Annotated in this window: 55 protein-coding genes and 1 tRNA gene (2 of these 56 cut by a window edge); 24 read left to right on the top strand and 32 right to left on the bottom strand. The window is 53.6% G+C overall.

The window, feature by feature from the left end; all coding sequences use genetic code 11:
- Positions 1–1,182, bottom strand: partial view of a glycosyltransferase family 9 protein gene (locus J7395_RS05130; RefSeq protein ID WP_209220734.1) — the 5' portion only. It extends 39 nt beyond the left edge of the window; the window shows 1,182 of its 1,221 coding nt (coding positions 1–1,182); the start codon lies at positions 1,180–1,182; its stop codon lies off the left edge, out of view.
- Positions 1,183–1,216: 34 nt separating this feature from the next.
- Positions 1,217–1,855 (bottom strand): thiamine phosphate synthase, encoded by a 639-nt coding sequence (locus J7395_RS05125; RefSeq protein WP_209220733.1) that lies wholly within the window; start codon positions 1,853–1,855, stop codon positions 1,217–1,219.
- A gap of 55 nt (positions 1,856–1,910) precedes the next feature.
- Here J7395_RS05125 and J7395_RS05120 point away from each other — a divergent pair, with 55 nt between their 5' ends.
- Entirely contained in the window at positions 1,911–2,606 is a 696-nt protein-coding gene (locus J7395_RS05120; RefSeq protein WP_209220732.1) for a YggS family pyridoxal phosphate-dependent enzyme, read from the top strand.
- A 271-nt stretch (positions 2,607–2,877) separates the two neighbouring features.
- Here the strand turns inward: J7395_RS05120 and J7395_RS05115 are convergent, their stop codons facing one another.
- Complete coding sequence (locus J7395_RS05115; protein ID WP_062950084.1) at positions 2,878–3,567, bottom strand: response regulator transcription factor; 690 nt, start codon at positions 3,565–3,567, stop codon at positions 2,878–2,880.
- 236 nt (positions 3,568–3,803) lie between these two features.
- Here J7395_RS05115 and ribA point away from each other — a divergent pair, with 236 nt between their 5' ends.
- Together ribA and J7395_RS05105 are read left to right on the top strand one after the other, a co-directional pair.
- Positions 3,804–4,952: a GTP cyclohydrolase II gene (ribA, locus tag J7395_RS05110; RefSeq protein ID WP_209220731.1), complete on the top strand. Its 1,149-nt coding sequence runs from the start codon at positions 3,804–3,806 to the stop codon at positions 4,950–4,952.
- Positions 4,953–5,147: 195 nt separating this feature from the next.
- Entirely contained in the window at positions 5,148–6,677 is a 1,530-nt protein-coding gene (locus tag J7395_RS05105) for a hypothetical protein (RefSeq protein ID WP_209220730.1), read from the top strand.
- Positions 6,678–6,752: 75 nt separating this feature from the next.
- Here J7395_RS05105 and trpS read toward each other — a convergent pair whose 3' ends face one another.
- From trpS to mutS, 4 genes are all read right to left on the bottom strand, one after another.
- Entirely contained in the window at positions 6,753–7,751 is a 999-nt protein-coding gene (gene trpS / locus J7395_RS05100; RefSeq protein ID WP_209220729.1) for a tryptophan--tRNA ligase, read from the bottom strand.
- Between the two features lie 173 nt (positions 7,752–7,924).
- Positions 7,925–9,475, bottom strand: coding sequence for a murein biosynthesis integral membrane protein MurJ (gene murJ / locus J7395_RS05095; RefSeq protein ID WP_209220728.1), 1,551 nt, complete (start codon positions 9,473–9,475; stop codon positions 7,925–7,927).
- A 545-nt stretch (positions 9,476–10,020) separates the two neighbouring features.
- A complete protein-coding gene (locus J7395_RS05090) occupies positions 10,021–12,774 on the bottom strand; it encodes a [protein-PII] uridylyltransferase (RefSeq protein WP_209220727.1) in 2,754 nt (917 codons plus the stop codon).
- A gap of 228 nt (positions 12,775–13,002) precedes the next feature.
- Positions 13,003–15,726, bottom strand: coding sequence for a DNA mismatch repair protein MutS (mutS, locus tag J7395_RS05085; protein WP_209220726.1), 2,724 nt, complete (start codon positions 15,724–15,726; stop codon positions 13,003–13,005).
- Between the two features lie 184 nt (positions 15,727–15,910).
- Between mutS and J7395_RS05080 the strand changes: the two genes are divergently transcribed.
- The 4 genes from J7395_RS05080 (at position 15,911) to J7395_RS05065 (ending at position 20,095) form a co-directional block, all read left to right on the top strand.
- Positions 15,911–16,408: a hypothetical protein gene (locus J7395_RS05080; protein ID WP_209220725.1), complete on the top strand. Its 498-nt coding sequence runs from the start codon at positions 15,911–15,913 to the stop codon at positions 16,406–16,408.
- A 295-nt stretch (positions 16,409–16,703) separates the two neighbouring features.
- On the top strand, positions 16,704–18,971 hold the full coding sequence (locus tag J7395_RS05075) for an NADP-dependent malic enzyme (protein ID WP_062960404.1): 2,268 nt from the start codon (positions 16,704–16,706) through the stop codon (positions 18,969–18,971).
- 40 nt (positions 18,972–19,011) lie between these two features.
- Complete coding sequence (locus J7395_RS05070) at positions 19,012–19,530, top strand: hypothetical protein (protein ID WP_209220724.1); 519 nt, start codon at positions 19,012–19,014, stop codon at positions 19,528–19,530.
- 103 nt (positions 19,531–19,633) lie between these two features.
- Positions 19,634–20,095, top strand: coding sequence for a hypothetical protein (locus tag J7395_RS05065; protein WP_209220723.1), 462 nt, complete (start codon positions 19,634–19,636; stop codon positions 20,093–20,095).
- A gap of 77 nt (positions 20,096–20,172) precedes the next feature.
- Here J7395_RS05065 and J7395_RS05060 read toward each other — a convergent pair whose 3' ends face one another.
- The 10 genes from J7395_RS05060 to J7395_RS05020 form a co-directional block, all read right to left on the bottom strand.
- Positions 20,173–21,159, bottom strand: coding sequence for a glucosaminidase domain-containing protein (locus J7395_RS05060; protein WP_209220722.1), 987 nt, complete (start codon positions 21,157–21,159; stop codon positions 20,173–20,175).
- A gap of 194 nt (positions 21,160–21,353) precedes the next feature.
- The gene (locus J7395_RS05055) at positions 21,354–21,923 is read right to left on the bottom strand and encodes a NifU family protein (RefSeq protein WP_062950109.1); all 570 of its coding nucleotides are present in this window, start codon (positions 21,921–21,923) and stop codon (positions 21,354–21,356) included.
- 163 nt (positions 21,924–22,086) lie between these two features.
- Positions 22,087–23,061: a DUF2333 family protein gene (locus J7395_RS05050; protein ID WP_209220721.1), complete on the bottom strand. Its 975-nt coding sequence runs from the start codon at positions 23,059–23,061 to the stop codon at positions 22,087–22,089.
- Positions 23,062–23,130: 69 nt separating this feature from the next.
- Positions 23,131–23,628, bottom strand: a complete 498-nt coding sequence (locus J7395_RS05045) for a L,D-transpeptidase family protein (RefSeq protein WP_348541215.1) — start codon at positions 23,626–23,628, stop codon at positions 23,131–23,133.
- 57 nt (positions 23,629–23,685) lie between these two features.
- A complete protein-coding gene (locus J7395_RS21055; protein WP_348541207.1) occupies positions 23,686–23,997 on the bottom strand; it encodes a macro domain-containing protein in 312 nt (103 codons plus the stop codon).
- Positions 23,951–24,247: a macro domain-containing protein gene (locus tag J7395_RS21050; RefSeq protein WP_348541214.1), complete on the bottom strand. Its 297-nt coding sequence runs from the start codon at positions 24,245–24,247 to the stop codon at positions 23,951–23,953. The genes J7395_RS21055 and J7395_RS21050 overlap by 47 nt, the downstream gene beginning before the upstream one ends.
- 139 nt (positions 24,248–24,386) lie before the next feature.
- Entirely contained in the window at positions 24,387–24,911 is a 525-nt protein-coding gene (ppa, locus tag J7395_RS05035) for an inorganic diphosphatase (RefSeq protein WP_062950116.1), read from the bottom strand.
- Between the two features lie 154 nt (positions 24,912–25,065).
- Positions 25,066–25,971, bottom strand: coding sequence for a glycosyltransferase family 2 protein (locus tag J7395_RS05030; protein WP_247741962.1), 906 nt, complete (start codon positions 25,969–25,971; stop codon positions 25,066–25,068).
- Positions 25,972–26,055: 84 nt separating this feature from the next.
- Positions 26,056–27,048 carry a UDP-glucose 4-epimerase GalE gene (gene galE, locus J7395_RS05025; protein ID WP_209220719.1) on the bottom strand — a complete coding sequence of 331 codons (993 nt, stop codon included), beginning with the start codon at positions 27,046–27,048 and terminating at the stop codon, positions 26,056–26,058.
- 75 nt (positions 27,049–27,123) lie between these two features.
- Positions 27,124–28,065: a LysR family transcriptional regulator gene (locus tag J7395_RS05020; RefSeq protein WP_062960411.1), complete on the bottom strand. Its 942-nt coding sequence runs from the start codon at positions 28,063–28,065 to the stop codon at positions 27,124–27,126.
- Between the two features lie 246 nt (positions 28,066–28,311).
- Here J7395_RS05020 and J7395_RS05015 point away from each other — a divergent pair, with 246 nt between their 5' ends.
- Positions 28,312–29,256 carry a DMT family transporter gene (locus J7395_RS05015; protein ID WP_209220718.1) on the top strand — a complete coding sequence of 315 codons (945 nt, stop codon included), beginning with the start codon at positions 28,312–28,314 and terminating at the stop codon, positions 29,254–29,256.
- A 41-nt stretch (positions 29,257–29,297) separates the two neighbouring features.
- On the opposite strand, the gene J7395_RS05010 is transcribed toward J7395_RS05015, so the two are convergent.
- The 3 genes from J7395_RS05010 to J7395_RS05000 are packed head-to-tail and all read right to left on the bottom strand — an operon-like array spanning position 29,298 to position 30,941.
- Positions 29,298–29,663, bottom strand: a complete 366-nt coding sequence (locus tag J7395_RS05010; protein ID WP_209220717.1) for an antibiotic biosynthesis monooxygenase — start codon at positions 29,661–29,663, stop codon at positions 29,298–29,300.
- A complete protein-coding gene (locus J7395_RS05005; RefSeq protein WP_209220716.1) occupies positions 29,660–29,989 on the bottom strand; it encodes an NIPSNAP family protein in 330 nt (109 codons plus the stop codon). The genes J7395_RS05010 and J7395_RS05005 overlap by 4 nt, the downstream gene beginning before the upstream one ends.
- A 28-nt stretch (positions 29,990–30,017) precedes the next feature.
- Positions 30,018–30,941 (bottom strand): EamA family transporter, encoded by a 924-nt coding sequence (locus J7395_RS05000; RefSeq protein WP_209220715.1) that lies wholly within the window; start codon positions 30,939–30,941, stop codon positions 30,018–30,020.
- A gap of 75 nt (positions 30,942–31,016) precedes the next feature.
- Here J7395_RS05000 and J7395_RS04995 point away from each other — a divergent pair, with 75 nt between their 5' ends.
- A complete protein-coding gene (locus J7395_RS04995) occupies positions 31,017–31,724 on the top strand; it encodes a winged helix-turn-helix domain-containing protein (protein WP_114109279.1) in 708 nt (235 codons plus the stop codon).
- Positions 31,725–31,744: 20 nt separating this feature from the next.
- On the opposite strand, the gene J7395_RS04990 is transcribed toward J7395_RS04995, so the two are convergent.
- The 4 genes from J7395_RS04990 to hrcA form a co-directional block, all read right to left on the bottom strand.
- Complete coding sequence (locus J7395_RS04990) at positions 31,745–32,212, bottom strand: SRPBCC family protein (protein WP_209220714.1); 468 nt, start codon at positions 32,210–32,212, stop codon at positions 31,745–31,747.
- 35 nt (positions 32,213–32,247) lie between these two features.
- Positions 32,248–32,991: an NAD-dependent deacylase gene (locus tag J7395_RS04985; RefSeq protein WP_209220713.1), complete on the bottom strand. Its 744-nt coding sequence runs from the start codon at positions 32,989–32,991 to the stop codon at positions 32,248–32,250.
- Positions 32,992–33,140: 149 nt separating this feature from the next.
- The gene (gene grpE / locus J7395_RS04980) at positions 33,141–33,791 is read right to left on the bottom strand and encodes a nucleotide exchange factor GrpE (RefSeq protein ID WP_062960417.1); all 651 of its coding nucleotides are present in this window, start codon (positions 33,789–33,791) and stop codon (positions 33,141–33,143) included.
- A gap of 49 nt (positions 33,792–33,840) precedes the next feature.
- On the bottom strand, positions 33,841–34,899 hold the full coding sequence (gene hrcA, locus J7395_RS04975) for a heat-inducible transcriptional repressor HrcA (protein WP_062960418.1): 1,059 nt from the start codon (positions 34,897–34,899) through the stop codon (positions 33,841–33,843).
- A gap of 336 nt (positions 34,900–35,235) precedes the next feature.
- Here hrcA and rph point away from each other — a divergent pair, with 336 nt between their 5' ends.
- The 13 genes from rph to ptsN all read left to right on the top strand — a co-directional run bounded on the left by rph (position 35,236) and on the right by ptsN (position 46,560).
- Complete coding sequence (gene rph / locus J7395_RS04970; protein ID WP_062960419.1) at positions 35,236–35,952, top strand: ribonuclease PH; 717 nt, start codon at positions 35,236–35,238, stop codon at positions 35,950–35,952.
- A 98-nt stretch (positions 35,953–36,050) separates the two neighbouring features.
- Positions 36,051–36,647, top strand: coding sequence for an RdgB/HAM1 family non-canonical purine NTP pyrophosphatase (gene rdgB / locus J7395_RS04965; RefSeq protein ID WP_062960420.1), 597 nt, complete (start codon positions 36,051–36,053; stop codon positions 36,645–36,647).
- Positions 36,648–36,759: 112 nt separating this feature from the next.
- The gene (gene hemW / locus J7395_RS04960; RefSeq protein ID WP_209220712.1) at positions 36,760–37,953 is read left to right on the top strand and encodes a radical SAM family heme chaperone HemW; all 1,194 of its coding nucleotides are present in this window, start codon (positions 36,760–36,762) and stop codon (positions 37,951–37,953) included.
- A gap of 169 nt (positions 37,954–38,122) precedes the next feature.
- Positions 38,123–38,209: transfer RNA gene (locus J7395_RS04955), tRNA-Leu, on the top strand.
- Between the two features lie 139 nt (positions 38,210–38,348).
- On the top strand, positions 38,349–39,299 hold the full coding sequence (locus J7395_RS04950; RefSeq protein ID WP_247741961.1) for a glycosyltransferase family 2 protein: 951 nt from the start codon (positions 38,349–38,351) through the stop codon (positions 39,297–39,299).
- A gap of 138 nt (positions 39,300–39,437) precedes the next feature.
- Positions 39,438–40,049, top strand: a complete 612-nt coding sequence (locus J7395_RS04945; protein WP_062950142.1) for a ribonuclease D — start codon at positions 39,438–39,440, stop codon at positions 40,047–40,049.
- A gap of 215 nt (positions 40,050–40,264) precedes the next feature.
- Positions 40,265–41,263: a KpsF/GutQ family sugar-phosphate isomerase gene (locus tag J7395_RS04940; protein ID WP_247742033.1), complete on the top strand. Its 999-nt coding sequence runs from the start codon at positions 40,265–40,267 to the stop codon at positions 41,261–41,263.
- A 3-nt stretch (positions 41,264–41,266) separates the two neighbouring features.
- Complete coding sequence (gene lptC / locus J7395_RS04935) at positions 41,267–41,974, top strand: LPS export ABC transporter periplasmic protein LptC (protein WP_062950144.1); 708 nt, start codon at positions 41,267–41,269, stop codon at positions 41,972–41,974.
- Entirely contained in the window at positions 41,971–42,834 is an 864-nt protein-coding gene (locus J7395_RS04930; protein WP_209220711.1) for an LptA/OstA family protein, read from the top strand. The genes lptC and J7395_RS04930 overlap by 4 nt, the downstream gene beginning before the upstream one ends.
- Before the next feature lie 15 nt (positions 42,835–42,849).
- Positions 42,850–43,677 carry an LPS export ABC transporter ATP-binding protein gene (gene lptB / locus J7395_RS04925; protein WP_097051825.1) on the top strand — a complete coding sequence of 276 codons (828 nt, stop codon included), beginning with the start codon at positions 42,850–42,852 and terminating at the stop codon, positions 43,675–43,677.
- 49 nt (positions 43,678–43,726) lie between these two features.
- Complete coding sequence (gene rpoN / locus J7395_RS04920) at positions 43,727–45,292, top strand: RNA polymerase factor sigma-54 (protein WP_209220710.1); 1,566 nt, start codon at positions 43,727–43,729, stop codon at positions 45,290–45,292.
- Between the two features lie 162 nt (positions 45,293–45,454).
- A complete protein-coding gene (gene raiA, locus J7395_RS04915) occupies positions 45,455–46,054 on the top strand; it encodes a ribosome-associated translation inhibitor RaiA (protein WP_062950150.1) in 600 nt (199 codons plus the stop codon).
- A 41-nt stretch (positions 46,055–46,095) separates the two neighbouring features.
- On the top strand, positions 46,096–46,560 hold the full coding sequence (gene ptsN / locus J7395_RS04910; protein ID WP_062950151.1) for a PTS IIA-like nitrogen regulatory protein PtsN: 465 nt from the start codon (positions 46,096–46,098) through the stop codon (positions 46,558–46,560).
- 115 nt (positions 46,561–46,675) lie between these two features.
- On the opposite strand, the gene J7395_RS04905 is transcribed toward ptsN, so the two are convergent.
- The 6 genes from J7395_RS04905 to J7395_RS04880 all read right to left on the bottom strand — a co-directional run bounded on the left by J7395_RS04905 (position 46,676) and on the right by J7395_RS04880 (position 54,865).
- Positions 46,676–48,241 (bottom strand): MFS transporter, encoded by a 1,566-nt coding sequence (locus tag J7395_RS04905; protein WP_209220709.1) that lies wholly within the window; start codon positions 48,239–48,241, stop codon positions 46,676–46,678.
- A 140-nt stretch (positions 48,242–48,381) separates the two neighbouring features.
- The gene (gene typA, locus J7395_RS04900) at positions 48,382–50,202 is read right to left on the bottom strand and encodes a translational GTPase TypA (protein ID WP_114123184.1); all 1,821 of its coding nucleotides are present in this window, start codon (positions 50,200–50,202) and stop codon (positions 48,382–48,384) included.
- A gap of 424 nt (positions 50,203–50,626) precedes the next feature.
- A complete protein-coding gene (locus tag J7395_RS04895; protein WP_209220708.1) occupies positions 50,627–51,616 on the bottom strand; it encodes an adenosine kinase in 990 nt (329 codons plus the stop codon).
- Between the two features lie 617 nt (positions 51,617–52,233).
- Entirely contained in the window at positions 52,234–53,091 is an 858-nt protein-coding gene (locus J7395_RS04890; protein ID WP_247741960.1) for a transglutaminase-like domain-containing protein, read from the bottom strand.
- 158 nt (positions 53,092–53,249) lie between these two features.
- Positions 53,250–53,906, bottom strand: a complete 657-nt coding sequence (locus tag J7395_RS04885) for a BON domain-containing protein (protein WP_209220707.1) — start codon at positions 53,904–53,906, stop codon at positions 53,250–53,252.
- Positions 53,907–54,001: 95 nt separating this feature from the next.
- Positions 54,002–54,865, bottom strand: a complete 864-nt coding sequence (locus J7395_RS04880; RefSeq protein ID WP_209220706.1) for an AraC family transcriptional regulator — start codon at positions 54,863–54,865, stop codon at positions 54,002–54,004.
- A 47-nt stretch (positions 54,866–54,912) separates the two neighbouring features.
- Between J7395_RS04880 and J7395_RS04875 the strand changes: the two genes are divergently transcribed.
- Entirely contained in the window at positions 54,913–55,320 is a 408-nt protein-coding gene (locus J7395_RS04875; protein ID WP_062950163.1) for a DUF2000 family protein, read from the top strand.
- A gap of 24 nt (positions 55,321–55,344) precedes the next feature.
- Here J7395_RS04875 and J7395_RS04870 read toward each other — a convergent pair whose 3' ends face one another.
- Both J7395_RS04870 and rsmI read right to left on the bottom strand, forming a co-directional pair.
- Positions 55,345–55,728 (bottom strand): YraN family protein, encoded by a 384-nt coding sequence (locus tag J7395_RS04870; RefSeq protein WP_209220705.1) that lies wholly within the window; start codon positions 55,726–55,728, stop codon positions 55,345–55,347.
- A 2-nt stretch (positions 55,729–55,730) separates the two neighbouring features.
- A complete protein-coding gene (gene rsmI, locus J7395_RS04865; RefSeq protein WP_209220704.1) occupies positions 55,731–56,582 on the bottom strand; it encodes a 16S rRNA (cytidine(1402)-2'-O)-methyltransferase in 852 nt (283 codons plus the stop codon).
- A 74-nt stretch (positions 56,583–56,656) separates the two neighbouring features.
- Between rsmI and J7395_RS04860 the strand changes: the two genes are divergently transcribed.
- A protein-coding gene (locus tag J7395_RS04860; RefSeq protein WP_209220703.1) for a penicillin-binding protein activator crosses the window boundary here: on the top strand, positions 56,657–57,671 show its 5' portion. The gene runs 431 nt beyond the window's last position; 1,015 of the gene's 1,446 nt are visible here — the first part of the coding sequence; the start codon lies at positions 56,657–56,659; its stop codon lies beyond the right edge, outside the window.

Here is a 57,671-nt window from a genome sequence, read left to right as displayed (position 1 = left end):
TTCTTTTTTCGCGACAAGATCGGCGACACAGGGCACCGGTTTTTCAGTGACGAGCCGTTCTGCCAGTGACTTGTCCGAATTGACGGGCAGGTTAATCAGTTCCGATACGGGGACTCCAAGGCTGCCCATGCAGCCGATTGTACCGGACACTGTTGCGCGTAATTTGGCAAGTCCACAGGGTGCTTCGCAGAAATCTCCCCTGTAAGTACTTTGCCACGGCAGAAGGTTCTGATGACGGCCCTGCAAGATGGCTGCAGAGGCTGAACTATAAATACCAATTCCCGGTGTCTGAAACAGTTTTGTGATATGGGCCGGCCCGCTATCGGCCAGCACGACATAATCCTGTTCGCTGATGAAAGACACAAGATTTCCGATGGTTCTGAAGCCATCAACAATCCGGATATTCGGCTGGTCAAACGGTCCTATCGTATCCTTGTACTTCTTCATCACACCCTGATAGGCGTTAAGAATCAGGGTGATGTCAAATCCGGCTTTTGCAAGAAATTCTGCGATTTCGCGTACCAGTGCAGGCGGCAGGGTGCGAAGCGGCGAAGATGCCATTGGCAGAATGCCGATCCTGGCACCCGGTGCCAGCTTCGGAGAACGCTTGGATGCAAGCGGGATTGGGGAAATGTCGAAAGCCTCGCAAAGTGCCTCTTCCGGGTTTACCGGCATGGTCGCGATATCTTTCCAACCTTCCATCTCGCTGAAGTCGATCAGGTAATCAAATGTCTTCAGCCGTTTGGCTGAAATAAAAAGCTGAAAAACCCTGACATCGGAAAGGGTTGCAAATATGTCCGATGCGCTACCACTGTTAAGCACGGCAATCTTTGCACGAGGATATTTTACCGCAAAAGCCCGCAAAAACAGGGCCATGCCAACACAATCGCCAATCGCATCATCGGGGATCAGGAACAAAACCCGTTTGCGATCAAAATCAGTATGGGCCCATGCATCGCGCGCCAACACATCAGGATGAACAGTGTCTGAAATGATCTTTACCGACGGGGCATTGGCCAGAACTTGTTGCCGCAAAAGCGATGTTGTACGCGTCAGATAGGCAGGGCTGTTGTCTGAGGCTTGTGTGAGCTCCGCACTGACATTGGGCAGACCGAACCGGAACGGCTGTTTTGACGCGAACCGGGTAAATTTTTTCCGGGCGGGATGGTGATGTGCAGGCATTGTCGGGCGATCTCCGGTCACCTTTTACTCGGTGTTATGTGGCAGAGAACCCGATCCCGGCCAAAGATGCAACGCCAGATCCCCTTAACATCGCAACATTGTCAGGTTTTATGCCGCCAAGGGCAATGGGGATGAGGCCAAGACTCCGGCAAAGGGCGGTTCGTTGCAGAAAGGCCGAAAATGCCATACCCGGTTGGTCAGGATGGCTTTCGGTGGCAAAAACCGGCGAGATCAGAACCCCGTCCGGGCGTTGATCGGGGGTAAGAAGTGCGAGCAGGTGCAGCGTTTGCATGCTGTGGCAAGCAGACGTCACAAGCATGTCGCGTGGAATTTGCCGATAGGCATGCGGTGTTTTCCTGATGCGGTATTCCGGCAAATGGATACCGTCGGCCTCAAGTTGCAATGCCAATGCCAGATCATCGGCGATCAGACAGAGATGGCCGTATTGGCGGCAGGTGCGTCGGACCCGGTAGGCTAGTTTGGTGCGGTCCGCAGGCGCGAGACCGTAATGACGAAAGATCACCATACTTCGGTGTGGCAGGCCGATGATAGCCGGGACCGGATCGGGCAGGCGCTTTTCATCGGTCATCAGCACGATCGACGGGATCGGGCAGTTCGGGCCGCCATTGCGTAAATTGAGTTGGCGTGCCTGCTTTGCCAGTGTGGCATCCATTGATAGTATCCCGATTCTATTCAACCGATTCCTGTTCCGATTTGGGCCATCATCCATGAGCGATCATATTCTGTCATCCGGCAATGCCGATATCGCGGCCAATCTTGCCAAAATTCAGCAAAATATCGACACAGCCTGTGCGGTGGTTGGCCGCGAAAACAGCGATGTGACCCTGATCTGCGTCAGCAAGAATCATGATGCAGGTCATGTGCGCCCTGCACTTGTCGCCGGGCGTCGGGTGTTTGGTGAAAACCGGGTGCAGGAAGCCGCAGGAAAGTGGCCGGGCTTGCGCGAACAGTTCCCCGATATCGAGCTGCACCTTATCGGGCCACTTCAGACCAACAAGCTGAAGGATGCTGTTGCCCTGTTTGATGTGATTGAGACCGTTGACCGGCCAAAACTTGCCAATGCGCTGGCAAAACACCGTGACAATACCGGTGAATGCCCCGACCTTTATATCCAGATCAATATCGGTGAAGAACCGCAAAAGGCAGGCATAGCCCCGGCGGATGCCGATGCGTTCATCATCGATTGTATCGAACGCCTGAAATTGCCGATCAAGGGACTTATGTGCATACCGCCAGTGGATGAGGAACCGGCACCGCATTTTGCGCTATTGGGTAAAATCGCCGACCGTCATGGCCTGACCATTCGCAGCATGGGAATGAGTGGTGATTACGAGGCGGCAATCCGGCTTGGCGCGACACATATCCGCGTTGGGACAGCCATTTTTGGGTCGCGGGGCTATTAAATTGCCAGAAGGTGCCATTCATGAGCGCCAAAAATGCAATTTCAGCCGATCTTATTGCAAATAAAGTGCTGTTTAGGCCGGTTTAAGACCATTAAAGCGTTGTTTTTGAGCAAAATCCGGAATCTGCCAAAAAATGTGGATAACTTGGCCAGAAGTATAGGACGCATTCAAAGCCGTTTTGTGACGAAAAAATCAAAAAAACCGCCGGACGGTTTGGTCCGGCGGATTTCTTGCAAATTGGCATGATTTCAAGGGGGAGCACGCGCGCGGATCAGGGAACCAGTTTATAACCACCCGGTTCTGTCACCAGAATCGTCGCGTTTGATGGATCCTTTTCAATTTTCTGGCGCAGGCGATAGACGTGGGTTTCCAGCGTGTGGGTCGTCACCCCGGCGTTATAGCCCCAAACCTCATCAAGCAGGGTTTCGCGTGTGACCGGCTTGTCGCCAGCGCGGAACAGGAATTTCAGGATCGAGGTTTCCTTTTCCGTAAGGCGAACTTTTTTCTCGGTCGCTGTTTCGATCAGAAGTTTGGCGCTGGGCTGAAAGCTGTATGGCCCGATAACGAAAACAGCGTCTTCGCTTTGTTCGTGCTGGCGGATATGGGCACGAATGCGCGCCAGCAGCACGTTCAGGCGGAACGGTTTGGTAACATAGTCGTTGGCACCCGATTCAAGGCCCAGGATCGTGTCGGAATCGCTATCGGCACCGGTCAGCATGATGATCGGGGATTTGACCCCGGCGCGTCGCATCAGTTTGCAGACATCGCGGCCATCCATATCGGGCAGACCGACATCAAGAAGGATAATGTCGTAGTAATTTTCTTTGGCGACTTCGAGGGCGTTTTGGCCGCTATTGGCAACGACACATTCGAATTCCTCATGAAGCCGGAGCTGTTCGGTGAGAGATTGACTCAGTGCCGCGTCATCTTCAACCACCAGAACCTGTTTACCTGTCGACATTCGCCATCCCTTGCTGCTTGCTAAATCCCGCCTATATTCTGAGCCTGCCGACGGTTCTTTTTGTGGCATTGTTCTCGTAGGCCCGCCATATACTTAGGATTAGAGTCTCATACTGCGTTTTCAAGAACAAACTGTTTTCGCTTTAGCCCATTGACGTGCATCTTATCCAGCCCCATACCGACCGGATCGCGATGTTGTGATCATCCGTGACAGACCCTGAAGAAACAAAGACTGCAATGACCCAATCTGCTGCCGTGCCATCGAAAGCCAATGTTTCCGCGACCGATCTGGTGACCGTATCGCGTGCTGTTGCCGATTTGCGGCGTGGTGAAATTGTTCTGGTTCAGGGACAGGCAAACGGCATTGCCCATTGTGTTGCAGTTATTGCCGCTGAACCGCTTTCGGATCACGGGCTGACAAGGCTTCATGACATTGCAGGTAAAAGCGGAAATACCGCGATTGTTTTGCCGCGCGTGCGGGCCAAGTCACTGGGAAAGGCCTGCAAGAACGATCATTTCATTGCTTTTGTAAGTGCAAAAAAGTCCGGTGTTGATGCGCAGACCCTGGCCGAGATCGCCAATCCGTTGCTGGAACTTGAAAGCATGCCTGCCGGTGCATGGCGCCCGGTTAATATGGCCGAAAGTGCAGCCATTCGCCTTGCGAAGCTGGCTCGGTTGCTACCGGCGGTGGTGACAGCACCAGTTGACCCCGAACAGCTTGAAATGTTGTCGAAGGTGCAGAACCTTCTGGTGCTGCAGTCTGAGAGCATCAACGGATACGAAGACGCATCCGCTGCGACGCTGCGTCAGGTCAGTGAAGCGCGCGTGCCGCTGGAAAATGCCGAAAATGCCACGGTGATTGCGTTTCGTCCCGAAGATGGCGGCCAGGAACATCTGGCGATTGTGATCGATGAACCGGCACATGATCAGCCGGTTTTGATCCGCTTGCATTCGGAGTGCTTTACCGGGGATTTGATCGGATCGCTCAGGTGCGATTGCGGGCCGCAATTGCGCGGGGCAATTGCCGAAATTGCCAAAAGCGGGCAGGGCGGGATTATCCTTTATCTGCGACAGGAAGGGCGCGGTATCGGGCTTGTGAACAAGCTGCGTGCCTATGCGTTGCAGGACCGCGGATTTGATACGCTTGATGCCAACGAGGAACTTGGCTTTGATGCCGATGAACGTATTTATCGCCCGGCGGCTGAGATGCTGCGCCAGATGGGCTTTGAAACCGTTCGGCTTTTGACCAACAACCCCGAAAAGCTTACCGGACTTGAAAGCTGGGGCGTGACCGTGGTTGAACGCGTACCGCACAAATTTCCTTCCAACGGTCATAACGAATTTTACCTTCAGACCAAGAAGGATCGGGCTGGTCACCTGTTTTAATCCGCGCATGACGGCTCGCGTGGGTTAACAGCAAGGAGGCATTATCATGACCTTCCTGATTGCCACCCGGCAGAAGATTCCGACGGGTAGTTTTACGTCATGTCTGAATTCTAAAAATCCTTTTAAAATCAACGAATTGATAAATACCAAAACTGGCACTCCTTTTGCAGAATAGTCGGCAAGAGGAGGACAGACATGTCGATTGGTGCAGATTGGCGGCAAATATCGCCCGGTAACGGGGCAAGCATTGCAAGCGGAACGGCTGGTAGCGCGTCTGCCGGATCAAGTGCGGCCAAGCAGCTTGTCGATGGTGAGCCGGAAGAACGAAGCTTTTCCGAATATGTATTCGGCGATGACGGCTTTGAATTCACCGATTTCCTCGACGTGATCAATCCTTTGCAGCATATCCCCGGCGTGGGCATGATTTACCGCAGCATCACCGGTGACGAGCTGGGGAATGGTGCGCGGGTTGTCGGCGGTGGTTTGTTTGGCGGTATTTTCGGTCTGGCCGGTGCAGCCGTTGATGCGGTTGTCGATCTGACGACCGGAGAGGATACCGGTTCGCACATCATGGCAATGTTCGAGGACGACCAAGCCCCGGCAGACCTGCCTGCGATAGCTGATGCATCCGGTGCCGGTGTCGCCACCGCTGGTGCAGGCGATCTTGTTCTGCCGTGGGCGGCTGGCGATACATCAATGGCGGGTATCAATGGCCTGCCGGTTGATCCGGCCGAACAGGCAACTATTACCAATGTCGCCCCGGTGGCCGGTGTTGAAACGCTGGCAATGAACGGCGCGTCAGCCGCGGCAGCCAAATCCGGTACGAACGCATACAATGCGGCTGATCTGGTGACGCCGTGGGGTGGTGTAGACAGTAATACCGGTACCAAACTGGTAACCAGCCCGACCACAGCGCAAACCGTGGCGCAGTCGGTTGCCCCGCAACCAGCAGCACCTTCCGATGATCCGGCAATCCAGGCCGCCCAGCGCCTTTTAGCGCAGGCAGGCGATGATGTTGCTGGCACGAATATCAATGCACAGGATGCCGATCCGGCCGAACTGGCCGTGGCGATAGCCCGTGCCGGACAGACCGATATCGCATCAAACATGACTATGCGGGCTGCAGAAGTCAGCCGCAATGGTCATCAGGGCATGATCCAGCGCGCTTCCTTTAACAGCGATAATGGCGATACGGTCTGGGCACGTGCACAAAGTTCCGGCCGTCTGAGCCGTGGTCCTTCGCAATTTGGTGTGTCTCCGGAAATTGCCGCGCGCGACGCAAAATATGCCAAGCTTAATCAGGATGATGTGACCAAACAGGCGGCATCGCAGAAGCCCAATACAGGACTATCAGCACAGCAGGGGCAACAAGGCCCGTTGAGTGCTGCGGAAATGGCGGCACGCTTTAATGCGGCCCTTGGCCGTGATCGCGCGCAGACGATGGCAAATGATGCTGTTGCGTCGACCAATGCAGTTGCGCAGGATAAACCCACGGTTAGCAATCAGGCCAACCGCAATGATGGCGCTATCAATACCCGGCAAGTTGCGCGCAACGATAGTGCAGCCGAGGTCGAAACCGTCCATCCCTTGATGGAGCAAGCGCAAACCCATGTGCAGAATGACGAGCCGGTCGGTGTCTGGTTCAGCCAGACCATGATGGACGGATTGAAAAAATATCAGGCAATGCAGCAAAGCCGCCAGCAGCCTGTGGGCAATTCGATCTGATCATCAGATCTCGAGGCATAAAAAAACCGGCAGTCATATGATTGCCGGTTTTTGTTTTGATTTGGCAATAAAATCCTAGCTGTTCAGGAAACCAACGATTTCCTTGACCTCTTTGAGGATCGGTTGGGCAATTGCATTGGCACGTTCTGCACCCTTTGCCAGAATTGCGTCGATATAGGCGTTATCGGCCTTGAGACGTGCCATTTCTTCGGTGATCGGTGCCAGTTTTTCGACAACGACATCTGTCAGAGCCTGCTTGAAGCCCGAGAATTGGGTTCCACCATGTTCGGCCAAAACGTCAGCGACATTTGCATCGGTCAAGGCCGCATAGATGGTGATCAGATTCTTGGCTTCGGGGCGGCCCTCAAGACCGGCGGCTTCGCTTGGCAGCGGTTCCGGATCGGTTTTGGCCTTGCGGATTTTCTTGGCCAGCGTATCGGCATCATCCGTCATGTTAATACGCGACATGTCCGATGCATCCGATTTCGACATCTTTTTCGAACCGTCACGCAGCGACATCACACGCGTTGCCGGGCCAAGGATCAGCGGATCTGGTTGTGGGAAAAACTCGACACCGAAATCGTTGTTGAATTTGATCGCGATGTCGCGGGTCAGTTCAAGATGCTGCTTCTGGTCTTCGCCAACTGGCACATGGGTGGCCTTGTAAGCCAGAATGTCGGCTGCCATCAGACTCGGATAGGCATAAAGACCAAGTGATGCGTTTTCACGATTCTTGCCAGCCTTTTCCTTGAACTGGGTCATGCGATTGAGCCAGCCGATGCGCGCGACACAGTTGAAAATCCAAGCCAGTTCAGCATGGGCCGAAACCTGGCTTTGATTGAACAGGACATGTTTTTCCGGATCGATGCCAGATGCAATCATACTGGCAGCAAGTTCGCGGATATTGGAACGCAGTTCATTGGGCTCTTGCCAGACGGTGATGGCATGAAGGTCAACGACGCAGAAGATGCATTCGAAATCCTTCTGAAGGGTGACCCAGTTGCGGATCGCGCCAAGATAGTTGCCAAGATGAAGATTACCGGTGGGCTGAGCACCTGAAAAAACACGTTCCATAACGATGTCGTCCATTTCCAAAAAATATGTTGAGTGACCTGCATGCTCCGCCAGGTTTTGGACACCCGCCGGCGGACGAGCCTGCAAATCTTCGGGCGGGAGTTAAGCCGCCGGACCGGATTTGGTCAAGCGGCTTGTCCCGAAATGACCGAAATAACATGCAATATCCGTACTCAGACGGTTTTGCCGCGTTTCAGCGTGGTCTTGAGTTCGGAAAAACTGGTGGCACCGCAAAGCTGGGCGGTAATTGCGTAAACCAGTAATCCGCCACAGACCAGACCGGCCATGGTAATGATGCGCGTGATCGACAGTGCATCATTCTGCCAAAGCCAGGTGATGGCAAACCATAGCGCCACCCCCATCAATACCGATGACAGCAGGATGCGCGGAACGCGGCGTTTGAGTCGGTCGTCAAAAACAAGATCGCCGCGTTTGTGCAAAATCCATCCCAGTGACAGGGCATTGATCCAGACCGAAGTCGAGGTCGCGGCTGCGATGCCAAGATGGCCAAATGCCGGCATCAGGGCGACAATCAGCACGATATTGATCACCATGGCGGTAATGCCGATGCGGATCGGGGTTTTGGTGTCTTCGCGTGCGAAAAAGCCGGGGGCCAGAACCTTGACCAGAACGGACGCGGGCAGGCCAAAGGCAAAAATGGTCAGGGCCATTCCGGTCATCAGTGTTTCACTGGTGCCAAAGGCGCCGCGCTCAAACAGGACATTGATAATCGGAATCCCCATCACACCAAGTGCGACGGCAGAAGGCAGCGTCAGCAGCAAGGCGATTTCGATACCGCGATTCTGGCTATACATTGCGATTTTCGGGTCTGAACCCTGAAGCTGGCGCGAAAGGGTAGGCAGCAGGGCAGTGCCAATTGCAATGCCTATGACGCCAAGCGGTAATTGATGGACGCGGTCAGCGTAGTAAAGCCAGGATACCGCACCATCCGAAACAAGAGATGCCAGCATGGTATCAATCATAAGGTTCAACTGATAGACGCCTGCACCGATCATGCCCGGGATCATTCGTTTGCCCAGCAGTTTCACGCGGTCATCAATTTTGGGCAATTGCCATTTGATGGCAAAACCGGCGCGCTTGCAGGCAATCACCAGACAGATGAACTGAGCGACACCGGCAATCGCAACCCCCCATGACAGGGCATGAGCGGGGGTTTCGGTCATGGGTGTCAGCCCCAGAAGGGCACCAATCAGACAGATATTAAGAATGATCGGGGCACCAGCGGCAGCGGCGTAGCGGTGCAGGGTGTTCAGAACCCCTGACATCAGGGCAACAGTCGAAATGAAAGCGAGATAAGGGAAGGTAATACGGGACAGTTCGACGGCAAGGGCGAATTTTTCCGGGTCTTCGGCAAAGCCTGGTGCAAAAACATGCATCGCCCAGGGCATGGTGATTTCGATGATCGCCACCAGAAATCCGGTAATCAGGATCAGCATCGACATGGCGCGTGCGGCAAATTCGCGCGCAATATCAATGCCGCGTTTTTCGATATCACTGGCCAGTAAGGGCACAAAGGCAGCGTTAAACGCGCCTTCGCCAAACAGGCGGCGAAACAGGTTGGGGAATTTGAACGCAACAAAAAAGGCATCTGCCATGCCACCAGCACCGAGCATTGCGGCAATCATGATGTCACGGGCAAAGCCCAAAAGACGCGAGAGCAGGGTAAAACCACTGACCGTGGCAATGGAACGTACAAGCGACATTCGCGATCAAATCCGAATTAGATTATGAACCAGAGTATGTTTTTATGGCAGCAAAGATGTAGCCAGCTCGGCAGGTATGAAATCTGCCAGTCGAAAGTGAATAACTCGTAATGACGGCGGATTGGCGGTGGTTAAAGCGGGATTATATTCTATGCACAATGACGTCCGAACGTTGAACTTTTGTGAAATGGCGCGTGTTTTTGTAAAAAATTCAGCTGGTTGTGATAGCCGTCACAGAAAATATGTCGCATTCCTCATAGATTGCATCTCGCTGAGGATTCGTTGGGACGCGAGCCTCGCTATTCTGACCGGACGAGGGATAAAGGCGCTCCACCTCAACCTGCTGCACTCCGAGGAATATGATGTTACGGGACAACAGGCCATAACATCAGGTTTCAGGACCGACCAGCCCTCGTCCGTTCAAACTTCCGATACAAAACAGAATTCGATCATGGCGCTTGCGCCATTGAACACGGATCCCCGCCGGGGCGATTTGGCGTTTGGCCAATCGCAGGGGCGGGGATTTTGTGTTTTCGGGATCGTGTTCAGCCGTTTTCCAATGTCTGTGTCAGGGTTTCCTTGACCTGCAGAAACTTGGTGCGGCTGTCAATTTTCAAACCAAACACATCCTTGACGTAGAAAACGTCAACCGCGCGTTCGCCAAAGGTTGAAATACGGGCTGAAGCGATTTGCAGCGACAAATCGCGCAACGTGCGGGTGACATCGTAAAGCAGACCTTGCCGGTCACGCGCGGTGATTTCGATCACGGTGTGGGTGCGGCTGGCCTTGTTGTCGATGATGACGTTTGGCTCGACCTTGAAGACTGCCGTGCGGTGCTTGTTATCCTTGATCTGGCGGCGTTCGATTTCCTGACTGGGACGCAGACGACCCGAAATCACCTGTTCAAGCGTTTCGCGCAGTTTTTCGAGCTTGGCTTTGTCGTTAAATGCCTCGCCATTGGTATCCTGGATAAAGAAGGTATCAAGCGCCATACCATCGGCAAGGGTCAGGATTTTGGCATCGACAACGTTGGCCCCGCAAAGCGCCATCGACCCGGCAATCTGGGAAAACAGGCCAGGATGGTCGGTGGTGTGAACAATAATTTCGGTGGCGTCGATGTCGGTTTCGATGCGCATATCGACCGTGATGTCCGCCCCGCTTGCCTTGGCATCACGGGTCAGATGGGCATGACGTACATGGGTTTCGGTATCAAAACTGAGCCAGTAGGAAGGATAGCCGCGATCGATGAAATCCTCGACATCCTGTTCTGACCAGTCAGAACCGGGTGCGGTAAGGGCATTACGCAATTCCTGCTGGGCGCGAGCGACGCGCGAATCGCGACTGTCGGCATTCAGGCCGCCCGAAAGCAGATCATCGGTGGCATAGAAAAGTTCGCGTAGGAGCGTCGCTTTCCACCCATTCCAGACATTCGGACCTACGGCCCGGATATCGGCAACCGTGAGGCACAGCAACAAACGCAACCGTTCCTGTGACTGGACCAGATCGGCAAAGGCGCGAATGGTAGTCGGATCGTTCAGATCGCGCTTGAATGCGGTCAGGCTCATCCACAGATGGGCCTTAACCAGCCAAGCGACAGTTTCGGTATCAGCAGGAGACAGACCGAGACGCGGGCATAGCTTTTCGGCGACTTCGGCACCGAGTTCGGAATGATCACCGCCCCGGCCTTTGGCTATATCATGGAGTAATACCGCGACATAAAGCACGCGACGTGAAATCACCTTTTCCATGATGCGGGTGGCAACCGGGGCTTCTTCGGCCAGCTCGCCACGTTCGATCTGGTTCAATATGCCAATCGCACGGATGGTATGCTCATCCACCGTATAGGTGTGGTACATGTCATATTGCATCTGGGCAACGACACGACCGAAATCCGGGATGAAGCGGCCCAGCAATCCAGCCTCGTTCATTTTGCGAAGCGGGATATCCGGGGTATCGCGGTGGGTGAGGATTTCAAGGAAGACCTCGTTTGCGGCCGGATCTTTTTGCAGCTTGTGATCAACCAGTTTCAGACTTTGCGTCACCCATCGCAGTGTTTCGGGGTGAATGCCAACCCCGTTCTGATGGGCGACAAGAAACAGGCGTAAAATCTGGATCGGATCATTTTGAAGGGTTTCGAGGCTATCGACCGTCAGGCGATCATTGCGTAGCTGAAAACCGTCGACTTCCTTGCTGCCAAAGAAGCGGGCCGGAAAGCGAATCAGGGGTTTGCGTTGATGACGTTCTTCAAGGGCAGCACAGAAGATGCGGGTCAGGTTGCCGACATGCTTCACCATCAGATAATAGTGTTTCATGAAGCGTTCGACGCCTGACGCGCCTGCATGATCGGTATAGCCAAGCTTATCGGCAATATCGCGCTGCATATCAAATGTCAGGCGGTCTTCTTCACGCCCGGTGAGGTAGTGCAGCCAGCAGCGTACCGACCACAGGAAGTTTTGTGCTTTCAGAAATCCTTGTGCTTCCTTGCGGGTCAGCACCTTGAGGTCGACCAGTTCAAGCGGGTTGCTGACGCGGTATAGGTATTTGCCAATCCAGAACAGGGTATGAAGATCGCGAAGGCCGCCTTTTCCGTCTTTGACGTTGGGTTCAACGACATAACGTGAATCACCCATGCGGATGTGACGTTCATCGCGTTCGTTTAGCTTTCCTTCGATGAATTCAAGCCCGGTGCCCTTGACCAGTTCTTCCATGAAACGGGTGCGGAAGGTTTTATAGACATCCTCATCCGCCCAGACGAACCGGCTTTCAAGCAGGTTTGTGCGGATGGTGATGTCCTGTTTACCCATGCGCAGGCAATCATCAATCGAGCGGGTGGCATGACCGACCTTAAGCCCCAGATCCCAAAGCATATAAAGGATGTATTCGACAACCTGTTCGCCATGCGCGGTTTGTTTGTAGGGAAACAGAAACAGGATATCGACATCGGATTGCGGCGCCATGTCGCCACGACCGTAACCGCCAACTGCGACAACCGCCATGCGTTGTTCATTGGTTGGATTGTGTAGCGGATAGACGAATTTCAGGGCGAAATCGTGGATCAAACGCACGATCTGATCGATCAGGAAGCTGTTGGAGAAGACCGCGTCCTGCCCGGAATTCGTTTCTTCGAAGCGGGCACGAATGACCTTACGGCCGTCTTCCAGAACGGTTTTGAGGCGTTTGAGGATTTCCGCACGCTGTTTGAAGGATGTCAGCTCAGCATTGGCAGCGATGGACTCAAGCTCGGCAAAGATTTTGCGGCGGTCGATGATTTCGCGCTGTTTCTTGATTCTATACGTCACTTGAAGCGGTTTCCTTGGGTCGGGTCTGGTTTGGCCAGTTAGATATGAATAGGCAGGTTGCCCTTTGGGCATGTCCCAATGCATATGGCATGCCGTATTGCCAATGCCAGTCGCAAGCGGCCCTCCAGAGAGTGTAGCATCAAAAAGCAAACAGGCACTTGCCTGATATAAGGGCAAAGTGCCTGCTTTTAATGCGATGACCGACCGTTATTTTTCGGCGACCCGGAATCAATCGCGCATGGCACGCAAACGATATAGCGCGTCAAGGGCTTCGCGCGGGGTCATGTTGTCGGGATCGATTTCACCCACCGCGTCCAGAAGAGCCTTCTGTAACGGCGATAATGCCGGGGTTTTGACTTTTTCTTCCTGTTTAACCTGCTCAATCGCGGCAGCAAAAAGCGGCAGATCGTCAGCCAGTTTTGAAACGGCACCGCCCTGTTCGCCCTTTTCAAGGGTCTTAAGCACCTGTTCGGCGCGTTTGATTACCGGTTTGGGCAGGCCAGCAAGCTGGGCGACATGAATGCCATAAGACCGATCCGCACTGCCCGCGCCAACTTCGTGGAGGAAGACGACTTCGCCCTGCCATTCCTTGATCAGCATGGTGTGACAGGACAGATGGGCAAGCTTGGCGGCAAGGGCTGTGAGTTCATGATAGTGGGTTGCGAAGAGGCCACGGCATTTATTGACTTCGTGCAGGTTTTCAACAACCGCCCACGCAATTGAAAGACCATCAAATGTTGCCGTGCCGCGCCCGATTTCATCAAGGATCACCAGTGAACGATCGGATGCCTGATTAAGGATGGCGGCGGTTTCGACCATTTCAACCATGAAGGTCGACCGGCCACGCGCCAGATCATCCGCTGCCCCGACGCGCGAAAACAGCCGGTCAATCACACCGATATGGGCGGTTTCAGCGGGCACAAAGGCACCGATTTGGGCCAGAACCGCGATCAGGGCATTCTGCCGCAGGAAAGTCGATTTACCGGCCATGTTAGGGCCAGTAATCAGCCACAGGCTTTGTTCGCCTTCAAGGCGGCAGTCATTGGCGACAAAGGGGCTGTCGCCATTTTCGCGCAGGGCGGCTTCCACCACCGGATGGCGACCACCACGAATATCAAAGGCAAGGCTGTCATCAATGGTCGGGCGGATGCATCCCTGATCACGCGCCAGTTCGGCCAAGGCGGCCGACACATCAAGTTCGGCCAGCGCCTGTGCGCAGCGGGCAATGGCATCGGCATGTTCAAGTACATTTGAGACCAGTGTGTCAAACAGTTCAAGTTCAAGCGCAAGCGCCTGATCCCCGGCCTTGGAAACCTTGCTTTCGAGTTCGGATAACTCGACTGTGGTAAAACGGACCGCATTAGCCATGGTCTGGCGATGAATAAATTCATCGATTTCCATCATCCGGTCGGCCTGCTTGGCCGGTACTTCGATGAAGTAGCCAAGGACGTTGTTGTGCTTGACCTTAAGGCTGGTGATGGCCGTTTGTTCGGTATAGCGGGCTTGAAGATTGGCGATCAGCTTTTTGCTTTCGCTTGAAAGCATGCGCAGTTCATCAAGCGGTGGGTGATAGCCGCCCGCTATAAAGCCGCCGTCACGTGCCAGCAGCGGCAGATTCTCGCTGAGCGACCGGCGCAGCAAATCAACCAGATCGCCGTGATGGCCCATATCGGTCAGATGATCGACAAGTGCAGCAGGCTGGGTCGTTAGCCCGTCATTGCCGCCATCGGGCTTGTGCAGAAGGTTGCCAATTGCAAAGGCACAGGCCAGGCCATCGCGCATCGCAGCAAGGTCGCGCGGGCCGCCACGGCCTACCGAAAGACGCGACAGCGCACGTTCAATATCGGGGCATTCGTCGAGGGCGGACCGCAAATCGGACCGCAGGGCATCGCGATCATGGAAATATGAAACCAGATCAAGACGTTTATTGATCGTGCTCGCATCGGTCAGTGGTGCGGACAGGCGGGCGGCCAGCAACCGCGCGCCGGCACCCGTCCGGGTCCGGTCGATGACCGAAAGAAGCGATCCCCTGCGTTCGCCTGATTGGGTCTGGGTCAGTTCCAGCGACCGCCGGGTGGCGGCATCGATTTCCATCGCGGCACCCGCAGCCATGCGTTGCGGTGGAGAAAGGCGCGGCATCTGGCCCTTCTGGGTCAGATCGACATAATCGATCAGGGCACCGGCAGCGGAAAGTTCGGCAACTTCAAAGCCGCCGAATGCATCAAGTGCGGCGACTTCGTAAAGTTTCTTCAGGCGCAACTGGGCATTTTCGGCATCAAAGCGCGATGCGGGCTGCGGGGTAATGATGTTTTTATATTCAGCATAGATATCGAACATTTCCGAACGGTTCAGAAGTTTGTCCGATATCAGAAGTTCACCTGCATCAAGACGTGCCAGTGCAGCCGGAAGCCCCCCCATATCGCAGGGCTGGACATAAAAATCGCCAGTCGACATATCAAGCCACGCCAGACCGACTTTACCGCGGACCTCGGATACGGCGGCCAGATAGTTATGGCGCCGGGCATCCAGAAGGCTGTCTTCGGTAAGGGTACCAGGCGTGATCAAACGAACGACACCCCGTTTGACCACGGATTTGGCACCGCGTTTTTTGGCTTCGGCCGGGTCTTCCATCTGTTCACAAACGGCAACACGGAAACCTTTGCGGATCAGACGCTGCAAATAGGTTTCGTGACTGTGGACCGGAACACCGGCCATGGGAATTTCGTTACCCTGGTGCTTGCCGCGTTTTGTCAGTGCGATATCGAGCGCCTCGGCCGCTTTCACGGCATCGTCGAAGAACAGCTCGTAAAAGTCGCCCATCCGGTAAAACAGAAGGCAGTCCTGATACTGTTCCTTGATTTCAAGGAACTGCATCATCATCGGGGTCGCACCTTCAGTATCGAACGAAAGTGGGACGGTTTTGGTATCGGAAGGATCGGCAATATTGTTCATGACGAGTGTGATAGCAAACCCTGAAGGCATTGACGAGGGGATGAAACGGCCCGGTAGCCGTTTTTGACCTATGCCATTGCAATGCCTGATTTTCTGTAAAATATGTTAAGATACGCAGGCAGCAAAGCAGCGCGATCATCGCTGATTTGCCGTCCTTTGACCAGTGACCAAGGAGACTAAGAAGATGGCAGCAGACCAAGCGACCCGTCAGGCACCGGAACTGGTTGGATTGTTCGAGACAAAAGACAGCTTTGATGCCGCGGTTCGGGAATTGCGCGATAGCGGATTTTCGCGCACGGATCTGTCGGTTTTAAGTTCCCATGAATCGATCGATGTTGCCGGGGCGGATGGTCGGTCCTGGTCCGATGTGCTGACCGCACTGGTTGGTGAAGCAAAATACGAGGTGCCTTTGGTGGCATCGGGGGCCATTGCGCTGTTTGGCGGGGCGGCAACCGCGCCGGTGGCACTTGCGATTGGTGCCGGTGTGGGCGCAGTAGCACTGCGAGAATTTATCGAAGAAGTGACATCCACTCCGCATACCGAGGATTTCGCACGTGCGATCAATGCCGGTTCTGTGATCCTTTGGGTGAGGATTGATCCCGACAACGACGATGCAGAAGCCACGGCGACCTCAATCCTGAAAAAGTATGGTGCGGAAAATATCCACCTGCATCAGGGCTAGTTCCTTGATCTGGCACGTATGTCGGATTTTTTCACTGTAGCGGATATCGTTTGGTGAAACGTCAAAGGCGATCATGAGTGATCGCCTTTTTCATGTTTTGTTGGATTATGATGCGCTGCAACATACGGAAAACGCTACGTAATTTTGCGGTTGCCGTTAACGTCGCCTTTGACCCGGGGCGCGAAGCCTGATTTATTGGGCGGTCCGGCAGGATGGCTCCACACCTGATTGCCGGAATACAGAATACAGATCCTCACCGCTTTCCAACCCACCACGCAAGCGTCAGTGAAAATACATGTCAGATTCAGAAATCAAGGTTCGTGACCGCGAAGCGCTGCTGTTTCATTCAAGTGGCCGCCCCGGAAAAATCGAAATCACTCCGTCGAAGCCGCTGACCACACAGCGCGATCTTTCACTTGCCTATTCACCAGGTGTGGCGGTGCCATGCCTCGAAATTGCCAAGAACCCGGCGACGGCCTATGACTATACGTCCAAGGGCAATATCGTTGCCGTGATCTCAAACGGTACGGCCGTTCTGGGACTTGGCAATCTGGGTGCGCTGGCATCCAAGCCGGTAATGGAAGGCAAGGCGGTCCTGTTCAAGCGTTTTGCCGATGTTGACGGTTTTGACCTGGAGGTATCTACCGAAGACGTCGACGAGTTCGTCAATTGCGTGCGCTTCCTTGGCGCGTCGTTTGGCGGGATCAACCTTGAAGACATCAAGGCCCCGGAATGCTTCATCATCGAGCAACGCCTGCGCGAACTGATGGATATTCCGGTCTTCCATGATGACCAGCATGGTACAGCAATTATTGCCGCATCCGGTCTGATCAATGCCTGCGACCTAACCGGGCGCAAGCTTGAAGACATCAAGTTGGTCATCAACGGTGCGGGTGCTGCGGCCATCGCATGTTGCGAACTGGTCAAAAGCATGGGTGTCTCGCCCGACAATGTCATCATGTGTGACTCGCGCGGGGTTATCTATAAAGGCCGCGAAGATGGCATGAACCAGTGGAAATCAGCCCATGCCGCCGAAACAGATGCCCGCACGTTGGAAGAAGCGATGGACGGGGCGGATGCATTCTTTGGCCTATCGGTTAAGGGGGCGGTCACTTCGGCCATGGTTAAAAGCATGGCTAAAAAGCCGATTATTTTTGCCATGGCAAACCCGGATCCCGAAATCAGTCCGGAAGAAGTCGCTGCGATCCGCAATGACGCTATCTGTGCAACCGGTCGTTCGGACTATGCCAACCAGATCAACAACGTACTTGGCTTCCCCTATATCTTCCGCGGTGCACTTGATGTGCAGGCATCGACAATCAACGAAGACATGAAAATTGCCGCGGCCCACGCGGTGGCGTCGCTGGCGCGTGAAGATGTTCCTGACGAGGTTGCGGCGGCTTATTCCGGTCGTCGCCTGCAATATGGTCCGGAATATATCATTCCTGCACCGTTTGACCCGCGTCTGATCATTGCGGTGCCCAAGGCCGTTGCGCAAGCCGCGATGGATAGCGGTGTGGCACGTCGCCCGATCATCGATATGGCCGAATATGAAAATCAGCTGCGCGGGCGCCTTGACCCGACTGCGGCACATCTGCAGCTGATTTCCGACTATGTAAGGGCGCATCCGAAACGCATAGCTTTTGCCGAGGGCGAAGAAGAAACGGTTATTCGGGCAGCGGTGGCGTATCGCAATTCCGGTTATGGTACCCCGATCCTGATCGGGCGTGAGGACCGGATCGCTGAATCGGCCAAATCGCTTGGTATTGAAAGCCTTGAAGGCGTTGAAATCAGCAACGCGGCACTTTCGCACAAGAACAAGGAATATGCCGAGTTCCTGTATGGCCGCCTGCAACGTAAAGGTTTCCTGTGGCGTGATTGCCAGCGTATGGTCAACCAGAAGCGCAACGTCTTTGCCGCTGTCATGGTGGCAAAAGGTGATGCGGACGGCCTGATTACCGGATTGACGCGCAACTTCCATCGCAGCTTTACCGATATCAGTTCGGTAATTGATGCCAAGCCGGGTGAAATCCCGATGGGTCTTTCGATTGCAATTGCCAAAGGCCGCACCGTGTTTATTGCGGATACGCGCGTGCATAACATGCCTGATGCCGAGCAGCTTGCCGAGATTGCGATCCAGGCGGCCGAGAAAGCCCGTCAGCTTGGTCATGAGCCACGCGTGGCGATGGTGTCGCATTCGACGTTTGGCAACCCCTGGAGTGCTGATACGGACCGTATCCGCGAGGCGGTTGGCATCCTTGAACGCAGTAATGTCGACTTTGAGTTCGATGGTGATATTGCGGTGGATGTGGCGCTTGATACCGAACTGTTGAAGCTTTATCCGTTCTGCCGCCTTTCCGGTCCAGCCAACGTGCTTGTAATGCCGGCCCTTCATGCGGCGACAACAGCGTCAAAGCTTCTGGACAAGCTGGGCGGTGGTACGGTTGTTGGTCCGGTGATGATTGGGCTCGAGAAGCCGGCACAGATCACCCAGATGGGCAGTACGGTCAACGACCTTGTCAATTTGGCTGCATTGGCCGCACACGAGGCCGAACACGGCTAAACCTCAGCAAAACAATATTTTTGAAATGGCGGAATTGCGGATGCAATCTCCGCCATTTTACTTTAAGAGGCTGTTATATAACAAAAAAACCGTTAATCGTGGGAACGAGACGTTGGAATTTATACGCAAATGGCGCATCGGATTTTGTGCCGTTCTATTGATGCTGGTTGCTTGCAATGAATCCGGGCCATTGCCGGAGATCGTTACAGCCAACTTGAAAGAGTCGCATGAAGAAGCCTTGATCGGGTTGGTATCGCATCTTGAAGATGTCAGGATTTCGGGGATCGAACCGATTGCCGGTGATCGCAGTCGCGTATCGGTTCGGTATGAACTTGTGTTTGACATGGATTTCTCCCGAGCCATCCGCATATTGGCCGATCCGGGTTCGGTTTCCGGGGGTGAACGCGAACGGTTTCGGGATCATCTTGGTATTATTGGAACTGTCGAATTGACAGGGCTAACCAGTCTTTATGGTGAATTTGAAAAAGGTCAGCGCTTTAACGTGGTCCGCGAGATCGATTTCGTTAAGATAAAAGGGAAATGGGTTGGGCAACCCTGACGATTGATACTGGTTCGTTACCGGCATATTGACCCGATTTCTGCCACATCGGACTGTAATAGGTCGGCGCCATAAACCGCATTCAGGTACAAGGAACTTATAGATGCAGCGCATCAACCGTTTTTTTGCATTTTTCCTGATTTTGCCGTCGCTGGCGATATTGTCTGCCTGTGATGATGCGACGACGGAAGGGCCAACCGGGGATGAAATCACCACAGCAGTGATCGAACGGTTTCGTGATGATCCGTATGCCAAAGTCGGCCACGTTGAAAATGTGACCAAGACCAACAGCATCAAAGAAGCAAATGATGAAACGACCGTCATGGTGCGTTACGAGCTGGTATTTGATCGTTCGATTGCTGATTTCGCAGATGATGTGACGGAAAAGGGTAAGTCGGCCGGTGATCTTGATACGGTTGGCAATACGGTTAGCGAGGCGATCGACCTCGTGAAGACCAAGATGCTGGCCCTGAAGGAAGGCGATTTCAAAGCCGGTGACCGACGTATCGTTGAAAGTGAAATCAGGTTGGTCAAATCCGAGAAGGGCTGGATTTACAGGCCTTAAATCCGCAATATCCTTCGGCAAATATAAAAAAGGACCGGCTCATGCGCGGTCCCTTCTTTCTTACATGGTCCGCGCAATCAGTCTGACAGCAGAGCCAAAACATTTGGCGGTGGCGGAATGTCACCGGATGCAAACCCGATCCCGTCAAATGCCTCCAGACTGTTTACGCGCATGATCGCATGCAGCGAGTCGACATATTCTGCACCGCGCTCGGAATATTTGGTCAGGGTATCCGCGAGGTCCCAGCCAAGCACCACTTCACCACCTTCGCGAAGCTTGGCGCGCTCGGCCCGCAATTCGGCATATGCCGGATGCGAGTTGATGTTGCGTGCATAGGCGCGAACACTATCGATCAGGCTGTTGAACGACTTGATCACATGGGTTTTGCCTTCAGCACGGTCCTCGGGAACGATGCCTTCTTCATCCCAGGCCCACTGACCGAACAGGGCATTGCCCTTACGCACGAACCGGGAGGTGCCCCAGCCGCTTTCTTCCGCTGATTGTGCAAGCATCAGCGAGGGCGGAATGATATCGATGCGCTCCAGCAGTGCGGTCACACCACCGTCGGTTACGCGATAGCGTTTAAGCATCTGGTCAACCCATTCTTTTTCAGCCGAGCTGATCGGGTCACCGGAATATTTCTTGCTCTGGATGGCCATCAGGCGTTCGCGACGTGCCATGATTTCCTCGTTCACACGCAGAGAAAGAGGCAACATGATACGCAGGAAAATCTGTTTGCGTTCGTCAACCGATGCCAAATCCCGCAGGCCTTTCGGGACGCGTTTGATATAGACGCGCGGAATTTCCTGTACACCCGACAGGCTGTAACCGATGCTTTGATAATACTGGTTAAGCGCGATCACTTCCGGATCGCGGCGGTAGAGCGATTTGACGTTTTTCTTTTCCGGTGCAACGGTGGTTGCAGCCACTTCATCAAAGCTCATTCCTTTTGGGGGCGGTGTCACATCCCATCCGCCAATAATACCAACATACAGTAATCCTACTGCTCCAAACACTGAAGCAAGCGCAATTTTACGGTAACTGCCTTCTTTTGCGCTATTCATTATGTTTCTCCAGATCAGTAAAACTGTCGGTTCAAAAGAGCCGTTATCTATGCCCGTCCGCAGGTTTAATCGCAACCTGCAATATCACAAAGGTTAATTTTCCCTTAACCACGTTTGCGTTGGGCGCGGAATGACAACGCCCGGCATCGCGTTTTGTGCGCGCCGGGCGGGAAAAATTTTTGCGAATCGGGAAATCAGTCAGCCATGACTGGTTCAACGGCCTGAACTTCAGGCACGTAATAACGTAGCATGTTTTCGATACCCATTTTCAGCGTCGCGGTGCTGCTGGGGCAACCGGAACATGCGCCATGCATTTCAAGGAAGACAACGCCATCTTCGAACTTGTGGAAGACGATATCGCCACCATCCTGTGCCACGGCCGGGCGCACACGGGTATCAAGCAGTTCCTTGATCTGACTGACCAGTTCATCGTCGCCATCGGACGCAGTGCTTGCACCTGTGGCCGCCCCGGAATTCTGATCCAGAACTGGCTGTCCCGAGGTGTAATGCTCCATGATACCGCCAAGGATTTGTGGCTTCAGCGTCTGCCAGTCCTTGGCATCATCCTTGGTAATGGTGATGAAATCACCACCCAGAAACACCCCGGTGATGCCTTCAACTTCAAACAGCTTTCGGGCCAGCGGTGATTTCACATCAGCATCGGTTACCGTGAAGTTGGCGGTGCCCTGACGGCCCATGACATCCTCGCCGGGCAGGAATTTCAGTGTCGCCGGGTTCGGTGTCGGTTCGGTTTGAATGAACATGTCGGCTTGTCCTCTCACTCTGGGTGCCGGGGCAAAACCTGCCCGCACGGCGTTCCCTATTTCATCTGGTTAGGCCCTAAATGGGGCAAAAACAGGAAAAGATCAAGTCTGAGCGCGCAACTCAGGTATTCGTGATCTGCTACCCGATGTTAGGGAGCCAGTTTTATCGCTGCAGGATAGAGCTGATTTCACGCATCTGGGTGCGGGCGCGAAGCAGGTAAAAGCCAAGCCCGGCCAGATGATTGGGAAAAATAATGCCATCAGCCGAACCGTTGACGACTACCAGCGGATCAAGTGCGGCAGCAGCCTGAAGCGATCCGATCATTTCTGCCCAAGCTGGCGCAACCTGACGTTCATTGATGACCTGTTCGAAATCCGTGCCCAGATCACGCAGGATCAGGCTGTAAGCGTAAAGACGCCCCTTGGTGGCGTAGAATACGTCATCTGCCGTGCGATCAAACAATGACGGGTCTTCGACCTTGTCATCAATCAGGGCCGAGGCGGACCCAAGGTCATTGGCAAAACGATTCAGGGTTTCCTGCAAATTGTCGGCACGGCGTTCAAAAACGGCCTGACCGTCTTCCAGGCGCTGGTTGTAACGGTCAAGTGCGGCAATTGCCTGACGGTATTGCTGTTCGGAGGTAACCCCTGGTAATAGGGATATGCTGGGATCAAAAACCCATTTGTCGCCGCGGAATTTCAGGAGCCCAGCGGCATCATCCAGATCCGGATCGACCTGACTGGACCCGCGAGTCCGACCGATCTGATCGGACAGCTCAATGGCAAAGCGCGACAGGGCATAGACAATACCGGTCTGAAAGTTCGGCATGTTATCCAATGCGGCACTTGGCAGGAAAAAGGGATCGTTTGCCGTCCAGCGGTTCTGATTGATTTCCCGATTAATCAGGGCGGACGCGGTGCTGACCGAATGACTGCCACCCTGATAGTTACCTGTGAAATCAGGATTATCATCGATCTTGTGCACGATGGCCATGCCGACCGGATAATAAACGACAGCAACCAATACAAGAACAGCAAGGCCACGCAGCCAGAACTTGCGCGATCCGAAAACACTTCTCATGCGTGCTCCGAAGCCGGAAATGCCGTCTTTTTTGTAGAGATAATCGTCTTCAATCATGATCCGTCCCGGTCAATGTCTTACCGCATGAAACTAGGGTGTCATTGCCGTGACGGCAAGTCCATGATTTTACATATCGATCCGGATATAGCTTTCTGCGGTGCACATCGACAACACGGTTTCGAGATCGTGTTCTGATAGGGCGATGCAGCCCTCGGTACCGCTGTAGTCCGGTCGGGCAATATGCATGAAGATTGCTGAACCCTTGCCGGGGACAGGTGGATTGTCATTGTGCCCAAGCACGACAATGATGTTGTAAAGCCCGTCTTCACGAAACAGCTTTTCGTGGCTGGCATCAAACGGCAGCTTTACAGGTCGGTTGTAATCGGGATGGGCTGGATCATCGCACCAGCCGTCTGAAAAGGAAATCGTCGTTACCGGAAGATCGGTGTGTGGGCAGGGCCGACGATCCGAACGATACATGACATAATGCAACCGCCAGATTCCTGCTGGAGTTTTGCCGTCTCCTTCAGTCTTGGCATCGGAAGATACCATGCCCTTTTTCCCAAGCGCACAGCGAAATTCCCTATCTTCAAAGTGGAGCAATCCATCTGTCGAGACAATCATTTCGACAGGTTCGAACGGGGTAGTGAGTAGCAGGTTACTGTGCATCGGTTCGAAACTCTAAATCCCGGATACATTACGTATTGATGTCAGGGCGCTTTGGAGAAAATCGTGGGAAGATGCTGAAAAACAACAAAGGTAAATTTGTGGCAACGCAGTCTCAGCGGCAATCAGGTCACGCAAGGTTGATACGGTAATATTTGCAGCCAGATCCTCGGGGTAGCCGAAAACACCTGTGGAAATGGCGGGAAAGGCAATGGATCGCAGCCCGTTCTGCCGGGCCAGGAGAACGGAATTTCGGTAACAGGATGAGAGAAGTTCGGCCTCACTCTGATCTCCGCCGTGCCAGACAGGCCCGACTGTGTGGATCACATATTGGGCTGGAAGGTTGAATGCTGGCGTCAGACGGGCATGGCCGGTTGGACAGGGGGGCCAAGGGTTTACATGCACGCGTTAGTTCCGGCCCGGCAGCACGATGTATGGCACCACAAACACCGCCACCGGGCAAAAGAACCTCGTTCGCAGCATTTACGATGGCATCGACTTCAAGGCCGGTAATATCGGCTTCAACGATATGTATCGTAGCGGATGGAGTTCGATATGATCGCTTGTCAGAAGACATAGACACAGAACAAATCCTTTGCCGGATAGATCCCCCAACCAATTGAGATTATGTATTTTTTTGGTTTCATGTCAAAATAACGCCGCCCCGCACCGGAAGAACCGGGCGGGGCGGTAAAAGCCATTACACATCAACCGGCTTATTTGCCGAGACGCGTCACACCTTCTTCAATCAGTTTGGCTGCTTTTTCAGCGCCTTCCCAGCCGGTGACTTTAACCCATTTGCCTTTCTCAAGGTCTTTATAACGCTCGAAGAAGTGCTGAATCTGATCGCGCAGAATTTGCGGAAGATCTTCATGGGATTTGATATCGGTGTAATATGGATCGATTTTATCGTGCGGTACACAGATCAGTTTTTCATCCTGACCGGCTTCGTCTTCCATCATCAGTACGCCGATCGGACGGGCGCGGATAACCGAACCGGCGACGACAGGCTCGCGGAACATGACCATGGCATCGACCGGATCTCCGTCAAGGCCAAGAGTGTTCGGGATGAAACCGTAATTGACCGGGTAATACATCGAGGTATGCAGGAAACGGTCAACGAAGACAGCACCGGAGTCTTTGTCGACTTCGTACTTGATCGGCCCGCCCTGCGGGATTTCGATGACGACGTTAACGTCCCAAGGAACATCTTTGCCAACGGCAATCTTGCTGAGATCCATGTGGGAAAATCCCTTTCATTCTTTGATCAAATGCCCGTTTCCGGGGTGATGGCAACGCACTGACACCCGAGAAACCCTAGGGTGCGGTAAATTATGGGGCCCCTTTTATCGCGAAATCTGTGCCGTTCCAAGAGCCGGTATCGGTTCGACAGCCTTATGCGGAAGCAGCAATCGGGATGAGCGCGCTTTTTCTTGGCTGGAACCGGTGAATATCTGCTTCAAGCTCTTTGAAATAAGCACCGTTATTTGACTTGTTTGCATGTCGCTGCCCAATCGAACGTCCGTGATAAAGGTGAAGCACAGGTGAGCTGTATTCGACAGATTTCCGTCTGACTCCTGACCGGATCATGCGCAACACAAAATCGGAGTCTTCCAATCCGTGTCCTTCGTAGGCTTCGTCAAATCCACCGATTGCCAGAATGTCGTGACGAAAAGCCGCGATGTTGCAGCCTTGTGCTTTTTTCCAGCAATTTTGATGAGCCCAAAGACTCTCATCTTTTTGCGGGATTGGCATGAACTGAAAGGGGCGATTGCATTGCCCGGAAAGGCCCAGTATGAACAGAAGGGCACGAGGCCATTTATGGAATGCAAAGCGCTTTTCCATAACCAAGTTGGTGAATCGTCGCTTGAGGAAAACGCGTTTTCCTGTGACAAAACAACCTGGTTCGGCTGCTTTGCGGTGACTTGATACGAAATCGGGCATGAGGCAGCAATCACCGTCGGTAAAGACGATAATGTCACCTTCTGCGATGTTGATTGCGCCGTTGCGGACTCGTGACAGGCGATAACCGATGTCTTCCTGCCAGAAATGCTTGATTGGTACCGGAGACTTTTGCTGCAAACGGGCAATGGTTGTTGCTGTTTCCGGACCGGACCCGTCATCGGCCACGATCACCTCGAAATTGCTGTCTTTCTGGTCGATCAGCGATTGCAAAACCATTTCAAGCGCTTCGGGCCAGTTATAGGTCGAAACGATCACAGAAACCTTATGCACGTAATTCCCCCAATTACAGTAATGCATAGAACCAGTGTCCCCGGTGGTTCTTGATGCAGGAGCCAATTTTCGCTCCGTTTGGTCAATTATAAAAAAGTTGTAACTCACAAAATCGTATATCACATGAACACGTTACCAATTTGTGTTCATTCATGACTTTTCGGAGTTGTCACAATAGTAGCTCCATGCATGAGAAATCATTTCGCGTGGGTCTGCGTATCTTGGTGTCCAGTTTAACAATGATTTCGCCTTTGCCGGGTTGGCAATCAGCCTTGCCGGATCACCGGGGCGACGTACCGTAGTAGATATCGGAAATTTGCTACCAGTCACTTCTTGGCAAAACAACAAGATGTCACTTACGGAACAACCTTTTCCAGTTCCGATATTCACGATATCAAAAAAGGAATTCGTCTGAGCGATCAGATAATCAAGAGCCCTGATATGGGCTGCTGCCAGATCATCAACATGAACGTAGTCACGAATGCAGGTTCCGTCGGGCGTGTCATAATCGCTGCCGAATATTTTTAGACCATTTCTCTGTCCGGCAGCTGCCGAGAGTGCCAACGGGATAAGATGTGTTTCAGGATTATGCCTTTCACCTGCACGGCCAGCAGGATCGGCACCGGCAGCATTGAAATAACGCAAGGCAATGGCGCGGAAGCCATATATTGAGCAAAAGTCTGCGAGCATTGTTTCGATCATCGCCTTTGAGCGACCATACGGATTTTCAGGTCGAACTGGCAGGGTCTCGTCAAGCATTTCCAGATTGGTATTGCCATATACGGCTGCGGTTGACGAAAAAACGATTTGCCAACATCCATGCTGCCGCATCGCTTCAAGCAGGTTAAGGGAGCCGGCTGTATTGACTTCGTAGAAACTGGCTGGCTCTTCCATCGAAAGGCCCGCCTCAATCAAGGCAGCCATATGAATGACCGCAGTTGGCCGGAATGTTTTGAAAGTATCATCAAGAGCGGCGCGGTCGCGAATGTCCGCGCGAACAAAGGGAATATCGTTGGCGAGTGCATCACGATGACCGTTTGACAGATTGTCTAGAACGACAGGTTGATAACCGCTTTCGCGCAATTTCAAGCAAATATGGGAACCGATATATCCGGCTCCGCCCGTTACCAGTATTTTTTCCATACAATCCGATGCTCTTTTCAATATCCCGGCGCGTTGTTTAGGTGGCATCGGGAGAAATATAAGGGAATGCTTAGGTTATTTCTTGAGCATTTTACGTTTCAGCGATGCCGTATGCGGGTTGATCAATTCGCGGATCCAGTTGGCGGTCGCGATTACAGCAGGGTCTTTTTCCCTAGCCGGGCGTATGAGTAGCCGGTACCACCAGTGCGATACGAAATCGGGGAAATTAAGCGGTACCAGTTCGCCGCGGTCAACAAAGTTGCGCGCAACGACATCAGTGCTGGCGACGATCCCCTGACCAGCGCGAGCGGCTTCGAGTGCCCAGATGTGATGGCTGAAGGTCCAGCAATCATCGAGCGAGAAGGTTGCCTGATCAAACCAGTTTGCAATCTGGGAAAATTGTTCGCTATCGCTGTCGATCAGCAGGATATCGCGTGGGCCGAGTGAACCGACATTGATATTGCAAGGATCAAGCCCGCGCTTTTCCAGCCATTCCGGCGCGGCAAAAGCATTGTAAATTTCGGGTGTGAGAAGTTCCGTGACCCAGCCATCCAGACCCGGCAAATCTTTTGGCGCGATCTGAAGCGCGATATCAATTTCCAGCGGATCGAGATCATCATCAAATTCGATTTTGCGAAACTGGACAGGGATGTCGGAGGGCATGCGGGCCTGCAGGCCGCCAAGCTCGTTCAGCAAAACCGTCAAGGCAGGGGTTGCCAGTGCACCGATGCGGATTGCCTTTCCCTTGTCCGGGCCAACTTCCCCGGTTATGTCGGCAATGCCGTCCAGTGCCTCGGTTAGACGGGGCAGTAGCTGTATTGCCGATTTTGTTAGACTTAAACCACGTCCCTTGCGGACAAACAGGACAACGCCGAGGCATTCTTCGAGTTGGCGAAGCTGATGACTGATCGCACTTTGCGTGACATGCAGTTCTTCGGCTGCCGCCTTAACACTTTGGTGGCGGGCGGTGGCTTCAAAGGCGACAAGCGCGCGTAATGGGGGCAGTTTGCGGCGCATCGAACATTTCCGTAGGACAGGGTTTTTATGGTTCGTTCCTGTGTAGCAGGCCTGAAAGTGGTTTGGGGCAAAAAATTCTCATCAATCGCTGAAAAGTCCTCATTCGTATTTTTCAATTTTTGCGGGCACACTGATGAATGAAAAGGGTTTCCGGCTGATCAATAGATAGTCTCCTTGCGCCACCCCGCAGCAGTCTCCCCGCTGTCGGAAACCCCCTTTTTACTTCAGTGATCAGGATCAAAGGTAATGACCGGGACGCTTTTGCGCCTCAGCGGTAATTTTCGCGGCGTTTTATGGATGACAGCGGCGATGGCATCGGGCGTTTTTGTCGATGTCTGTGCCAAGCTGGTATCCCATGATGTGCCGACCGCACAGATCCTTGCCATGCGTGCGGTAACCACAGTGGCTGTATTCTTGGTCATCCTGACGTTTATCGGTACCCGGACGATCCGGACAAAGCGGCCTTATGCCCATCTGGCACGCGGGATGTTGTGGTATGGATCGCTGTTTTTTGTGTTCTTTGCGCTTAGGCAGATGAGCATTGCCGAGGTCAACGCCTATCTGTTTATCGAAGCATTGCTGACCGTGATGCTGGCGGTTGTGATCCTGGGTGAAAAGCTGACAGCGCGCAAAGTGACTGCCACCCTGCTTGGCCTTGTAGGTGTCTGGGTGATGTGTGTGCCGAAGATGGACGGGTTTGGCGTGCCGCTGGGCGTTGCCGCCGCTCTGATCGGGGCGTTCTGTTTTTCCGCCCAGACGCTTTTTGCCAAAGTGATGACCCGGACAGAGACGAATTTTTCGATGCTGTTCTGGCCACAGATTGTTGCCATTGTCATCTGGGTGCCGGTCGCGGTTATCATGTGGCAACCAGCCGCCCTTGCTGACTGGCTTTATTCCGCCGGGGCAGGTTTTTTTGCCATGCTGACCAATTATATGGTCCTGCGTGCTGTCCGGGTGGCCGATGCCAGTGTCATTTCACCGGCGGCTTATACGGCCTTGCCGTTTTCGGTAGCGATGGATCTGATCTTTTTTGACATGGTGCCCGTGCCCGTCATTTTTATCGGTGCAGGGATTGTTGTGCTGGCGGTTGCCTTGCTTGACTATAAAGGCGGCGCAAAACCGGTACCTGTTACTCCCGCCGGGCATGACAATGACGATGATGACAGCAAGGTCGCGACGGCAAAGGTTTAGCGCACACCCGGTTATGTCCAATGCGGGTATGCGCGATTTTCTCAGTTGATTCCTGAAGATGTATCGCCATGCAATTTGCGGGAATCGTCCGGTGTTTGCGCACGTTCATGCATTCCGTAGTCACGCATGACATAGGCGACACGCAGCCGATAATCATCGAAAATCCGGTTGCGACCTTTGCCTTGGGCAATGCGGTGTTCACCGACATTGCGCCAGGCCATGACGGCCTCTTCGTCGCGCCAGAAGGACAGAGATAAAACTTTTCGCGGCTCGGTAAGGCTTTCAAACCGTTCAATCGAGATGAACCCGTCGATGGTTTCAAGGATCGGACGCAGGTCACCGGCGATCGAGAAATATTCGTCACGGTACTGTTTGTGGGGTAGTACTTCGAAAATGACCGCAATCATGGCTTGATCAGCTCCGCATGCGGGGTGGAAGCGATTTTGAAGAACTGGCGTTCTTCGCGCAGGATAAACTTTTCGCGTTGGGCGAACTGATAGTTTTTACGGCCCAACGGATCTTGCGAGAGGCGTGCGCGATACGCTTCATATGATGCCAGATCGGGCAAATGATAGACACCATATGCGGTCGAGATTGATCCTTCGTACGGGGCGAAATAGCCGACCAGATTGGCCCCGCAACGAGGGATTGCCTCACCCCAGTTCCGGGCATATTCAACAAAGGCGTCCTTTTTGTAAGGATCGATTTCATAGCGGATAAAACAGGTGATCATTTTCAATTTCCATGGATGGTTGATTGTTTCAGTATTTCGAAGAAGGTGATGTGGATGCCTGCCAGAAGCTGGGCGGCAGATTGATGATGGCGACGCCGACGAGCGTGCAGAGGATACCGGCAAGAACAGGCGGGCTTATGGATTCGCCGAGCAAAAGACTGCCTAGTAAGACGCCGATCCCGGCACGCAGATAGCTTTGGCTGGCAACCCCGATTGATCCGAGCGTGCGCAACAGCCGAAAATAAATCAGCAAGGCAATTGCGGTACAAAAGACCGACAGGGCAAGCGTTGCCAGAATGGTGGGTGTTGAAGGTGTTATGGCCCAGGGTTGATCCAGCACCAGACTTGCCGGGACCAGAAAGATGCTGGCCCAGATCATGGTTGCTGCGGCGGTTACCGTCGCTGGCAGGGAATTGAAGCGTTTGCCATAGATCGCAGCCCCGGCATAAAGGATCGCCCCGGTAATAACAGCGAGTTGCCCGCCGAGATGTAGCCCAAGCCCGGTAAGCGCACCGGGGCCGACAATCAGCACTACACCCGCGATGCCAAGACACGCACCGGCAAGACGAAACCGGCCAATCCGTTCATGTCGTGTCAGAAGGGCCGTGATCAGGAATACAAAAACCGGTGACGTCGAATTCAGCACACTGGCGAGGCCGCTTTCGACATGTTGCTGTCCCCAGGCTAGGACGGTCCATGCGCCGAGGCTGTTGAAAACCGACTGTATCAGCAACATGCCGATAACCTTGCCGTCACGTGGAAAATGTTCGCCACGCCAGGACATGATGGCAAAAAGAAACAGTGATGCGATGCCTACCCTGATTGCGATCAGGGTGACCGGCGGGATATCGGTCAGCGCGATTTTGATAAACAGATACGACGACCCCCAAAGCAGGGCGAGCACGACCAGCAAACCGATTTCAAGGGGCAGCGATATTTTGGGCGGTGTCATTCGGATCTCCGGGCAGGGACAATACCGAACAGATAACCGATTGCTGGTGGTCAATGCTTCGATTAACATCGAACTATGAAAGAAGGACCCGATATTGCCCGCGTGGCTGCATTGCTTGGCGATCCGGCCCGCGCGAACATGCTGACCGCTCTGATGAGTGGCCGCGCCCTGACTGCTGCCGAACTTGCACAAGAGGCTGGTGTGACGCCCCAAACGGCAAGTTCGCATCTGGCAAAGCTTGAAGCCGGGCAGATCGTTACCCCGCGCAAACAGGGGCGGCATCGTTATTTCACGCTTTCAGGCCCAGATATTGTCGAGGCACTAGAAGTCCTAATGGGGATTGCCAGCCGGGTTGGCCATAACCGGGTGCGAACTGGCCCGAAGGACCCGGAATTGCGCAAGGCGCGAGTCTGTTACGATCATCTGGCTGGCGAAATGGGAGTCGCCCTTTTTGCCGCACTTGAAGAACGTGAACTGATCGCCATTGATCATAATGGTGTGATGCTGACCGATGCAGGGGCGGATTTTGCCGCCGGGTTTGGCATTGATCTTATGGCGTTGCGCAATACGCGTCGGCCGCTATGCCGAGAATGTCTGGATTGGAGTGCACGGCAATCACATCTGGCCGGGGCATTCGGGGCGGCATTATTGAACCGGTTCTATGAATTGGGTTGGGCGCAGCGCAGCCGGGACTCGCGTGTGGTCCGCTTCAGCCCGGAAGGCGAAAAGCAGTTCCACACGCTTTGTGACGGTCAGGAGCCTGCGGCAGGAAGAATCAGTTGAGATGATCCCCTAACCCTGCCTCAAAGGCTTTGGGCGAGTTCTTCAAGCTGATCGGCACAAATGCCCCAACCTTCATGAAAGCCCATTTCCTCGTGCGCCTTTCGGTCTTCTTCGGACCAATGGCGGGCGATTGCGGTGTAACGGGTTTTATCGCCTTCATCGGCAAAGGTGACGATTGCGGTCATGAATGGCTTTGCCGACGGGACCCACGCACTTGTATAGGCGTCGGTCAGGACGATCTTTTCATTTTCAACGATTTCAAGATAGATACCCGGATTGGGGAATTCATCGCCTTCGGGGTTTTTCATAACAATCAGGGTTGATCCACCGGGGCGAACATCCAAGTCGACCCGGGCGATAGTCCAGGGTTTGGGGACAAACCATTGTTTGAGCAATTCGGCATCGGTCCAGCAGCGGAAAAGTTTTTCGCGCGGGGCATCAAGCAGTCGGGTCAGACTCAGTTCATGTGTTTCCGGTTTAAAATTCATGATGGCGCTCCTCTTCTGATTGAGGAGGTAATTTATCAGCCGATCAGTGACGAGACAAATGATGGAACGATTTCACTGGCAGCTCCATAGCTGCTGTACTCAAACAATGTTGCACCATTGCTTGGCTCCAGATTGAGTTCTAAGGTTTCAGCACCTGCTTCCTCGCGGGCCATCTGCACAAAACCGGCTGCCGGATAAACATTGCCCGATGTTCCGATCGAGATGAACAGGTCGCAATCGGCCAAGGCAGTATAAATGTGTTCCATTTCCAGCGGCATTTCCCCGAACCAGACAACATGCGGGCGCAGTCCGCCCGACTTGGCGCAGGACGGGCAGGGGATGCCCTGATCGAGTGGCTCGGACCAGTTGGTCAAAAGATCACAATGATTGCAGCGGATTTTCAGCAACTCGCCATGCATATGGATCAGGTTTTTTGACCCGGCCCGGTCATGCAGATCGTCAATATTCTGGGTTACCAGAAGCACATCACCTGGCCATTCTGCTTCGAGCCGGGCAAGAGCCAGATGTGCCGCATTGGGTTGAACGGCCGGATCAAGCAAGCCTGCGCGCCGGTCATTATAGAAATTATGCACCAGATCGGGATTATTGATGAACGCCTCGGGGGTTGCGACTTCAGAAATGTCATACCGTGCCCATATGCCATCGGGATCGCGAAAGGTATGCAGGCCGCTTTCCTTTGATATCCCGGCTCCGGTCAGAACGACAATCGGGGCAGCATCAGCCCGCAGAATATCGATAATATCAGGGCGAAGTGGCATGGTGGTTTCCATTTGAAATGTTGCAATTGGCTCAGCCTAGCGCCAGATCGCACAAAATGAAACGGCCCCGCCGCATCTGTGGCAGGGCCGTTTGTAAAACCCGATCCGCTAAAACCGGTTTGTATTCTGCTTTTTAATCCGCCAACTGATCAGGCGGATGTGTCGATGTTGCTGCCCGGTTCCTCGCTTTTTGCGGTTTCCTGACCAGCCGGGTTTTTGGTAACCCCAACCATTGCCGGACGCAGCAGACGTCCTTTGAGCACATAACCCGCCTGCATTACCTGGGCGACATGGCCATCGGGATAGGCGGGATTCGGCATTTCGAACACGGCCTGATGCTGGTTCGGATCAAGCTTTTCACCCAGCGGTTCCAGCTTTTCGATGCCATTCTGCTCGAACGCTTTGAGCAGGGACTTTTCGGTCATTTCGACACCGTCAATCAGGGTCTTCATTGCCGGGTCGGCATTGGCATCGTTGCCCGCGGCTTCAAGAGCACGGCGAAGGTTATCGCCAACATCAAGAAGATCACGGGCGAATTTTGTGACGGCATAGTTGCTGGCGTCTTCGACGTCTTTTTTGGCGCGGCGACGGGTGTTTTCCACCTCTGCGGCGGCGCGCAGCAGACGATCCTTCAATTCGGCAACTTCGGCCTCAAGTACGGCAACGGGATCAGCATTCGCAGTTTCGCCGCCTTCTGCTTCGGCATCCGTCGCCTCTGCTGCGACATCTTCAACGGCAGCTTCGTCTGCGCGAGCAGCGCCGCTCAGATCTTCCGGGTTATTCTTTGCGGTTTCCGACATGGCTAACCTGTACCTTCAATTTGTGTGGCCTGACACGCAGCGCCAACGTTTATCCAATCAGTCGCCCGACCAGCTTGGCGGTGTAATCGACCAGCGGAATGATCCGGGCATAATTGATCCGGGTCGGTCCGACAACCCCGATTGCGCCCACAATGCTGCCTTCGGTATTCTGATAAGGCGAAATCACCATCGAAAGTCCCGATCCGCCGAACAATTTATTCTCGGATCCGATGAAAATCTGCACCCCTTGGGCAATCGTGGTGACATCAAGCAATTCAATCATCTGATCGCGTGCTTCGAGCACATTAAACAGCCGTCTGACAGTTTCGAGCTGTTCGATCGTGTCGATATTTTCAAGCAACTGCGACTGGCCCTTGACGATCAGGGACGAACCCTTGACCCCGCCTGCCCATGTCGCAAGCCCGGCATCAATCAGGCCTGCCGATAATTCGTCAAGTTCCTGTTTGATGCGGTCGCGTTCGAGACTCATCAATTGCCGGGCGTCATCAAGTGTCTTTCCGGCCAACCGGGTATTTAGATAGTTCGACGCTTCTGTCAATGCCGAGGTCGGCAAATCGGGCGGAACATCAAGGATACGATTCTCGACATTGCCAGTTTGCGACACCAGAACGGCAAGAACCTTGCCCGGTGAAAGGGCAACAAATTCAATCTGCTTTAAACGGATGCCATCGGTTTTCGGTGCAACGACAAGCCCGGCACATCGTGACAGGCCCGATAGCATGCTGGTGGCTTCGCCCAGCATCTGATCAAGCGAATAGCCCGCCTGTTCACAATTCTTGGTCAATTGATCGCGTTCGGCATTCGGCAAATCGCCAACTTCCATCAGGGCATTGACGAAAAGACGCAGGCCTTTTTCGCTGGGTAACCGACCCGCCGAAATATGGGGAGCGACCAGAAGTCCCATTTCTTCAAGATCGGACATCACATTGCGGATGGTTGCCGCCGAGAGATTTTCCGACATGCGGCGTGCAATCGACCGCGAGCCAATCGGTTCGCCGGTTTCGACATAGGCATCGACGATCTGGCGAAAGACTTCGCGGGATCGCGCATTCATATCGCCCAATAATGTGTCGTCAAACAGCGCCATGTCCAACCTGTCAAAACCAAATGTGTTGCGTGGAATTTAGTGAGGTGTCAGGCAGGCGTCAATGAAGCTGGCAGATTGAAATGGCTGCCATCCGATACCCAAAGTTGGACACGGATCAGCAACCCGATCTTGAAACCCGTTGAATTCGTCTCGAATCGGGCTTGGTCACGGTTTTTTCGATCACAGGCGGGAGATGTTCCTGCCGGGTTTTTGCCGTTATTTTCCGGGAAACTGCTGGACCTTTGTGGAGATGCTCAGTAGCTTTGGCCGCAATTTCAGCTATCGTTGATCAGCCGCAAAGGCCGATCCGACCCAGAACAAAGAGGTTTAGACCCCATGCGTCCATCCGGCCGTAATTTCGATCAGCTTCGCGACGTTTCCATCGAAACCGGTGTTTCCAAATATGCTGAAGGCTCCTGCCTGATCAAATTTGGGGATACCCATGTGATTTGTACCGCGACGGTTGAGGATAAGGTGCCGGGCTGGATGCGCAATTCCGGCAAGGGCTGGATCACTGCCGAATACGGCATGCTGCCGCGCGCAACCGACAGCCGTATGCAGCGCGAGGCCGCGCGCGGTGGTCAGTCAGGACGTACTCAGGAAATCCAGCGTTTGATCGGTCGTTCGATCCGTGCGGTGGCAGACCTCAAGGGCATGGGCGAAATGCAGATGCGCCTTGATTGCGACGTCATTCAGGCCGATGGCGGTACGCGCACCGCATCAATCACCGGGGCCTATGTTGCGGCCCATCTGGCGTTTCAGGGGGTGCGTCGCCTGGGTTTGATCAAGGAAATCCCGTTGATCCAGCCGGTTGCAGCAATTTCCTGCGGGATTTATCAGGGCGAAGCGGTGCTTGATCTTGATTACGCCGAAGACAGCAATGCCGGAGCAGACGCCAATTTCGTCCTTGCTGGCAATGGTGGCATTGTCGAAGTCCAGGCGACAGCCGAAGATGTGCCGTTTGATCGTTCTGCTTATGACAGGATGTTTGAACTCGCTGAAAAAGGTTGCAAAGAACTGTTTGCCAAACAGCGTGCGGCCATCGGTCTTTAAGAATTTCTTCGGGCGGGGCATTTGCTGTCTCGCCCGGAACTGCGTCTGTGTTTCCCACCCGTCCCCGTCTTAACGACCCGACTATCTCAGGCAGCATCATGGCCCGTCGCTTTACGGAAAAAAAACTCGTCATCGCCAGCCATAACAAAGGCAAGATCAAGGAAATCGCCGAATTGCTCGATCCGTTCGGTATCGAAGTGATTTCAGCCGGTGATTTGAACCTTCCCGAACCCGAAGAAACCGAAAACAGCTTTATCGGCAATGCGCAGTTAAAGTCGCTTGCAGCGACCCGGGCTGCGAATTTGCCGGCTTTGTCCGATGATAGCGGCATGGCTGTTTCGGCTCTTGACGGGGCGCCGGGCATCTATTCGGCCCGCTGGGCTGGGCCGGACAAGGATTTCGACATGGCGATGGAAAAGGTCCAGAACGGCATTGGTAACCATCCTGACCGCCGGGCGGCTTTTATCTGCGCCCTGTCGCTGGCTTGGCCCGATGGCCATGTCGAGAATTTTGAAGGTCGGGTCGAAGGTGAAATTGTCTGGCCGAAACGTGGCGGACATGGTTTTGGCTATGACCCGATTTTCCAGCCGAAGGGTTATGATCAGACCTTTGGCGAAATGGACCCGGCAAAGAAGCATGAAATGAGCCATCGGGCGGACGCGTTCCGCCAATTGGTCAGGGCTTGTTTCGAGTAAGGATTTGGCGGTTAAGCTGCCTGCATCGAACCTATGCACGCATCGCTGATGTAACCATCGGCGGTGCGTGTTACTTTATCCGTCTTTCCCGCAGTCGAAGATCGAGAACCGCGTGTCCCAAGCAAACGCAGAAGCTGTCCCTTTTGGCATCTATATCCATTGGCCGTTTTGCCTGTCGAAATGTCCCTATTGTGATTTCAACAGTCACGTTGCGGACAAGGTTGATCATGCGCGTTGGCGGGCTGCCCTTCGGGCCGAACTGGCGGCGGGAGCGGCACGTCATCCTGGACGCACTGTTGGGTCGGTGTTCTTTGGTGGTGGCACGCCATCGCTTATGGATCCGGAAACGGCAGGGGCATTGATTGCCGATATCAAAACTTTCTGGCCGGTAACCGATGACATCGAAATTACGCTGGAAGCCAATCCGGGAACAGTTGAAATCAACCGGTTTTCCGCTTTTGCGGCCAATGGCATCAACCGGGTGTCGATTGGTATTCAGGCGCTGAATGACCGCGATCTTAAATTTCTGGGGCGGGTGCACAATTCGGCGGAAGCCATGCGTGCCCTTGATGTTGCGGCCAATGTGTTTGACCGTTTTTCGTTTGATCTGATTTATGCCCGGCCCGAACATGATCCGAAAGCATGGCGTCGGGAACTGCGCGAGGCACTTGATATCGCGCGCGGTCATATCTCGCTTTATCAGCTGACGATCGAACCGGGTACGCAGTTCTATACTTTGCATCAGCGTGGTGATCTTGTGGTACCCGACGAAGATCTTGCGACCGATCTTTATGAAATCACCCAAGAAGAAACCAGCGCCGCCGGTTATGGCTGCTACGAGGTTTCCAACCATGCCCGTCCGGGGCAGGAAAGCCGTCATAATCTGGTGTATTGGCGTTACGGTGACTATCTTGGTATCGGGCCAGGGGCACATGGTCGCGAAGCGGTTATCCAGCCTGATGGCAGCACAAAACCGATGGCGGTACGACGTCATCGCGCGCCGGACATCTGGCTGGACCGGGTGGAAAAGCAGGGGCATGGCACGCAGGAAGAAATGGCGTTGGCAGCCGATGAACGTTTGATCGAAATGGTGATGATGGGGCTGCGCCTTAATGAAGCCATTCCAACCTTGCGCTTTGAACGGATTATTGGCAAAGGTCCGCGTGAAGCACTGGATTCGGAGAGGCTTGAGACCCTGATTGTTTCTGGCGACCTGGTTTGTGACCTGTCCGGTTTGCGCGCAACCGATCAGGGGCGAAACCGTTTGAACGGGGTTCTTCGATACTTGTTCGACCATTCGGCGTGATGTGGGACAGGTGTGAATTTCAGGAATTTTCCTGTGTTTCGTTGCTGTGACCGGCTTTAACGGAACCGTTTCGCAAAACCGTCAAAAAGGTTGTTGACACTGGAATTTGGCAGCGTATATTGCGCCCCGTTCCGGCGGGTTCCGCTGGGCAAACACCACAAGCCCCTATGCCCAGGTGGCGGAATTGGTAGACGCGCTGGCTTCAGGTGCCAGTGGCCGCAAGGTCGTGGAAGTTCGAGTCTTCTCCTGGGCACCATACCCCAGTACACCCGACGGTGTGCTGGGGTATTGTCGTTTCGGGATTTGGCAAAAGCCTTGCTGCACATGACTTTTGCGTCGCGGCTGACGGATGGCTGTGTTAAGACGGCTGGATACCCGTATAACAGAGAGTTGAGATGTTTTCTTCTCGCCCTGATGGCATGGCACCTGACGTTAGTTTCATTCTGCCGGTCTATAACAAGGCGACCGCCTTGCCATATTTTTTCACGAGTCTGCTTGCGCAGCAGGGACAGTTTTCGTGTGAGGTAATCTTTATTGATGATGCATCAACGGATGCATCCCGCTCGATACTGGACAGCTTTGTGGCAAAGCATGATTTTGTCCGGGTGATTTCCAATGATACCAATGCTGGTCCTGCAATCCGGCTTAATCAGGGAGCGGCACAGGCGCAGGGAAAATACCTTGCACTGTTTGATTGTGATGAGTTGCTGGCCCCCGATGCGATTGCGGTGATGCTAGAACTGGCACGCGATCATGACGCCGACATGGTGCATGGCAAGGGACGAAAAACCGACGCGCCAATCGAGCAGGCAAAAGCCGGGATGATCGGCAGTGATATTGATGTAAAGATATTTGATGATGCCTTGGATCGCATTTTGGGGCGGGGTATGGTGCGGATGACATGGCTGGTGGAACGAGTGTTGTTCAACCAAGCGGGAGGATGCGATCCTGATATATTTATTCAGGATGAATCTCTGCCGCTGCGCTTGTCGTTACATGCGCGTCGTGTGATTGATGCCAACATGGTCGTGACCAGTATTCCCGATGCGGGAAGTCACCTTTCGACGAATAAAATGCAGCAGCATCACGACCGCTTTTTAACCTATGCGAATTTTTTGCGCGAGCATCCGGAGATAGCATCTGACAAGCGTTGCAAAATATTTGGCAAGTGCATTTCGGCGGCACGCAAGGCGAAACGTGATGGTGCACCCTTCGATACACTTGATCTCGAGCTTCGTTATCTGGCACATAAAATTGGCTTTGGTCGGAATGACCCGGCGGACTTGAGACGTTTTGCATTTGTTTTCCAAAATCTTTCCGGCATCAGGAGGCCGATCAAACCGTGATGCGGTGGTTCTCCTTTGTATCTGAGAAAATCTCTATTCAGTCGGGATACAAAACATGCGATGCGGTGTCTCTTTTGCATCGCGAGGCTGCGGATGCTGTGTTAAGACAGGGCCAAACCAGCATTCTGGAGAATTGCGATGACCAATTTCCTCCATCACGGAGATTTGCCCGACGGGCTTGATCTTGGCAAAGTCGTTGCCATTGACAGCGAAACGATGGGCCTTAATCCGCACCGCGATCGCCTGTGCGTTGTTCAGCTTTCGGCTGGTGATGGCGATGCCCATCTGGTGAAGTTTGACGGGGAAAATTACGAGGCGCCCAACCTTAAGAAGCTTTTGGCTGATCCGTCGGTTCTGAAGCTGTTTCACTTTGGGCGGTTCGATATCGCCGTGATGGACAAATATCTCGGTGTCCGTTGCGCACCTGTCTATTGCACCAAGATTGCATCGAAACTGGTGCGTACCTATACCGACCGGCACGGCCTGAAGGATCTGGTGCGAGAACTGGTTGGCGTTAATCTGGACAAGCAGCAGCAAAGTTCTGACTGGGGATCGGCCGATCTTTCAGACGAACAGATTACCTATGCTGCATCCGATGTGCTGTATCTGCATAAGGCCAAGGAAGAGCTTGATCGTCGTTTGGCCCGGGAAGGTCGCACCGAACTGGCACAGGCCTGCTTTGAGTTCTTGCCGACACGGGCGACGCTGGATCTGTCGGGTTGGGAAGAGACGGATATTTTCGCGCACTAAACCCACCCCTTTTCCAGCCGATTTTGTCCGTCAAATTTTTGCGTTGCAGGCCTGCGGTGTTAATTCTGTGTAAACAGGCTTCGGGTATGGGAATTGACCATGTTGAAGCGCAGGTACATATTGGTTTTCATGGCTTGCCAGCACAGATATTCCCGCCCATCTCTTCCCTGTGAATATTTCTGGAATGCTTTTGCAGGGAAATGAAAAAGAAACCGATGACAGTGACCCCCAAACTGCAAAACACACCCGAACCGGCAACGGAAAAGGATCTTGAAGTCGCCCGCCGGGTTTTGGCGATTGAAGCCGATGCGCTGCGCGATCTTTCGGAATCGCTGAATGGTGATTTTTGCAAGGCAATTGATCTTATTGAAAGTCTTGCAGGGCGTCTGGTCGTGACTGGCATGGGAAAAAGCGGTCATATCGCAAAGAAAATTGCTGCGACCTTCGCTTCCACCGGGACGCCATCCTTCTTTGTCCATCCGGCCGAAGCCAGCCATGGTGATCTGGGCATGATCGGCAAGGACGATGCGGTGCTTGCCCTGTCGAATTCAGGTGAAACGCCGGAATTGTCCGACATCATTGCCTATACCAGACGCTTTAACGTCCCGCTGATCGGGATGACCCGTCGCCCGGAAAGTTCGTTGGCAATGCAGTCCGACTATCCACTGATTCTGCCCAACAGTCCGGAAGCATGCCCCAACAAACAGGCGCCGACAACATCAACTACAGCGATGCTGGCGTTTGCCGATGCACTTGCCGTTACGCTGATGGAGCGCCGCGGCTTTAGTGCCGATGATTTCCGCACATTCCACCCCGGCGGCAAGCTGGGGCAGCGGTTGCTGCATGTAAGCGATGTCATGCATGGTGTTGCCGATATTCCGTTGATCGGCGAAGACGCCCTGATGTCCGAAGCATTGGTGATCATGACCGGAAAATCGTTTGGCTGTGTCGGTGTGCTTGATGTTGATGGCAAGATGACCGGTATCGTGACCGATGGTGATTTACGTCGGCATATGTCGGACAATCTGGTGGCCATGCGGGTTGCTGACGTTATGACGCGCAACCCCAAAGCAACCAGATCCGATCTTCTGGCGGTTGAGGCGCTTGCCGTTATGAATGATCGCAGCATCACTGCCCTGTTTGTTGTTGACGATATCGGCAAACCGGTAGGGCTTGTTCATATCCATGACCTTCTGCGTCTGGGGGTTGCGTAATCCATGAGCGAGGATCGGAAGGCAGAGGTCGAACGGGCGGCGCGCACGGCGCGCATGAACGATCGCCTGCCGTCCGGTAGGCGCGATGTGCAGATCAATCCGTTCCGCCGAACGATTGTTAATATGCTCAAGCTGGTTCTGCCGCTGATTGCGGCAACGCTTGTCGCCCTTGTCGTGTTGTGGCCTCAGATCGAAAAAGTTCAGGAAAGCGGTTTTCGGCTTGGTTTTTCGACCACGCCCGACGATCTGATGGAAAATGTCACCATGAGCAATCCACGCTTTTTTGGCGTGGACAGCAACCGACAGCCCTTTACCGTGACGGCCAATGAAGCCGTCGAACAGCCCGAAAACGAAGACCGTCTGGCGCATGTGCGGCTGGATGCACCGCAGGCTGATATCACGCTTGAGGACGGGTCCTGGATTGCATTGACCGCGGATACGGGGTTCTATACCGAAAGCGACGAGCTCCTCGATCTGGTCGGAACCGTGAATATGTATCACGATCAGGGGTTTGAAATTCATACCGAACAGGCCGAGATTGCATTGGGTAACGGAAGTGCCAAAGGCAATGAACCGGTCGACGGGCAGGGTCCGTTTGGAACGATCAAATCAGACACCGGTTTCGAGCTTGAAGACAAGGGGGCGGTAATCCGCTTTTTGGGAAATGCTCGTCTGGTGATTTTCGATAGTGCATTGAAAGGGAAGTCATGATCGCAATTGCGCCTTTTGCGATGCGCCGTTTTTTGATGGCAGCAGTTTTGGGTGGTGCGGTGATGGTTCCGTACGGGGTCGCCTATGCCGATCCGCTCGGTCTAGCCCAAAGCGGCGGTGGCGGGCTTGAGGTCGAGTCCGATAATGGTATTGAGTGGCGTCGCAACGAGCAGGTTTTGATTGCACGTGGCAATGCAGTTGCCAAACGCGGCAATTCGCGTGTTGATGCCGACGAACTGCGCGCGCTTTATCGTGATCGTGACGGACAAAGCGAGATTTACCGCATTATCGCGACCGGAAACGTCAAACTGTCATCGGAAACCGACGTCGCGACCGGTGATCAGGCAATTTATGATATTGACGATGCGGTCGTCGTGTTGACGGGTGAAGATCTGCAGTACAAAACGCCGACCGAGACGCTGACAGCTGAAGAAAGCCTTGAATACTGGGAAACAGAACGAATGGCAGTCGCCCGTGGCAATGCGGTTGCTGTTGCTGATGACCGCACTCTTCGGGGGGACGTGCTGACAGCACGGTTCGAGATGGGCAAGAACGGTGAAAACGAGCTGAGCCGGATTGATGGCAACGGAAACGTTACCATTCGCACACCAACGGACTTTGTGGTTGGCAATCAAGGCGTTTACGATGCGAAAACGGGTATCGCAACCCTTGTTGGATCGGTTAAGATCACACGCGGCGAGAACCAGTTGAACGGTGATCGTGCTGTAGTTGACCTGAATACGGGGGTCAGCCGATTGACCGCCAACGGAAATGGCGATGGCAAAAGTCGCGTCCGCGGCCTGCTTGTGCCGGAAAAAGACGAAGAAAACAGCCCGGGTCAATCCGGGAATGGCAACTGACGAAGGGTCGGGAATTTGTTCTGGTCGCGCAAAAGCGGAAAATCCGACAGCACACATGCAAACAAGGCTGGCAGTGGCAGTAATGCGTCCTCCGGCACCGGCCCGCGACTGGTAACAGCCAACAAGGGGCTGGTTGCGCACAATCTTGGCAAAAGTTTCAAGAAGCGCCCGGTGCTGAAAGATGTCTCGATGTCGGTTCAGCGTGGTGAGGCGGTTGGTCTTTTGGGGCCGAATGGAGCAGGCAAGACTACCAGTTTTTACATCATTACCGGCCTGATTTCCCCGGATCGGGGTAATATTTCGCTGGACGGGCGGGATATCACCATGATGCCGATGTATCAGCGTGCCCGCATGGGAATCGGTTATTTGCCCCAAGAAGCATCCATCTTCCGCGGTATGACTGTCGAGCAAAACATCATGGCCGTGCTTGAGGTTGTCGAGGATGATCGGATCAAGCGCGAGCAGAATCTCGAAGATCTTCTGGCCGAATTTGCCATTGAGCATTTGCGCCGGACTCCGGCCCTTGCCCTGTCGGGCGGGGAACGCCGCCGTTGCGAAATCGCACGTGCCCTTGCAGCCCATCCGAATTTCGTTCTGTTGGACGAACCGCTGGCCGGGATTGACCCGATTGCAGTCGGTGATATTCGCGATCTTGTACGTCATCTGAAAGATCGTGGCATTGGGGTCTTGATTACCGACCACAATGTGCGCGAGACTCTGGACATCATTGACCGGGCATATATCTTGCATGACGGTCGGGTTTTGATGGAAGGTGGTCCCGATGAAATCGTCAGGAATGACGATGTCAGAAGGGTTTATCTGGGCGATCGTTTCAGCCTTTGATGAAACACCTGCTTCTTGGGGGGTTCGGATTGACACGGGGTAGTTCATAATGGCCCTGAAGGCGCGGCTTGATCTTCGTCAGTCCCAGTCTCTTGTTATGACGCCTCAATTGCAGCAGGCGATCAAACTGCTGCAATTTAACAATATCGAGCTTTCCAATTTCATCGATAGCGAGTTACTGGAAAACCCGCTTCTGGAACGTGTTGATCCCGGTCAGACTTTTGCCGAAGAAGGCGATGGCGCGGTTGGCAACGGCGATCAGGGCATCGATTCCCGTACAAACGATGATTTTTCGGATCGCGAGGACCGTTTCGGTACCGACCGGCTGACATCCAGTGAAACCATGAGTGACGGCGATTCCGGTCCGCTCGATTGTGCCCCGGACGCCCTTTATAATGGCGAAGGTGATATCAGCTCCGATGGTTCCACTGTTGCCGGAAATCATGATTATTCGGCACCTTACAGCGGTGGAACAGGTGGCGGCAGTAGCGAAGATTTACCAGGGCTTGAACAGACTCTGGCCGATCAAGCAACCCTGAGACAGTTGCTTGATGATCAGCTCAACATTGCCTTTGCCGATCCCGTATCACGCATGATCGGCAGTTATCTGATCGATATGCTTGATGAAAGCGGTTATGTGGCAGGGCCACTGGAAGAAGTTGCCGAGTCCCTTGAATGCGATATGAAGGATGTGTTGCGTGTGCTCGCAGCCATGCAGGGATTCGAGCCGGTCGGCATTTTTGCCCGTAATCTTGCAGAATGCCTTGAGTTGCAACTCCGTGAACGTAACCGGTTCGATCCGGCAATGGCGGCTTTGCTTGCCAATCTGGATCTGCTGGCTCGGCGTGAATTTGATCGTCTGCGCCGGATTTGCGGGGTCGATGCTGACGATCTTGCGGATATGATTACCGAAATCCGTACACTTGACCCGCGTCCGGGGCGAACAGCTGATGGGGAACCGGCAACGCCGGTAATCCCGGATGTTTTGATGCGTGCGGCCGGAAATGGCGACTGGCATCTGGAACTAAACAGCGAGGCATTGCCGCGTGTTCTGGTGAATGAGGATTACGCCGTACAGATTGGGCAGGGGGTGCGGAACCGAGAGGAACGCAGCTTCCTGAGCGAGAAGCTCCAGAATGCGAACTGGCTGGTAAAGGCCCTGCATCAACGTGCAACTACGATCATGAAGGTCGCAAGTGAGATCGTACGCCAGCAGGACGGATTCTTCAATCACGGCGTATCGCATCTGCGTCCGCTGATCCTGCGCGATATCGCCGAAGCAATCGGGATGCACGAAAGCACGGTATCACGGGTGACCAACGGCAAGTTTATGGCGACCCCGCGTGGCATTTATGAACTGAAATATTTTTTCACCACTGCAATTTCGTCTGCGGACGGGGGGGATGCGCATTCTTCTGAATCTGTTCGGCATCGCATCAAGTCATTGATAGATGGGGAAGATCCGAAAAAGATTTTGTCCGATGACAAACTTGTCGAGCTGCTTCAAAAGGAAGGGATCGACATCGCCCGCCGAACAGTGGCAAAATACCGCGAAGCGATGAGAATTCCCTCGTCGGTCCAGCGACGGCGCGAAAAAAAGTCGCGGGTTTCCTAGCCGGTCAAACACTGCAAAATATACCCTAAGGTGTTGTATATTAACCAATAATACCCAAATGTTGACTTGGCATTAACGAGGGAATATGGTGCGGCCTCCTGATTGAGGGGCACTGAAGGTCCATATGTACTGGGAAGTCACTCAACTGGGGATAGGCGATCCATGCAAATTACGGTTATTGGTAAGCAACTCGACGTTGGTAACGCACTCCGTCAACACGTCGTCGAGACGTTGGACCCTGCGGTAGAGAAATATTTCGATCACGCGATCGAAGCCACGGTGACCATCACCAAACAGGCTCATCTCTATATTGCGCAGATATCGGTCCATGTCGGCAAAGGCATGTTGGTTCAGGCGAAGGCATCGGCGAATGAAGTGTATCCTGCTTTCGATTCTGCCTGTGATCGCGTCGCCAAACAGTTGCGACGTTACAAGCGGCGATTGCGTGATCACCACAATGCCAACCGTGATCAGTATGAGCAGGCAAGAATTGATGCGACACATTATGTGATCGCACAGGAAGATGAAGACCATTCAGAGGACGAACATCTCAACGGCTTTGAGCCGGTGATCGTCGCTGAAACACCGGATCGCATTGACACGCTCTCTGTCGGAGAGGCTGTTATGCGGCTCGACTTGGGGGACATTCCGGCGCTTATGTTCCGGAATGGCAAACATGGCGGATTGAATGTTGTATATCGTCGTGCTGACGGCAATATCGGGTGGCTTGACCCATCCGATAAGGAGGCTGGTGCAGCGTGACGGATACAGATTCTTCCGAGCCAAACAACGCAACGCGAAAAATGGACATATCATCGATACTTTCCCCTTCGGGGGTGATACCGGCCTTGCGGTCCGGCGCGAAAAAAGCTGTCCTTGAGGAACTTGCCGAAAAGGCAGCGGAAGTCACCGGGCGTGAAGCAGGCGAAATTTTTTCCGTTCTGCTTGATCGCGAGAAACTTGGCAGCACCGGCGTAGGTGGTGGCGTCGCGATTCCGCATGGCAAGCTGGCTGATCTCGACCGGTTACACATGATCTTTGCGCGCGCGCAGAACCCGATCGAGTTCGATGCCGTTGATGAACATCCTGTCGATTTGTTCTGCATGTTGATAGCACCGGAAGAAGCCGGTGCCGACCATCTGAAAGCACTGGCGCGGATTTCCCGTCTGCTGCGTAATCAGGGCATGTGTGACAAGTTGCGCGGAGCTGGTTCAGCCGATGCGATCTATGCACTGCTGACCCAGGATGAGGCCGAACAGGCCGCCTGAACGCGCAATTGACCGGGTGCAAGTCCGGCAAATAGCAAGATATCAAAAGCCGGGCACCGTCTTAACGGTGCCCGGCTTTACTTTTTCTGAACAAAGGGCGTACGGCACCTGTGGTCTATTTTGGCTTTGGTTCCGGTTTTTCCGCTGCATTGAGCGCAGTCATGCGACTGGCCAGAACCACCAGATACAGCACAGGAACGCCGATCAAGGCTGTGCCTATAAAGAACCAGCTATAACCGACTGCATCGACCACAGTGCCGGAGAATCCGGCAAGGATCTTGGGAAAGAGCGTCATGATCGAGCTGAAGATCGCATATTGCATGGCGGTAAAGGAAATATTGGTCAGGCCTGAGAGGTAGGCTATGAAGGCTGCCGTTGCCAGACCTCCCGAGAGACTGTCAGCCATAATAACAGCAGAAAACATTACTGTATTCGGCCCCAGATGAGCCATGATGGCAAACAGGATATTGGTAGCGGCCGACAGGAAGGCACCCAGAAACAGGATGCGGACTACGCCATAACGAACTGATAAAATACCACCGAGGAAGCTGCCCGCTATGGTCATCAACAGACCAAATGTTTTGGAAACCGCGGCAATTTCTTCCTTGGAAAAGCCAAGATCAGTGTAAAAAACGTTGGCCATAACTCCCATAACGATATCGGCTATGCGATAGACACCTATCAGTGCCAGCACGACGATGGCAGCTTTGCCATAACGATCAATGAAGTCCTTGACCGGAGCTATATATGTTTCCTGCACCATGCCGGTTGGTGTAACCCCGACGCGGGTTGTAAGCCATGCGACAATGATTGCCGCCGTGATCGAAATTGCCAGTTTAACTGTCCCTGCAATAAAACCTGCAAGTTCGCCGATTATGCCGCCTTCTGTCAGGCTGGTTTTCAATGCATTGGTCGGGGCACTTGCATAGACATTGGCGATGATGAAGGTGATTACGGTCAGTGCAAACATCAAAAGGAAACGACCATAATCCGATGTTTTGTGGAAATATTTGCTGTCAATACGGTTAACGACCGGTTCGCCAATCAGCAGCGTGGTGATCACGCCGATCCCCATCGCCAGCGCCATACAACCATAGGCGACCGTCCAAGCCAGCGGCTCATATGTGCCTTCGGTCTCGAACAGACCGGCGATGGTTAGTGCACCGGCACCTGCAACAATCATCCCGATGCGATAGCCAGCGATATAGGATGAACTCATCATGGCTTGCAGGTCAGGGTCGGCGGCCTCGATACGATAAGCGTCGATCACGATGTCCTGTGTAGCAGAGGCAAAGCCGAGCGCAACGGCGGCAAAAGCCATTGTGGTCAGGTTGTTGGCCGGATCTGTAAAGCCCATCCACAAGATTGCACCGATGATGCCGCCTTGAGCAACGAGCAACCAACTCCTTCGGCGACCAAGCAAGCCATGCAAAACCGGGAATGGCAGCCGGTCGATCAATGGAGCCCACACAAATTTGAAAGAATATCCGAGGGCAGCCCAACTGAAATAGGTCACGGTCGAGCGTTCTATCCCGGCCTCACGCAACCAGATCGACAAGGTGGAAAATATCAGCAGGATTGGAATCCCGGCTGACAGGCCCATGAACAGCATAGTAATGACGCGCGGATGGATAAAGGTGCGAAATGAATCACCCCAACTGCGCAAAGCGGTGTTGTGCATGGATTTCCCCAGTCTAAGTGCCACCTTGCCTGAAGGTAGGGAAAACAGGTTAAGGAATGCCGAAACGCTTGGCGCCATATATGAGCAAAAAAAAGGCCGACCCAGACGGGTCGGCCTTTTCAATCTGGATAGAAACCGGATTAGACGGTTTCGGATTCCGATTTGCGGCTTTCGCGTTTGCGAACGTTCGGATCAAGGTGCAGCTTGCGAATACGGATGCTTTGCGGGGTAACTTCGACCAGTTCGTCGTTCTGGATATAAGCCAGCGCTTCTTCAAGCGACATACGACGTGGCGGGGTCAGGGTGATGGCATCATCCTTGCCCGATGCGCGGACGTTGGTCAGTTTTTTGCCCTTGAGAATGTTGACTTCAAGGTCGTTGTTACGGTTGTGTTCGCCAATGATCATGCCTTCATAGACACGTTCGCCCGGATTGATGAACATCGAACCACGATCTTCCAGACCCCAAAGAGCATAGGCAACCGCATCGCCCTGATCGTTCGAGATCAGAACGCCATTACGACGACCAGCGATCGAGCCTTTGACCGGTCCGTAGGAATGGAACACACGGTTCATCACGCCGGTACCGCGGGTATCGGTCAGGAATTCACCATGATAACCGATCAGGCCACGCGACGGGGCGAGGAACATGATACGGGTCTTGCCGCCACCGCTTGAGCGCATGTCGGTCATTTCGGCTTTGCGCAGGCTCATCTTTTCAACGACGGCACCGGCAAATTCTTCGTCCACGTCGACCTGGACTTCTTCAAACGGCTCGGACAGGACGCCGTCGATTTCCTTGATCAGAACGCGCGGACGCGAGATCGACAGTTCATAACCTTCGCGACGCATGGTTTCGATCAGAACGCCAAGCTGAAGTTCACCACGACCGGCAACCTCAAAGGCATCCTTGTCGGCGGTTTCGGAAAGCTGAATGGCGATGTTGCCTTCGACCTCACGTTCCAGACGCGCACGGATCATACGCGAGGTAACCTTGTCACCCTCCTGACCGGCAAGCGGCGAGTTGTTGACCGAGAAGGTCATCGCAAGGGTCGGCGGATCAATCGGTTGGCTTGCGATCGCGCTGGTGACTTCTGGCGAGCAGATGGTGTCAGCAACGGTGGCATCCGTCAGGCCGGCAATCGCGATGATGTCGCCGGCAACAGCTTCTTCCTGCGGCACACGATCAAGGCCACGGAAGCCCATCAGTTTCGAAAGACGACCGGTTTCGACGGTGCCATCACCACGTAGAACCTTGACCGGCATGTTCAGTTTTGCACGACCCTGCGCGACACGACCAGTGAGGATACGGCCAAGGAAGTTGTCAGCATGCAGCATGGTTGCAATCATTGCGAACGGTGCATCAACTTCTGCCTTCGGTGCCGGAACATAGTTCAAAACCAAGTTCATCAGCGGCGTCAGGTTCTCTTTCGGGCCTTCCGGTGCTTCTGCAGCCCAGCCATCACGACCGGATGCATACAGAACCGGGAAATCAAGCTGTTCGTCGTTGGCTTCAAGCGAAACGAACAGATCGAAAATCTCGTCGAGAACTTCTTCGGCGCGCTGGTCCGGACGGTCGATCTTGTTGATGATCACGATTGGCTTCAGACCGAGCTTAAGGGCCTTGCCAAGAACGAATTTGGTCTGCGGCATCGGACCTTCAGCCGAATCAACCAGCAGAACAACACCGTCAACCATCGACAGGATACGTTCGACTTCACCACCGAAATCGGCGTGGCCCGGTGTATCGACGATATTGATACGCGTATCGCCCCACTGAATTGCGGTCGGCTTTGCCATGATGGTAATGCCGCGTTCGCGTTCCAGATCGTTGCTGTCCATTGCGCGTTCATCAACGCGCTGGTTGTCGCGATAAACACCGGACTGACGGAACATCGCGTCGACGAGGGTGGTTTTGCCATGGTCGACGTGTGCGATAATGGCGATATTGCGCAAGTTCATTGGCGCGGACTCCAGAATAAAAATGCCGCGCGCCGGGATACGTCCCTTGCGCATCGGTCAGTAAAAGTTTCAAGGCCAGTAGATATTCAGCCGCCTAAGACCGATGTCGTTCGGTCGGCAAGGTCAAACCCGCGCAATTTGCGTCGTGCAGAACATGCTGAATGTTTACTGGCCCAAAAGACAAATTGCAGCCTGGCTCGAAAGCCGCCCTGTCATAGCCAATGTCGAGGCGAAAGACCAGCCTCGTGCATGACATGCGGGGTTGATTTTTATGCAATGCCGGGTTCTTGCGCCATTAACTGGAGAAAGTCAATCTTTGTGTGCATTGCAAAACCGCAGAATACCGGCAATTGATGCAGAAAAAACGGGACAGCAATCAAATGTTGCCGTCCCGTGAATTTTATCGTGCCCGACTGATCAATGATCAAAGAGTCTTTGCGACCAGTTCCTTAAGGTCCGCATCCGGGCGTGCCCCCATGTGTGAAATTACCTCGGCTGCGGAGATCGAACCAAGGCGACCACAGGTCGCGAGATCATCACCGCGGGTGTAGCCATAGAGGAAACCCGATGCAAAAAGGTCACCTGCGCCAGTGGTATCGACGACATGGGCAACCGGTTCGGCATGGACTTCGATGACTTCGTTACCCGAGACGATGACGGAACCCTTTTCGCTGCGGGTCAGGGCTGCGACCTTGCAATGGGTGCGAACTTCAGCAAGAGCCTCTTCAAAGGTATCGACTTCATAAAGCGATTTGATCTCGTCTTCGTTGGCAAACAGCACGTCGATATGATTGTGAACCAGGTCGCGGAATGAATCGCGATGGCGATCAACGCAGAAGGAATCAGACAGGCTGATTGAAACCTGACGGCCAGCTTCATGGGCAATCTTGGCTGCTTTGATAAAGGCTTCCTTGGCTTCCGGACGATCCCAAAGATAACCTTCCATATAGGTAATCTTGGCCGATGCGATCAGTTCGGCATCGATATCATCCGGACCAAGTTCCGTGCATGCGCCGAGGAAGGTGTTCATGGTGCGGTGCCCGTCCGGCGTAACGAAGATCAGGCAGCGTGCCGTCGGTGAGCCGGATGTGGCCGGGGTCGAGTTGAAGGAAACCCCCATAGCGCGGATATCGTGGCTGAAAACCTCGCCAAGCTGATCGTTACGTACTTTACCAATATAGGCACCTTTGCCGCCAAGAGCAGCAATGCCTGCCATGGTATTGCCCGCAGATCCGCCTGACATTTCAAGGCCCGGGCCCATCTGGGCGTAAAGGCTGTCTGCAGTTTCGGCATCGATCAGGGTCATGGCGTTCTTTACGAGGTTCAAACGGCCAAGGTCTTCTTCCTTGCAATGGGCAAGGACGTCGACAATGGCATTGCCGATCCCGACGACGTCGAATTTGGTGTCACTCATGAACTTGAATTTCCTGCGCTTTTTCGAATAGAGGGCAGTCCGGTACAGTGCAGGCCCATCAAAGTGCCATGCGATCAATACCATATCCGGCCAAATGGTTTGGCCGGAGTATAGAGAATGAAAATTCCGGTGCAAGCATCGCGACCGTTTCGTGTCCGGTTTTTTAACCCTGCGTTAAGAACGAGAAAAACTGCGTTCGTAGTTTTTCTCGTTGTCATGGGACAGAATTTTGATCTTTGCCAATCGGAATTGTTTCAAGTTTTGAAAAATCAATTGGCCCGAATTGGGAGTGCGATTCCGTAACGCGCAGAAAACCGGGATTTTGGGTTGTCCGGACACGCGATGGCTTCGTTTCGATGAATGAAGCAGGCGAAAAGGTCTATAGGTGCAAAATTAAGGTGAAAATCTATATTCAGGATTGTTTGAATGGGCTTAATTTCACGATTTCTGCAGTCCCAAGTTCGTCAGAACTTCAAGCAGACTGTTATGTATTCATATAGGAGTGTCTAAATATATCTATTATCCACAATATAAGATTTTGTGACTAATCGTATATCTAGGTTTTGCATGTTTGAAACGCTGTAAGCCTCAGATGATCTCAGAAGTGAAATCGGGCCTTATGGCTGGCTGGGGTCGGGGGTGTCTGACGGATATTTGTGGTCCGCATTTTGCGGGCGAACCGGGTACAGTTGCACCAGTGCATCCGAATTCGTCGTGTTCCGGCTATCGTTTTTTTGGGTTGAAGTTCCATGGCCGAGACGATCACGCAATTCTTCGATAACGGCACTGATCCGCGCCCGATGCATCGGGTCTTTGCACAGCCCAACGAACTGTGTGAAGGCATGGAGTGCTTTTTCATCTTCATGCAGCCGGGCATAAAGCGCACCGAGCTGATGCCAAAGCCCGTCATGGTCGGGTGCGATCAGTAGGCTGCTGTCGATAACACGTGCCGCCAAGGCCAATTCGCCCTGCCGAAGCGCCCGAACTTTTATGTTGTTTTGAAGTCGTAACAATATTGCGATGTCGGATGCTTCGCGGTAATGGCCGGGTTGCAATTCCGCATCCAGCCCCTTAAATGCTTTGAGTAGTTCGCGCAGTTCAGCCGATCCCAGCGTAATACCGCAGTGGAACGGATCAATCATTTTCCGGGCACCGCCAGATTGCAGGCGAAGAAGAAAGTGACCGGGAAAATCAATACCGGTAATCTCGATCTGGCAGCGCTTTGCCGCATGTATGTAAAGCAGGGCGAGTGCAACCGGCAAACCACGTTTGCGATCAATGACCGCCATCAGATCGGCATTGGCGATATCGTCATAATTTTCCGCGTCACCCTGAAACTGATAAGTGCCGGGAATAATGTCCTGCAATGCCTGCACGATAATATCGACTGATGGATGGCTTTGATCATCCGCACCGGCTTTTTCAGATAGGGCGGTGATTCGGTCACGGACATCGTCAGAAATCCTATCAAGCAAATCAAGATAGGCCGAAATGTCGCGATCAGGATCATTTAGCCGGGCAAAGCGCAGGGCAGCTTCGGCTGCGGTTGCATCGGGATAGTGGCCGTTACCGTAATCGGTAAGCCATTGGCGATCGTTCGCAATAATGTCCTTTTCCCGATCGATAATAATACTCAGGTCCTCTGGCGTTGCGGGTCGTCTTTCAGCCGCACATGGCTGACGACGCGCCTGACATAACTGGTACCGCGCGCATGGGCGATGACAAGGTTACGTTCATGTTCGCTTTGCGCAATGCCCATAATGTGGACAGTACCATTGATGGTTTCGATACTGTAGTTAATCGCATAGACGTCTGTGTCAAACATCAGGGCGGTTTTGATGCGGGTCGTGATCAGAAGATCGCTGGCATTGTCCATCAGACTGTTGCCTTGCCCAACAGTGATCTCATTGATGACCCGTTTTACTCCGTTGGCTTGCCAAGCCAGTTCGACGGCTTTCAATTCGCTCTCGGTGTTGTCAACTGTACCTGCCAGCAACACCTCACCTTCGACCACTTCGATTTCGATCCGGCGAAACAGGTTTTCATCTTCTGCGAGAAACTTTTGCCAGATTTCGGCAGTGATGGCGGTATCACTGACTGCCCCGCCAAACCCTCGTTCCTGCATGGCCGCCACACCGGCGGTTGCGCCAGCACCAATCGCAAGTGATGTGCATCCGGCAAGCGGCAAAATGGCAACGATTACCAGAGCCGGTCCGGCTTGCGCGATATAATGTCTGACTTTAACAACACGGTCTTTTGACCGTCGCAATATGCGTGACAGTGATGTCATTAATCGGTTTCTCGCCCCGCTTCCCCCGTCGTCTCAACTGCCAATATGAGGGTAGCCGGTTAAGGAGTTTTAAATTCAAAGCGGGGTTTGGACGATTAATGACTTTTTTCGCATGTGAGTTTCGCCCAGCGACCGGGTGTGACACCAAAGGCACGTTTGAAATGTCGGTTAAGGTGGCTTTGATCGGCAAACCCCGTTTCACCCGCGATATCTACCAACGGATGGCGAAGGGTAATCAGCGAGCGCGCTTTTTGCAGGCGACGCATCATCAGATACCGATACGGTGTTGTTGCAAAACAGGCGCGGAATTGGCGGATCAGGCGATATCGATCAAGCCCGGTGACCTCTTCAAGCTCATCTGATTGCACGGCTCGATCAAAATTATCTTCGAGATATTGTCTGGCCCGTTCCATACGGTCCAGCGCCAGAAGACCCACAGGCTTGACTGGCCCTTTGGCATGACGCGCGAGACCGGAGGCAATGTCAGAGACAAATTGATCTATCAGCAGCGGATCGACATCTTCATCAAGATGAGCCAGCACTGAGGCCAGAGTAGAAGCCAGTTCCGGGTCGGCAATCACCGGATCTGAAACAAAAGGCAGCGAAGCCGTCTCGGCGCCAAGTCCCTGACGGAGCAATGATGGTTCAAGATAAAGCATCCGGTAACGCAAGCCGTCATCGGTTCCTGCGCCCCCGTCATGAAGTTCGTCGGGATGCAGGACAATCACGTTGCCCGGCTGGCTGGCACGGAAAGAACCACGATAGTTGAAAGTTTGAACGCCCTGCATGGTTATACCCAATGCATAGGTATCGTGCCGGTGTGGCGCAAACATATTGCCAAAGAAAAGGGCTTCCATCCGTTCAATTCCCGGAAGCGGGGCTGCAGAAAGGAAGCGTTCGCGCGATTTGCACAAACGTTCAAGACCGTCCGATACGGTTTGGTCTACAGCATTTTGCATGACGGTTTTCCGAAAACCCCGGTTCTTCAAAATCAACGGATGCACAAATGTTTGATACCAAAGTCGCCATTGTTCTTCGCAACGATCTGAAAAATTGGCAATTGCTGAATGTCACGGCCTTTTTGATGAGCGGCATCGTTGCCCAGCACCCCGATATTATCGGGGAACCCTATATTGATCGCGACAAGAATATTTATAATCCTTTGTCCCGACAGCCAGCCATCGTTTTGACAGCGGATCAGGATACAATCGCAAAGGTTCATCGTCGCGCACTGGAACGCGGCGTGACCACATCGCTTTATGTAGAGGAAATGTTTTCCACCGGGCACGACGCCGCCAATCGGGAAGTTTTTGGCCAGTTTTCGCCTGATGATGCAAAGGTTGTGGGAATTGCTCTGCGGGCGGAAAAACGGGTGGCGGATAAAATCATCAAGGGTGCAAAAATGCATCCCTGACGACCGATATGCCATTCCCCCCCCCTACAACATCCACACATTTTTGAGGTGCTTGAGACGCCACCCGTTGCTGATTGCAATGATGTCAAAACGCAAATCGCCATGATGGTCGATTCGTGTGGCGAAAGTTGAAAGCGCACGGGCGATGCGCTGTTGCTGCTTGGGGCGCAATGCATTCAGTGCATCGTCAATGTTGCGGCGATTTTTAACCTCGACAGCGGCGATCAGATTGCCCTTTTGGGCGATAATATCGATCTCCCCGACCGGGCAGCGAAACCGGGTTGCAAGAATGCGGTAACCGCATAGTCTGAGCCACAAGGTACATACCCATTCTGCGCGTCTTCCGGCTCTTTCGGCCTTGCGTCGTTCATATATTTCTGCGTTGTGGGCAGTCCGACCGGATTTCATCGCTATGCTCCGGATGGTTTGGAAAGCTCAAGCGCACGATTATAAAGGTCACGCTTTTTCAAGCCGGTCTCTTTGGCAACCTGTTCGGCAGCTTCTTTTGTTCGCAAGGTTTTCAACAGTTCGACCAGACGTGCATCAATGTCGTCAGCATCGGGTTCGGCATCCCGTTCGTTCTGCGGGCCGATGATCACAACGATTTCACCCTTGGGTGCACCCTCGGCAGCGTAATGAGCAGCCAGATTGCCAAGTGTTCCGGTTCGAACTTCCTCAAACATTTTTGTCAGTTCGCGGGTGACGGCTGCTTCGCGCGTTTCGCCCAGCATTTCAGCCATATCGGCAAGACTGCTTGCCAGTCGTTTGGGACTCTCAAGAAAGATCAGACTTCCGGGGATGCTTGAAAATCGTGCCAGTTCCTTTTTGCGTGCCGATGTCTTGGGGGGTAGGAAGCCAGCATAAAAGAAGTGGTCACTGGGAAGTCCCGATAAAATAAGAGCCACAATCGGTGACGAGGCGCCGGGGGCAGCAGTGACATTGAAGCCTTCTGCCTTGCAATCACGGACCAGCTTGTAGCCGGGATCGTTGATCAGTGGCGTTCCTGCATCGGAAATCAGGGCAAGCGCCTGTCCCTTGCCAAGGCGGTCCATGATTTCGGGGCGCATTTTGGCTGCATTATGTTCGTGATAGGCGATCCGCTTGGTTTTTACGCCATATCGCGACAGTAATTTGCCAGACGTTCTGGTGTCTTCGCACAGGATAATATCGGCACGTTTAAGGATATCGAGTGCACGAAACGTAATATCGCCCAAATTACCGATTGGAGTAGCGACAAGATAAAGACCTGATGAAAGTGGCAAGAGTCGTTCATCCGGTTTACTTGATCCGTCGCGCGCATTACCCTGCGTGCGAAACGAGCTATCGGGAGGTGAGAGTGGGTTTTCCGAAACGTCATCCGTTGCAGAATCTGGACGGGAATTCGGCATGGTGCCGGGTCGCGCGCCGGACGGCATCTGTGGTGGTCCTTTCGCTGGGGCTTGCGGCATGCAGTGGCACCACGAGTATCACGGACCTGTTGGGCATGCAACGGGATGGGGCGCCTGTAGAAACGGCGAATAACCCTGCAAACGACCCGACCAGGGCCCCTGATCAAGGGCTTCTGACGGACGCAAACCCTTGGCCGGGCGATGCTGCCTTGCCTGAGGGAGAGGGTCAGGAAATACTGACACTTTATAACGACGAGGCGGCATTGAATGAAAAGCGCGTCGCGCTTTTGCTGCCATTATCAGGTCCCAACGAGGAACTGGGGCGCGCCATGCGCCATGCGGCAGAACTGGCGATGTTTGACATTGCCGGTGACGATTTCGTCCTGATGCCGATTGATACGGCAGGAACGTATCAGGGCGGACAGGCCGCAGCCCATCAGGCGATCAATGCCGGTGCGAAAATGATCCTTGGGCCGCTCTTTGCCGAATCGGTTAGTGGTGCTAGTGAAATCGCAAAAGCTGCTGGTGTTCCCGTGATTGCGTTTTCAAACAATCAGCGGGTTGCCGAAAGCGGTGTATGGGTTAACGGATTCGTCCCCGAAGATCAGATCGCACGTGCTTCCGGGTATGCAACCACGCAAGGCAAATATCGTTTTGCGGCTTTGTTGCCGCAAAACGATTATGGCAGACAGATCGCAGGTGCCCTTCAGGGGATTGTTTCGCGGGTCGGGGGCAGCCTAGGCCGGGTCGCGTTCTATGCACCGGGTTCCGAGAATCTGGAACAGACGATCCGCGATTTTGCCAATTACGATGCACGCCGTGCAAACTTGCGGGCACGCAAGCGCGAATTGCAGGCAGATGGTTCGGCAGCGTCCCAGCGCGCATTGAAGCGGCTCGAAGGTATCGACACACTGGGCGAACTTGACTTCGATGCGTTGATCCTTCCGGCGACCGGCGGAGAGT

Origin of the sequence: Thalassospira sp. A3_1 (assembly GCF_017744215.1) — a bacterium.
Classification (GTDB): Bacteria; Pseudomonadota; Alphaproteobacteria; order Rhodospirillales; family Thalassospiraceae; genus Thalassospira; species Thalassospira lucentensis_A.
This window is presented reverse-complemented; position numbering and strand designations above follow the sequence as displayed.

Excerpts from the sequence above, each read along its gene's own strand:
- J7395_RS05125 (WP_209220733.1), bottom strand. The coding sequence starts at position 1,855 with ATGGATGCCACACTGGCAAAGCAGGCACGCCAACTCAATTTACGCAAT.
- J7395_RS05120 (WP_209220732.1), top strand. The coding sequence starts at position 1,911 with ATGAGCGATCATATTCTGTCATCCGGCAATGCCGATATCGCGGCCAAT.
- J7395_RS05115 (WP_062950084.1), bottom strand. The coding sequence starts at position 3,567 with ATGTCGACAGGTAAACAGGTTCTGGTGGTTGAAGATGACGCGGCACTG.
- ribA (WP_209220731.1), top strand. The coding sequence starts at position 3,804 with ATGACCCAATCTGCTGCCGTGCCATCGAAAGCCAATGTTTCCGCGACC.
- J7395_RS05105 (WP_209220730.1), top strand. The coding sequence starts at position 5,148 with ATGTCGATTGGTGCAGATTGGCGGCAAATATCGCCCGGTAACGGGGCA.
- trpS (WP_209220729.1), bottom strand. The coding sequence starts at position 7,751 with ATGGAACGTGTTTTTTCAGGTGCTCAGCCCACCGGTAATCTTCATCTT.
- murJ (WP_209220728.1), bottom strand. The coding sequence starts at position 9,475 with ATGTCGCTTGTACGTTCCATTGCCACGGTCAGTGGTTTTACCCTGCTC.
- mutS (WP_209220726.1), bottom strand. The coding sequence starts at position 15,726 with ATGAACAATATTGCCGATCCTTCCGATACCAAAACCGTCCCACTTTCG.
- J7395_RS05080 (WP_209220725.1), top strand. The coding sequence starts at position 15,911 with ATGGCAGCAGACCAAGCGACCCGTCAGGCACCGGAACTGGTTGGATTG.
- J7395_RS05075 (WP_062960404.1), top strand. The coding sequence starts at position 16,704 with ATGTCAGATTCAGAAATCAAGGTTCGTGACCGCGAAGCGCTGCTGTTT.
- J7395_RS05070 (WP_209220724.1), top strand. The coding sequence starts at position 19,012 with ATGCAATCTCCGCCATTTTACTTTAAGAGGCTGTTATATAACAAAAAA.
- J7395_RS05065 (WP_209220723.1), top strand. The coding sequence starts at position 19,634 with ATGCAGCGCATCAACCGTTTTTTTGCATTTTTCCTGATTTTGCCGTCG.
- J7395_RS05060 (WP_209220722.1), bottom strand. The coding sequence starts at position 21,159 with ATGAATAGCGCAAAAGAAGGCAGTTACCGTAAAATTGCGCTTGCTTCA.
- J7395_RS05055 (WP_062950109.1), bottom strand. The coding sequence starts at position 21,923 with ATGTTCATTCAAACCGAACCGACACCGAACCCGGCGACACTGAAATTC.
- J7395_RS05050 (WP_209220721.1), bottom strand. The coding sequence starts at position 23,061 with ATGATTGAAGACGATTATCTCTACAAAAAAGACGGCATTTCCGGCTTC.
- J7395_RS05045 (WP_348541215.1), bottom strand. The coding sequence starts at position 23,628 with ATGATTGTCTCGACAGATGGATTGCTCCACTTTGAAGATAGGGAATTT.
- J7395_RS21050 (WP_348541214.1), bottom strand. The coding sequence starts at position 24,247 with ATGTCTTCTGACAAGCGATCATATCGAACTCCATCCGCTACGATACAT.
- ppa (WP_062950116.1), bottom strand. The coding sequence starts at position 24,911 with ATGGATCTCAGCAAGATTGCCGTTGGCAAAGATGTTCCTTGGGACGTT.
- galE (WP_209220719.1), bottom strand. The coding sequence starts at position 27,048 with ATGGAAAAAATACTGGTAACGGGCGGAGCCGGATATATCGGTTCCCAT.
- J7395_RS05020 (WP_062960411.1), bottom strand. The coding sequence starts at position 28,065 with ATGCGCCGCAAACTGCCCCCATTACGCGCGCTTGTCGCCTTTGAAGCC.
- J7395_RS05015 (WP_209220718.1), top strand. The coding sequence starts at position 28,312 with ATGACCGGGACGCTTTTGCGCCTCAGCGGTAATTTTCGCGGCGTTTTA.
- J7395_RS05010 (WP_209220717.1), bottom strand. The coding sequence starts at position 29,663 with ATGATTGCGGTCATTTTCGAAGTACTACCCCACAAACAGTACCGTGAC.
- J7395_RS05005 (WP_209220716.1), bottom strand. The coding sequence starts at position 29,989 with ATGATCACCTGTTTTATCCGCTATGAAATCGATCCTTACAAAAAGGAC.
- J7395_RS05000 (WP_209220715.1), bottom strand. The coding sequence starts at position 30,941 with ATGACACCGCCCAAAATATCGCTGCCCCTTGAAATCGGTTTGCTGGTC.
- J7395_RS04995 (WP_114109279.1), top strand. The coding sequence starts at position 31,017 with ATGAAAGAAGGACCCGATATTGCCCGCGTGGCTGCATTGCTTGGCGAT.
- J7395_RS04990 (WP_209220714.1), bottom strand. The coding sequence starts at position 32,212 with ATGAATTTTAAACCGGAAACACATGAACTGAGTCTGACCCGACTGCTT.
- J7395_RS04985 (WP_209220713.1), bottom strand. The coding sequence starts at position 32,991 with ATGCCACTTCGCCCTGATATTATCGATATTCTGCGGGCTGATGCTGCC.
- grpE (WP_062960417.1), bottom strand. The coding sequence starts at position 33,791 with ATGTCGGAAACCGCAAAGAATAACCCGGAAGATCTGAGCGGCGCTGCT.
- hrcA (WP_062960418.1), bottom strand. The coding sequence starts at position 34,899 with ATGGCGCTGTTTGACGACACATTATTGGGCGATATGAATGCGCGATCC.
- rph (WP_062960419.1), top strand. The coding sequence starts at position 35,236 with ATGCGTCCATCCGGCCGTAATTTCGATCAGCTTCGCGACGTTTCCATC.
- rdgB (WP_062960420.1), top strand. The coding sequence starts at position 36,051 with ATGGCCCGTCGCTTTACGGAAAAAAAACTCGTCATCGCCAGCCATAAC.
- J7395_RS04950 (WP_247741961.1), top strand. The coding sequence starts at position 38,349 with ATGTTTTCTTCTCGCCCTGATGGCATGGCACCTGACGTTAGTTTCATT.
- J7395_RS04945 (WP_062950142.1), top strand. The coding sequence starts at position 39,438 with ATGACCAATTTCCTCCATCACGGAGATTTGCCCGACGGGCTTGATCTT.
- J7395_RS04940 (WP_247742033.1), top strand. The coding sequence starts at position 40,265 with ATGACAGTGACCCCCAAACTGCAAAACACACCCGAACCGGCAACGGAA.
- lptC (WP_062950144.1), top strand. The coding sequence starts at position 41,267 with ATGAGCGAGGATCGGAAGGCAGAGGTCGAACGGGCGGCGCGCACGGCG.
- J7395_RS04930 (WP_209220711.1), top strand. The coding sequence starts at position 41,971 with ATGATCGCAATTGCGCCTTTTGCGATGCGCCGTTTTTTGATGGCAGCA.
- rpoN (WP_209220710.1), top strand. The coding sequence starts at position 43,727 with ATGGCCCTGAAGGCGCGGCTTGATCTTCGTCAGTCCCAGTCTCTTGTT.
- raiA (WP_062950150.1), top strand. The coding sequence starts at position 45,455 with ATGCAAATTACGGTTATTGGTAAGCAACTCGACGTTGGTAACGCACTC.
- ptsN (WP_062950151.1), top strand. The coding sequence starts at position 46,096 with ATGGACATATCATCGATACTTTCCCCTTCGGGGGTGATACCGGCCTTG.
- J7395_RS04905 (WP_209220709.1), bottom strand. The coding sequence starts at position 48,241 with ATGCACAACACCGCTTTGCGCAGTTGGGGTGATTCATTTCGCACCTTT.
- typA (WP_114123184.1), bottom strand. The coding sequence starts at position 50,202 with ATGAACTTGCGCAATATCGCCATTATCGCACACGTCGACCATGGCAAA.
- J7395_RS04895 (WP_209220708.1), bottom strand. The coding sequence starts at position 51,616 with ATGAGTGACACCAAATTCGACGTCGTCGGGATCGGCAATGCCATTGTC.
- J7395_RS04885 (WP_209220707.1), bottom strand. The coding sequence starts at position 53,906 with ATGACATCACTGTCACGCATATTGCGACGGTCAAAAGACCGTGTTGTT.
- J7395_RS04880 (WP_209220706.1), bottom strand. The coding sequence starts at position 54,865 with ATGCAAAATGCTGTAGACCAAACCGTATCGGACGGTCTTGAACGTTTG.
- J7395_RS04875 (WP_062950163.1), top strand. The coding sequence starts at position 54,913 with ATGTTTGATACCAAAGTCGCCATTGTTCTTCGCAACGATCTGAAAAAT.
- J7395_RS04870 (WP_209220705.1), bottom strand. The coding sequence starts at position 55,728 with ATGAAATCCGGTCGGACTGCCCACAACGCAGAAATATATGAACGACGC.